54 protein-coding genes (1 of these 54 running past the window's edge) are annotated in these 57,671 nt (G+C 62.2%); 28 read left to right on the plus strand and 26 right to left on the minus strand.

The features are described 5' to 3' along the window. Nucleotides 1–169: 169 nt before the first annotated feature. Complete coding sequence (pcaF, locus tag DK391_RS26015) at nt 170–1,372, minus strand: 3-oxoadipyl-CoA thiolase (protein WP_109480880.1); 1,203 nt, start codon at nt 1,370–1,372, stop codon at nt 170–172. A gap of 421 nt (nt 1,373–1,793) precedes the next feature. Between pcaF and DK391_RS26020 the strand changes: the two genes are divergently transcribed. After that, nucleotides 1,794–2,627, plus strand: a complete 834-nt coding sequence (locus tag DK391_RS26020; protein WP_109480931.1) for an IclR family transcriptional regulator — start codon at nt 1,794–1,796, stop codon at nt 2,625–2,627. 17 nt (nt 2,628–2,644) lie between these two features. Here the strand turns inward: DK391_RS26020 and DK391_RS26025 are convergent, their stop codons facing one another. From DK391_RS26025 to phnF, 4 genes are all read right to left on the minus strand, one after another. Next, entirely contained in the window at nt 2,645–3,835 is a 1,191-nt protein-coding gene (locus DK391_RS26025) for a M20 aminoacylase family protein (protein ID WP_109480881.1), read from the minus strand. 100 nt (nt 3,836–3,935) lie between these two features. Beyond that, nucleotides 3,936–4,529, minus strand: a complete 594-nt coding sequence (phnN, locus tag DK391_RS26030) for a phosphonate metabolism protein/1,5-bisphosphokinase (PRPP-forming) PhnN (RefSeq protein WP_109480882.1) — start codon at nt 4,527–4,529, stop codon at nt 3,936–3,938. Continuing rightward, the gene (locus DK391_RS26035) at nt 4,526–5,263 is read right to left on the minus strand and encodes a DUF1045 domain-containing protein (RefSeq protein ID WP_109480883.1); all 738 of its coding nucleotides are present in this window, start codon (nt 5,261–5,263) and stop codon (nt 4,526–4,528) included. Before DK391_RS26035 ends, phnN begins: the two co-directional genes overlap by 4 nt. After that, on the minus strand, nt 5,260–6,018 hold the full coding sequence (gene phnF, locus DK391_RS26040; protein ID WP_109480884.1) for a phosphonate metabolism transcriptional regulator PhnF: 759 nt from the start codon (nt 6,016–6,018) through the stop codon (nt 5,260–5,262). Before phnF ends, DK391_RS26035 begins: the two co-directional genes overlap by 4 nt. A 199-nt stretch (nt 6,019–6,217) precedes the next feature. On the opposite strand from phnF, the gene phnG reads away from it, so the two are divergent. The 10 genes from phnG (at nt 6,218) to DK391_RS26090 (ending at nt 16,153) form a co-directional block, all read left to right on the plus strand. Beyond that, a complete protein-coding gene (phnG, locus tag DK391_RS26045; protein ID WP_109480885.1) occupies nt 6,218–6,724 on the plus strand; it encodes a phosphonate C-P lyase system protein PhnG in 507 nt (168 codons plus the stop codon). Further along, the gene (gene phnH / locus DK391_RS26050) at nt 6,724–7,371 is read left to right on the plus strand and encodes a phosphonate C-P lyase system protein PhnH (RefSeq protein WP_109480886.1); all 648 of its coding nucleotides are present in this window, start codon (nt 6,724–6,726) and stop codon (nt 7,369–7,371) included. The genes phnG and phnH overlap by 1 nt, the downstream gene beginning before the upstream one ends. Beyond that, nucleotides 7,371–8,498: a carbon-phosphorus lyase complex subunit PhnI gene (locus DK391_RS26055; protein ID WP_109480887.1), complete on the plus strand. Its 1,128-nt coding sequence runs from the start codon at nt 7,371–7,373 to the stop codon at nt 8,496–8,498. Before phnH ends, DK391_RS26055 begins: the two co-directional genes overlap by 1 nt. Continuing rightward, a complete protein-coding gene (locus DK391_RS26060) occupies nt 8,495–9,403 on the plus strand; it encodes an alpha-D-ribose 1-methylphosphonate 5-phosphate C-P-lyase PhnJ (RefSeq protein ID WP_109480888.1) in 909 nt (302 codons plus the stop codon). Before DK391_RS26055 ends, DK391_RS26060 begins: the two co-directional genes overlap by 4 nt. Next, the gene (gene phnK / locus DK391_RS26065) at nt 9,400–10,170 is read left to right on the plus strand and encodes a phosphonate C-P lyase system protein PhnK (protein WP_109480889.1); all 771 of its coding nucleotides are present in this window, start codon (nt 9,400–9,402) and stop codon (nt 10,168–10,170) included. Before DK391_RS26060 ends, phnK begins: the two co-directional genes overlap by 4 nt. 13 nt (nt 10,171–10,183) lie before the next feature. Then, nucleotides 10,184–10,939, plus strand: a complete 756-nt coding sequence (phnL, locus tag DK391_RS26070; protein ID WP_109480890.1) for a phosphonate C-P lyase system protein PhnL — start codon at nt 10,184–10,186, stop codon at nt 10,937–10,939. 25 nt (nt 10,940–10,964) lie between these two features. Beyond that, nucleotides 10,965–12,098 (plus strand): alpha-D-ribose 1-methylphosphonate 5-triphosphate diphosphatase, encoded by a 1,134-nt coding sequence (locus DK391_RS26075; protein ID WP_109480891.1) that lies wholly within the window; start codon nt 10,965–10,967, stop codon nt 12,096–12,098. Between the two features lie 332 nt (nt 12,099–12,430). After that, entirely contained in the window at nt 12,431–13,213 is a 783-nt protein-coding gene (locus tag DK391_RS26080) for an ABC transporter substrate-binding protein (RefSeq protein ID WP_109480892.1), read from the plus strand. A gap of 315 nt (nt 13,214–13,528) precedes the next feature. Then, nucleotides 13,529–14,644, plus strand: a complete 1,116-nt coding sequence (locus DK391_RS26085; RefSeq protein ID WP_109480893.1) for a succinylglutamate desuccinylase/aspartoacylase family protein — start codon at nt 13,529–13,531, stop codon at nt 14,642–14,644. 336 nt (nt 14,645–14,980) lie between these two features. Further along, entirely contained in the window at nt 14,981–16,153 is a 1,173-nt protein-coding gene (locus DK391_RS26090; RefSeq protein ID WP_109480894.1) for a porin, read from the plus strand. A gap of 121 nt (nt 16,154–16,274) precedes the next feature. On the opposite strand, the gene DK391_RS26095 is transcribed toward DK391_RS26090, so the two are convergent. The 4 genes from DK391_RS26095 to DK391_RS26110 form a co-directional block, all read right to left on the minus strand. Next, nucleotides 16,275–16,502 carry a hypothetical protein gene (locus DK391_RS26095; protein ID WP_109480895.1) on the minus strand — a complete coding sequence of 76 codons (228 nt, stop codon included), beginning with the start codon at nt 16,500–16,502 and terminating at the stop codon, nt 16,275–16,277. A 164-nt stretch (nt 16,503–16,666) separates the two neighbouring features. Further along, nucleotides 16,667–17,638 carry a threo-3-hydroxy-L-aspartate ammonia-lyase gene (locus DK391_RS26100; RefSeq protein ID WP_109480896.1) on the minus strand — a complete coding sequence of 324 codons (972 nt, stop codon included), beginning with the start codon at nt 17,636–17,638 and terminating at the stop codon, nt 16,667–16,669. Between the two features lie 147 nt (nt 17,639–17,785). Beyond that, a complete protein-coding gene (locus tag DK391_RS26105) occupies nt 17,786–18,757 on the minus strand; it encodes an ornithine cyclodeaminase family protein (RefSeq protein ID WP_109480897.1) in 972 nt (323 codons plus the stop codon). Continuing rightward, nucleotides 18,747–19,379, minus strand: a complete 633-nt coding sequence (locus tag DK391_RS26110; protein WP_109480898.1) for a PAS domain-containing protein — start codon at nt 19,377–19,379, stop codon at nt 18,747–18,749. The genes DK391_RS26105 and DK391_RS26110 overlap by 11 nt, the downstream gene beginning before the upstream one ends. 149 nt (nt 19,380–19,528) lie before the next feature. On the opposite strand from DK391_RS26110, the gene DK391_RS26115 reads away from it, so the two are divergent. The 4 genes from DK391_RS26115 to DK391_RS26130 all read left to right on the plus strand — a co-directional run bounded on the left by DK391_RS26115 (nt 19,529) and on the right by DK391_RS26130 (nt 22,457). Further along, a complete protein-coding gene (locus DK391_RS26115) occupies nt 19,529–20,275 on the plus strand; it encodes a carbonic anhydrase (RefSeq protein ID WP_109480899.1) in 747 nt (248 codons plus the stop codon). A gap of 62 nt (nt 20,276–20,337) precedes the next feature. Further along, nucleotides 20,338–20,739 carry a DUF6232 family protein gene (locus tag DK391_RS26120; RefSeq protein ID WP_109480900.1) on the plus strand — a complete coding sequence of 134 codons (402 nt, stop codon included), beginning with the start codon at nt 20,338–20,340 and terminating at the stop codon, nt 20,737–20,739. Between the two features lie 210 nt (nt 20,740–20,949). Then, nucleotides 20,950–21,234: a hypothetical protein gene (locus tag DK391_RS26125; protein ID WP_239482954.1), complete on the plus strand. Its 285-nt coding sequence runs from the start codon at nt 20,950–20,952 to the stop codon at nt 21,232–21,234. Nucleotides 21,235–21,398: 164 nt separating this feature from the next. Further along, a complete protein-coding gene (locus DK391_RS26130; RefSeq protein WP_109480901.1) occupies nt 21,399–22,457 on the plus strand; it encodes a hypothetical protein in 1,059 nt (352 codons plus the stop codon). Nucleotides 22,458–22,557: 100 nt separating this feature from the next. Here DK391_RS26130 and DK391_RS26135 read toward each other — a convergent pair whose 3' ends face one another. Further along, nucleotides 22,558–25,011, minus strand: a complete 2,454-nt coding sequence (locus tag DK391_RS26135; RefSeq protein WP_109480902.1) for a glycogen/starch/alpha-glucan phosphorylase — start codon at nt 25,009–25,011, stop codon at nt 22,558–22,560. A gap of 381 nt (nt 25,012–25,392) precedes the next feature. On the opposite strand from DK391_RS26135, the gene DK391_RS26140 reads away from it, so the two are divergent. From DK391_RS26140 to DK391_RS26155, 4 genes are all read left to right on the plus strand, one after another. Then, on the plus strand, nt 25,393–25,620 hold the full coding sequence (locus tag DK391_RS26140) for a hypothetical protein (RefSeq protein WP_109480903.1): 228 nt from the start codon (nt 25,393–25,395) through the stop codon (nt 25,618–25,620). Between the two features lie 281 nt (nt 25,621–25,901). Then, complete coding sequence (locus DK391_RS26145; protein WP_109480904.1) at nt 25,902–27,284, plus strand: MFS transporter; 1,383 nt, start codon at nt 25,902–25,904, stop codon at nt 27,282–27,284. A gap of 254 nt (nt 27,285–27,538) precedes the next feature. After that, a complete protein-coding gene (locus tag DK391_RS26150) occupies nt 27,539–27,997 on the plus strand; it encodes a hypothetical protein (RefSeq protein WP_109480933.1) in 459 nt (152 codons plus the stop codon). Then, nucleotides 27,972–29,306, plus strand: a complete 1,335-nt coding sequence (locus DK391_RS26155; protein WP_162600911.1) for a hypothetical protein — start codon at nt 27,972–27,974, stop codon at nt 29,304–29,306. Before DK391_RS26150 ends, DK391_RS26155 begins: the two co-directional genes overlap by 26 nt. A gap of 54 nt (nt 29,307–29,360) precedes the next feature. Here the strand turns inward: DK391_RS26155 and ltaE are convergent, their stop codons facing one another. The 5 genes from ltaE to DK391_RS26180 form a co-directional block, all read right to left on the minus strand. Further along, nucleotides 29,361–30,365, minus strand: coding sequence for a low-specificity L-threonine aldolase (ltaE, locus tag DK391_RS26160; protein ID WP_109480906.1), 1,005 nt, complete (start codon nt 30,363–30,365; stop codon nt 29,361–29,363). A gap of 93 nt (nt 30,366–30,458) precedes the next feature. Continuing rightward, on the minus strand, nt 30,459–33,206 hold the full coding sequence (locus DK391_RS26165) for an EAL domain-containing protein (protein WP_109480907.1): 2,748 nt from the start codon (nt 33,204–33,206) through the stop codon (nt 30,459–30,461). Then, the gene (locus tag DK391_RS26170; RefSeq protein ID WP_109480908.1) at nt 33,203–34,009 is read right to left on the minus strand and encodes a transporter substrate-binding domain-containing protein; all 807 of its coding nucleotides are present in this window, start codon (nt 34,007–34,009) and stop codon (nt 33,203–33,205) included. Before DK391_RS26170 ends, DK391_RS26165 begins: the two co-directional genes overlap by 4 nt. Nucleotides 34,010–34,190: 181 nt before the next feature. Next, the gene (locus DK391_RS26175) at nt 34,191–36,059 is read right to left on the minus strand and encodes a type II CAAX endopeptidase family protein (protein ID WP_109480909.1); all 1,869 of its coding nucleotides are present in this window, start codon (nt 36,057–36,059) and stop codon (nt 34,191–34,193) included. Between the two features lie 286 nt (nt 36,060–36,345). After that, nucleotides 36,346–37,704: an MFS transporter gene (locus DK391_RS26180; protein WP_109480910.1), complete on the minus strand. Its 1,359-nt coding sequence runs from the start codon at nt 37,702–37,704 to the stop codon at nt 36,346–36,348. Nucleotides 37,705–38,309: 605 nt separating this feature from the next. Here DK391_RS26180 and oxlT point away from each other — a divergent pair. Then, complete coding sequence (gene oxlT, locus DK391_RS26185; RefSeq protein WP_109480911.1) at nt 38,310–39,665, plus strand: oxalate/formate MFS antiporter; 1,356 nt, start codon at nt 38,310–38,312, stop codon at nt 39,663–39,665. 95 nt (nt 39,666–39,760) lie between these two features. Here oxlT and DK391_RS26190 read toward each other — a convergent pair whose 3' ends face one another. The 11 genes from DK391_RS26190 to DK391_RS26240 all read right to left on the minus strand — a co-directional run bounded on the left by DK391_RS26190 (nt 39,761) and on the right by DK391_RS26240 (nt 51,421). After that, nucleotides 39,761–40,381 (minus strand): DAK2 domain-containing protein, encoded by a 621-nt coding sequence (locus DK391_RS26190; RefSeq protein ID WP_109480912.1) that lies wholly within the window; start codon nt 40,379–40,381, stop codon nt 39,761–39,763. Nucleotides 40,382–40,394: 13 nt separating this feature from the next. Then, on the minus strand, nt 40,395–41,405 hold the full coding sequence (locus tag DK391_RS26195) for a dihydroxyacetone kinase subunit DhaK (RefSeq protein ID WP_109480913.1): 1,011 nt from the start codon (nt 41,403–41,405) through the stop codon (nt 40,395–40,397). 19 nt (nt 41,406–41,424) lie between these two features. Further along, nucleotides 41,425–42,426, minus strand: coding sequence for an ABC transporter permease (locus DK391_RS26200; protein ID WP_109480914.1), 1,002 nt, complete (start codon nt 42,424–42,426; stop codon nt 41,425–41,427). Continuing rightward, entirely contained in the window at nt 42,372–43,976 is a 1,605-nt protein-coding gene (locus DK391_RS26205) for a sugar ABC transporter ATP-binding protein (protein ID WP_109480915.1), read from the minus strand. The genes DK391_RS26200 and DK391_RS26205 overlap by 55 nt, the downstream gene beginning before the upstream one ends. A 63-nt stretch (nt 43,977–44,039) precedes the next feature. Next, complete coding sequence (locus DK391_RS26210) at nt 44,040–45,167, minus strand: sugar ABC transporter substrate-binding protein (RefSeq protein WP_109480916.1); 1,128 nt, start codon at nt 45,165–45,167, stop codon at nt 44,040–44,042. Between the two features lie 95 nt (nt 45,168–45,262). Beyond that, entirely contained in the window at nt 45,263–45,943 is a 681-nt protein-coding gene (locus tag DK391_RS26215; RefSeq protein ID WP_109480917.1) for a class II aldolase/adducin family protein, read from the minus strand. Continuing rightward, nucleotides 45,940–47,028, minus strand: a complete 1,089-nt coding sequence (gene mtnA, locus DK391_RS26220) for an S-methyl-5-thioribose-1-phosphate isomerase (protein ID WP_109480918.1) — start codon at nt 47,026–47,028, stop codon at nt 45,940–45,942. Before mtnA ends, DK391_RS26215 begins: the two co-directional genes overlap by 4 nt. A 43-nt stretch (nt 47,029–47,071) precedes the next feature. Continuing rightward, entirely contained in the window at nt 47,072–48,340 is a 1,269-nt protein-coding gene (mtnK, locus tag DK391_RS26225; protein ID WP_109480919.1) for an S-methyl-5-thioribose kinase, read from the minus strand. A gap of 28 nt (nt 48,341–48,368) precedes the next feature. Further along, a complete protein-coding gene (locus DK391_RS26230) occupies nt 48,369–49,289 on the minus strand; it encodes a GntR family transcriptional regulator (RefSeq protein WP_239482955.1) in 921 nt (306 codons plus the stop codon). Continuing rightward, on the minus strand, nt 49,240–49,986 hold the full coding sequence (locus tag DK391_RS26235) for a response regulator transcription factor (protein ID WP_109480921.1): 747 nt from the start codon (nt 49,984–49,986) through the stop codon (nt 49,240–49,242). Before DK391_RS26235 ends, DK391_RS26230 begins: the two co-directional genes overlap by 50 nt. Before the next feature lie 589 nt (nt 49,987–50,575). Further along, nucleotides 50,576–51,421 (minus strand): CPBP family intramembrane glutamic endopeptidase, encoded by an 846-nt coding sequence (locus DK391_RS26240; RefSeq protein WP_109480922.1) that lies wholly within the window; start codon nt 51,419–51,421, stop codon nt 50,576–50,578. A gap of 283 nt (nt 51,422–51,704) precedes the next feature. Here DK391_RS26240 and DK391_RS26245 point away from each other — a divergent pair, with 283 nt between their 5' ends. The 8 genes from DK391_RS26245 to DK391_RS26280 all read left to right on the plus strand — a co-directional run. Further along, complete coding sequence (locus tag DK391_RS26245; protein WP_109480923.1) at nt 51,705–52,862, plus strand: amine dehydrogenase large subunit; 1,158 nt, start codon at nt 51,705–51,707, stop codon at nt 52,860–52,862. A gap of 7 nt (nt 52,863–52,869) precedes the next feature. Further along, nucleotides 52,870–53,436, plus strand: a complete 567-nt coding sequence (locus tag DK391_RS26250) for a MauE/DoxX family redox-associated membrane protein (RefSeq protein ID WP_109480924.1) — start codon at nt 52,870–52,872, stop codon at nt 53,434–53,436. Continuing rightward, the gene (gene mauD, locus DK391_RS26255; RefSeq protein WP_109480925.1) at nt 53,433–54,059 is read left to right on the plus strand and encodes a methylamine dehydrogenase accessory protein MauD; all 627 of its coding nucleotides are present in this window, start codon (nt 53,433–53,435) and stop codon (nt 54,057–54,059) included. Before DK391_RS26250 ends, mauD begins: the two co-directional genes overlap by 4 nt. A gap of 39 nt (nt 54,060–54,098) precedes the next feature. Then, nucleotides 54,099–54,635, plus strand: a complete 537-nt coding sequence (locus DK391_RS26260) for a methylamine dehydrogenase light chain (RefSeq protein WP_109480926.1) — start codon at nt 54,099–54,101, stop codon at nt 54,633–54,635. After that, a complete protein-coding gene (locus tag DK391_RS26265) occupies nt 54,632–55,129 on the plus strand; it encodes a cytochrome c (RefSeq protein ID WP_109480927.1) in 498 nt (165 codons plus the stop codon). Before DK391_RS26260 ends, DK391_RS26265 begins: the two co-directional genes overlap by 4 nt. Then, nucleotides 55,126–55,689 carry a cytochrome c gene (locus DK391_RS26270; RefSeq protein WP_109480928.1) on the plus strand — a complete coding sequence of 188 codons (564 nt, stop codon included), beginning with the start codon at nt 55,126–55,128 and terminating at the stop codon, nt 55,687–55,689. The genes DK391_RS26265 and DK391_RS26270 overlap by 4 nt, the downstream gene beginning before the upstream one ends. 22 nt (nt 55,690–55,711) lie before the next feature. After that, nucleotides 55,712–57,217, plus strand: a complete 1,506-nt coding sequence (locus tag DK391_RS26275) for an aldehyde dehydrogenase family protein (RefSeq protein ID WP_109480929.1) — start codon at nt 55,712–55,714, stop codon at nt 57,215–57,217. Between the two features lie 102 nt (nt 57,218–57,319). Next, a protein-coding gene (locus DK391_RS26280; RefSeq protein WP_109480930.1) for a porin crosses the window boundary here: on the plus strand, nt 57,320–57,671 show its 5' portion. 878 nt of this gene lie beyond the right edge of the window; the window shows 352 of its 1,230 coding nt (coding positions 1–352); the start codon lies at nt 57,320–57,322; its stop codon lies off the right edge, out of view.

The following is a 57,671-nucleotide window of genomic DNA, read 5'->3' on the forward strand; positions in this document are numbered from 1 at the left end:
GCCTACTTTTCTTTGCCGCGGCAAAGAAAAGTAGGTGCTGCCCCGCACAGGGGCAACACTAGCAGACCACTAACAAACAGCGGACGCCAGCGACAAGACAAAACCAAAACCCCAGCGCCACAACCCGCCGGGTCACCGGCAACTCACCGGCAACGCACTGCCAATTCCCTCAAACCCGCTCAATCGCGATGGCAATCCCTTGCCCCACCCCAATACACATCGTGCAAAGTGCAAAACGTCCTTGAGTGCGTTGCAACTGATACATCGCCGTAGTGACCAGACGCGCACCGCTCATCCCCAGCGGGTGACCCAACGCAATAGCGCCGCCATTCGGATTGACGCGCGCATCGTCATCAGCCACACCCAGCGCGCGCAACACAGCCAGACCTTGCGAAGCAAACGCCTCGTTCAACTCGATCACGTCAAACTGATTGATATTCATGTTCAGACGAGCCAGCAGCTTCTGCGTTGCAGGCGCAGGACCGATACCCATCACACGCGGATCGACACCAGCCGTTGCAATGCCCAGCACGCGCGCACGCGGCGTCAGGCCAAAACGCTTCGCGGTCTCCGCGTTAGCCAGCAACAACGCCGCTGCACCATCATTGACGCCCGACGCATTACCCGCCGTCACCGTGCCATCGGGCCGCACCACACCCTTCAGCTTCGCGAGCGCCTCGAGGCTCGTCTCGCGCGGATGCTCATCCTTCGACACGACAATCGCGTCGCCCTTCTTCTGCGGAATCGTCACCGAGACGATTTCCTGCGCGAGCGTACCGTCCTGCTGCGCACGCGATGCCTTCAGCTGGCTGCGCATTGCAAACGCGTCCTGGTCGGCACGGCTGACGTTGTAATCGGTGGCGACGTTTTCGCCCGTTTCCGGCATCGAGTCGACACCGTACAACTGCTTCATCAGCGGATTGACGAAGCGCCAGCCGATCGTCGTGTCGTAGATGTCGGCCTGACGCGAGAACGCGCTGGTCGCCTTGCTCATCACGAACGGCGCGCGGCTCATGCTTTCCACGCCGCCTGCAATCATCAAGCCCGCCTCACCCGATTTGATCGCGCGCGCCGCGATGCCCACGGCATCCATGCCCGAACCGCACAGGCGGTTCACTGTCGAACCCGGCACGTCCTTCGGCAGACCCGCCAGCAGCAGCGACATGCGCGCGACGTTGCGGTTGTCTTCGCCAGCCTGGTTCGCGCAGCCGTAAATCACGTCATCGATCACGCTCCAGTCGACTTCCTTGTTGCGCTCCATCAGCGCCTTGAGCGGCACCGCGCCCAGATCGTCGGCACGCACCGACGACAACGAACCCGCGTAGCGGCCAATCGGCGTGCGAATCGCGTCGCACAGGAAAGCTTCCGTCATGAGATGTCTCCAGTAATGGCGGGCCGGCGTATCGTGGAAGACGACAGGCGCCAGCGGCGGCGCATTGGGCAGCGCCAGGGAAAAACATATCGGCAAACATGTCGATTTGGCAAGATTTGTTCTATACTCGAACAAACGATCATCTATCGAACATTTCAGGTTCGATAATAGGCGGGTGGCGGAAAGACTGTCAAGCGCGCCGGCGGGTGGGAGGGCTGTCGAAACCGGCAATAAGGTGTCGCGAAAACGTCAGGAATGGCCGTCGCACAGTGCCTGGCAGCGCGCTTACGCGCCGGGCGCTCCCGAAACCGCCGCGAAGTTGGAGAATTCAGGCGCTTGCGCTATCGTCACGGCTTTCCGCAAGCTAACGGACGCCCGCCCCGGCCGGCGTTCACATGTTCGCATCGATTTCACACAGGCCATGAGCAAAGTACCCGCCGCGTCACCCGCCGTTCCCGCCAGCCAGACGGACGTACAGGACGCCCCGGACAAGCCGGGCGATTCGTATGTGCAATCGTTCGCGCGCGGGCTTGCCGTGATTCGCGCGTTCAACGCCGAGCGTCCCGAGCAGACACTGACGGACGTCGCCTCGGCCACCGGTCTCACGCGCGCGGGCGCACGCCGCATCCTGCTGACCTTGCAAACGCTGGGCTACGTCGAAGCCGAAGGCCGGCTGTTTCGCCTGACGCCGAAGATTCTCGACCTCGGTTTCGCCTATCTGACGTCGATGCCGTTCTGGAACCTCGCCGAGCCGTTCATGGAAGAACTGTCGGCGGAGGTACACGAAAGCTGCTCGGCGGCCGTACTCGACCGCACGGAGATCGTCTATGTGCTGCGCATGCCGACGCACAAGATCATGACGATCAACCTGTCGATCGGCAGCCGTCTGCCGGCGTATTGCACGTCGATGGGCCGCGTGCTTTTGTCGGCTCTCGACGAAGCGACGCTCGACGCCACGCTCGACGCGTCGCCCATCACCGCGCACACGCCGCGCACGATCACCGACAAGGCCGAACTGAAGAAAGTGATCGCGCAGGTGCGCAGCCAGGGCTGGGCCGTCGTCGATCAGGAACTGGAAGGTGGATTGATTTCGCTGTCCGCGCCGATCCGCAACCGGCGCGGGCAGATCATCGCCGCGATGAACATTAGCGGCAACGCGCAACGCAATTCAGCGAAGCAGATGGTGAAGGCGTTTCTCGAACCGCTGCAGAAAGCCGCGCAAGGCGTGTCCGATATGGTCGCGCTGCGCGGCTAGCGCCTTCGGATTGCCCGTCAGCGGCCCAGATAGCGTTCCACGAGGCGCGCCCAATACGCCGCGCCGATCGGCAGATTGCGGTCGTTGAAGTCGTAGTGCGGGTTATGCACCATACAGCCGTCCTCGCCGACGCCATTGCCAAGCCGCAGGAACGTACCGGGCCGCTGCTCGAGCATGAAGGCGAAGTCCTCGCTGCCCATCAGGATGTCCGCGTTCGGCTCGACGTGTTCCGCGCCGACCAGTTCGCGCGCCACCTCGATCGCGAATTCGGTTTCGGCGTCCGTGTTGACGACCACGGGATACCCTTCCACGTAATCGACATGCGCCTTGCCGCCATAGCTGGCCGCCTGCGTCTCGGCGAGTTCGGTGATGCGCTGTTTCAGCAGCGCGCGCACTTCCGGGCTGAATGAGCGCACGCTCAGTTCGAGCTTCGCGCTCGACGGAATCACGTTGTTCGCCACGCCCGAATGCATCGTGCCCACCGTCACCACGGCGGGCTGCGACGGGTTCACATTGCGCGCGACGATAGTCTGCAGCGCCATCACGATGCTCGACGCGATCACGATGGGATCGACCGTCAGATGCGGGCGCGCCGCGTGGCCGCCGACACCTTCGATCGTGATCGTCGCCTTGTCGCCCGCCGCCATGAACGCGCCCTTGCGGAACAGAAACTTGCCCGGTTCCGCGCCCGGATGGTTATGCACGCCAAATACCGCATCGCAGGGAAAGCGCTCGAACAGGCCATCTTCGATCATCTTCTTCGCGCCGCTGTCGATGCCGCTTTCCTCGGCCGGCTGGAAGTACAGATGCACCGTGCCGGAAAAGCGTCGCGTTTTCGCCAGATGCTGCGCTGCGCCGAGCAGCATCGTGGTGTGGCCGTCGTGGCCGCATGCGTGCATCTTGCCGTGCGTGCCGCTCGCATACGGCAAGCCCGTCTGCTCGACGATGGGCAGCGCGTCCATATCCGCGCGCAAGCCGATGCTGCGCGTGCCGTCGCCGACCTTCAACGTGCCGACCACGCCCGTCTTGCCCACTTCGCGCGTCACCTGCCAGCCCCACGTTTCGAGCTTGTCGGCGACGAGCGCGGCTGTCGCAAGTTCTTCGTAAGCCAGCTCGGGATGATGGTGGATGTGGTGGCGAATATCGCGCAGGGAAGCGGCAGCCGGCTCGAGGTCGGCGATTTCGGTCAGGCGTGTAGCGTCGGTCATCAGGTGTACTCCGGGTTTTTTCGTCGCGTCTTGCGCGCGGCGTCAGACGGCAGTCTATAGCAACGCCTGAGCTTTCCCGTAAGACGACGATGCGCCCGGATTACTTAACGCTTTCGCTGGATGCTGACTCTAGAGTCTGGCCTTGCGCGCGCGCAAGACCTTTGAGCACATCGACGAAAGCAAGCCCTGCTTCTGCGAGCGAACCGGAGTTGTCGATATGCGTGAGATGTGCGCCATCGGGCAGCGCGAACGGCGCCTGACGCGCGAGACGGGCTTCGACCTGTTCGGCCGTTTCACGTCCGCGTGCCGACAGACGCGCGGCGAGAATATGCGGCGCCGCGTGAATATGCACGACTTCGAGATCCTGATAGCGCTTCAACGCACGCGACAGGTACGCACGCGAGCCATTCACGACGACCGTGCAGCCGCGCGCGAGCCACGCATCGATTTCGATGCCGATGCCGTAGTGCAATTCGTGGCTCGACCATTCGAGTGCGAAGAGGCCTTGCGCCGAGCGCGCGGCGAACTCTTCGGCTGTCAATGCGATATGGTTTTCGTTGTGGCCGGTGTCGCGCGTGATATAGCGATGCGCGAACACCACAGGCGTGCCCGCAACATGTTCGCGCGCGAAATGCAGCAGCGAATCCTTGCCCGCGCCCGACGGCCCCACTACGTAGATCAAGCGCCCATTCATGCGTTCTGTCCTTGTTCTGCCGTGAACGCGAGCCGTTGCCACAACCTGAACGGTTCGCCGGGTGCAGGCTCGACGAAGATCGCCGCGCCGTCGATCGACAACGGTCCGAGACGTTGCGCCTCACGATGCCACCATTCGACGATTGCCGCGCGATCGGCAGCATGCGCAAGCGAACTGGATAGCGTCATGTGAAAACGAAACTCGTCGAGCACATACGGATATCCCCATTCGACGAGCAATTCGCGCTGACGTTCCGTCAACGGCGATTCCATGCGTTTTGCAATATCCGCCGCAGAGGGCGCGATGCGCAGCGGCGTGAAAGTGCGCAATGCATCGGCGGCGAGTGCGCGCATCTGATCATCGCCCATGGGCGTGGCAGGACGCAAGGCAACGAAGTCGCCAAGCGTTGCGGCTTCGACAGGCAATTCAAACGGCAGTTGGGTATGCGCCCAACGTTCTGCCGTGTCGAGCAGATCCGCCACCGTCACATGCTCAGCGAGGTGAAATGGCGCGACCAGCGTGCCATGCCAGCCATATCGGCGCGGTGACGTAGTCAGTTTCGCCAGCGGTTGCGACAACGCCGGGGCCTCATGCGGATTCAACGGTTCATCGCTTTCGGCATCGCGCGCAAGCCACGTCGAACCCGCGCCCCACCAGTCCGACGCTCGCGCCGGTGCGTAGTAGATGGCGAAGCGTGCCTGCGCGGTCCATGGATTCTGGATCGTCATGCTCATACGTCGTGCTCGACCATCAGTTGCACGCGGTCGGCGGCGAAGTGCGTGAAGCCGTATTTGATCGCCGTGCCTTCCGTATCGACATCGACGTTTTCGACCCACAGCACCGGCTGCTGCCGGTTGATGCCCAGACGCCGCGCGACTTCCGGCTCGGGCAGCACGCTGCCGATACGGCTCCACTTGCGCAGATAATCCGTGACGCCGTATTCGGCCATTGCCTTCGTGATGCCGCCCACGCGTTCGAGCACGTCGGGCAGATCCGCAAAGCGCGCAGCCGGATAGAAGTTGCGCGCATACGTGAGCGGCACGCCGTCCGCTTCGTGCAACGATTCGATGCGATAGACGAACGCACCCGCGCGCAGTCCAAGTGCCTTTGCAACGGTGGGATCGGCCTTCACGCGCGCTGCCGACAGCATCGTGCCCGCCGGCGAATGATGTTGCTGACGCAAGTTTTCAGTGAAGCGCGTGCGCCTGCCGATGGTGTAATCGATTGCGCCAGGCTGCACGAACGTGCCGCGACCCTGCTCGACGCTGACCAGACCTTGCGCCGCCAGCCCCAGCATCGCGCGGCGGATCGTATGGCGGTTCACGTCGAAGCGCTTCGCCAGTTCGCCCTCGCTCGGCAGACGTCCGTCTTCGCCGAAGCCGCTTGCCGCGATCTCTTTCGCGAGAATCTGCTCGATCTGCCGCCACACGGCAACGCCCGCTCCCCGCTCGAGCATCGCGCCCGGCGCTGCGTCGTCGTTCGATGTCATGGTGCTGTCATTCCCTTCGGTTCAAATAATCGTTCTGTGCATTGTAGTCCGCATGCCGTGGCGGAAATATGAAACTGCACCTTCTGTCACGGGCAAGCGACATTTTAGCTCTAAACGTCTAGACGTTTAGATGAATAGATGCTCAAATATCTGGACTCGCTACTGAACACCCCTCTCCAGGAACCTTCCAGGAACCCCGATGAGCGCCGCCGCGTCTCCTCCTTCAGTTGATTCCCCCGCTTCCGCGAACCCCGCCCGCCGTGCATGGATGTCCGTCATGGCCCGCTCCACGCGCACCGACCTCGAAGCCGCGCTGAACCGCGCGATGGAAGGCCTGCCGTTTCCCGCCTTCGACTGGCTGCGCCCACCCGAAACCGGGCTGGCGATGGTGCGCGGGCGCGTCGGCGGCACGGGCGATGCGTTCAATCTCGGCGAAGCAACCGTCACGCGCGCCACGCTGCGTCTGCGCGACATGCCGCAGGACAGCACCACGGTGGGCGTGTCCTGCCATCTGGGACGCGACCGTCGCCGCGCCGAACTGGCTGCTATCGCAGATGCGCTGCTGCAAACGCCGCAGCATCACGCACGGTTGCAGGCGCAACTGATTGCGCCGCTCGCTGCGCAACTCGAAGCGAAACGCACGCAACGTCAACAGGACGCCGCATCGACGCGCGTCGAATTCTTCACGATGGTTCGAGGCGACTGATGAACACTTCCGCTCAATCCCCGCAGATCGCGCTGTCGACACTGACGCCCGGTTTTGCCGACCCGGTGCACGACACGCAAGCCGTATTCCGTACGCTGCTCGATGCGCTGTCGCGTCCGGGCCGTATCGGCACGATCGATAACGTGCTGCCCGCTTCGCGCAGCGACGCGCGCAACAGCCTGCCGCATGCACGTGCCGATCTCGCCGCGTTCGCTGCGCTGCTCGCGCTATGCGATTACACGACGCCCGTCTGGCTCGCGCAGCCCGATGCCGTGCTCGGTTCCGCGTTGCGCTTTCATACCGGTGCGCCGCTGGTCGATGAACCGCAAGACGCATCGTTCGCCTATGTGCACGACGCAACCACCCTGCCGCCGCTGTCGTGCTTCGCACTCGGCGAGCCGGAAACGCCGGAGCAATCGGTGACACTGATCATTCGCGTCGACTCGCTCACGCAAGGCTCGCCCGTCGTGCTGCGCGGTCCCGGCATCGAACATTCGCACACCATCGCGCCTGGCGGATTGCCCGTGCGCTTCTGGAGCGAACGCGCCGAACTCGCGCCGCTGTTTCCGTGCGGTATCGACTGTTATTTCGTTTGCGGCGACACGCTGATCGGCTTGCCGCGCACGACTCACGTGGAGCTGAACTAATGTACGTTGCCGTCAAAGGTGGAGAGCGCGCGATCGAAGCGTCGTGGCGCCTGCTCGACAAGGCGCGCCGTGGCGACACGCAATTCGCCGAACTGAGCGTCGCGCAGATCCGCACGCAGTTGCGGCTTGCCGTGGCGCGCGTGATGACGGAAGGCTCCGTCTACGATGAAGAACTCGCAGCGCTGGCCATCAAGCAGGCCGCTGGCGATCTCGTCGAAGCGATCTTCCTGCTGCGCGCGTATCGCACGACGCTGCCGCGCTTCGGCTACACGCAGCCGGTAAACACGGAAGACATGCGGCTGGAGCGGCGCATCTCCGCGACCTTCAAGGACGTGCCCGGCGGCCAGATGCTCGGTGCGACGTACGACTACACGCAGCGTCTGCTCGATTTCACCTTGCTGGCTGAAGGCGATGACGAAAGCACTTCACGCGCAACGCGCAGCGAAGCTGCTGCACAGCAGACAACGCCACGCGTGGTGTCTCTGCTCGACAAGGAAGGCTTGATCGAACAGGAACGTGTGACGGAAGGCGCGTCCGAACCGAACGATCTGACGCGCGAGCCGCTGTCGTTTCCTGCCAACCGCGCAACACGCTTGCAAAATCTCGCGCGCGGCGACGAAGGCTTTCTGCTCGCGATGGGCTACGCGACGCAACGCGGCTACGCACACTCGCATCCTTTCGCGGGCGAAATCCGCTTCGGCACGGTAACCGTCGAAATGGAACTGGATGAACTGGGCGAAGCCGTCGAGATCGGTGAGATCGATGTGACGGAATGTCAGATGATCAACCAGTTCGCGGGCAGCAGCGAAGTGCCGCCTACGTTCACGCAGGGTTATGGTCTTGCGTTCGGTCATTCGGAACGCAAGGCGATGGCGATGGCACTCGTCGATCGCGCGTTGCGTGCCGAAGAACTCGGCGAAACCATCGGTTCGCCAACGCAGGATGTCGAATTCATGCTGTCGCACAGCGATAACGTCGAAGCCTCGGGCTTCGTGCAGCATCTGAAATTGCCGCACTACGTGGACTTCCAGGCCGAACTCGAACTCGTGCGCCGCTTGCGCGCGAAACATGCAGCACGCGATGACCACGCGAGCGAAGGCAACGATAACGAGGAGCAGGCAGCATGAACGCGCCCGACACGACGATGCAAACCGCCGCGCACGACAGCGCTGCCGAAGGCTACAACTTCGCGTATCTCGACGAACAGACCAAACGCATGATTCGCCGCGCGCTGTTGAAAGCGGTCGCCGTGCCTGGTTATCAGGTGCCGTTCGCATCACGCGAGATGCCGCTGCCGTATGGATGGGGCACGGGCGGCATTCAGGTGACGGCGTCGATCATCGGACGCGACGATACGTTGAAAGTGATCGACCAGGGTTCCGACGAAACCACCAATGCAGTGAACATTCGGCGCTTCTTTGCGCGCACGGCAGGCGTCAACACCACGCGCAAGACGACGGAAGCGACCATCGTGCAGACGCGTCACCGCATTCCCGAGACGCCGCTCACGGAGAAGCAGATTCTGGTGTATCAGGTGCCGATGCCCGAGCCGCTTTATCGGCTGGAGCCGCGCAACGCCGAATGCAAGAAGCTGCATGCGCTCGCCGATTATGGATTGATCAGCGTGAAGCTGTACGAAGACATCGTGCATCACGGCAGCATCGCGACGACCTACGATTATCCTGTGATCGTGAATAACCGCTATCTCGCGTCGCCGTCGCCGATTCCGAAGTACGACAACCCGAAGATGCATATGAACCCGGCGTTGCAACTGTTCGGCGCGGGCCGCGAGCAACGCATTCACGCGATTCCGCCTTATACGCCGGTAAAAAGTCTCGATTTCGACGATCACCCGTTCGAGGTGCAGCGCTGGGATCATGCGTGCGCGTTGTGCGGATCGACGGAAAGTTTCCTCGATGAAATGATCGTCGACGATGCGGGCAAGCGCATGTTCGTCTGCTCGGATAGCGACTATTGCCACGACCGGCGCGAACAGCAAGGCATTGAAAATAACGCAGGAGAAAGCGCATGACGCCGCTTCTGAGCGCACGCGCGCTTACCAAACAATATGGCGGTCGCAACGGTTGCCGCAATGTGAGCTTCGATCTGTATCCGGGCGAAGTGCTGTGTATAGTCGGCGAATCGGGTTCGGGTAAATCGACGCTGCTGAACACGCTCGCGCTGCGCACACCCGCTGATTCGGGCGCGCTGCACTATGCAAGCTCGCACGGCGAAACGCTCGATCTGCTCGAACTGTCCGAGCCGCGCAAGCGTCTGTTGATGCGCACCGAATGGGGTTTCGTGCAGCAGAATCCGCGCGATGGATTGCGCAGCGCCGTGTCGGCAGGCGCGAATATTGGCGAGCCGTTGATGGCTGTCGGCGCGCGCCACTACGGCAAGATCCGCGATACGGCCACGCAATGGATGACGCGCGTCGAACTCGATGCATCGCGTATCGATGAATTGCCGTCGGCGTTTTCGGGCGGCATGCAGCAGCGCCTGCAGATCGCGCGCAATCTCGTGACGGGTCCGCGCCTCGTGTTCATGGATGAGCCGACAGCCGGTCTCGATGTGTCCGTGCAGGCACGTCTGCTCGATCTGCTGCGCACGCTGACGTCGACGCTGCATCTGTCCGTACTGATCGTCACGCATGACATCGGCGTGGCGCGTCTGCTCGCGCATCGGCTGATGGTGATGCAAGGCGGCGAAGTGGTCGAAGCGGGCCTCACCGATCAGGTGCTCGACGATCCGCAGCATCCCTATACGCAAACACTCGTTTCTTCGGTCTTGCCCGTTTAAGGTCCAGCACGTGATGACAACGTCCATCGAAACATCGTTCATCGACAACGACGCGCTGATGCTGCGCGCGGTCGGTATCGGCAAGACTTTCACGCTGCATGGCCAGGGCGGCGTGCAGATCGACGCGCTCGCAGGCGTATCGCTCGAAGTCGAGCGCGGCGAATGCGTCGTGCTGGTCGGCCCGTCGGGCGCGGGCAAGAGCACGTTCTTGCGCTGCCTGTACGGCAACTATCTGGCGAGCACGGGCTCGATCGCGATTCGCGACGAGGCTCAGCAAGCGAAGTATCTGTCCATCACAGGCGCCGAACCGCGCGACGTGCTGCATCTGCGGCGCGGCGTGGTCGGCTACGTGAGCCAGTTTCTGCGCGTGATTCCGCGTGTGAGCACGCTCGATCTCGTCGCCGAGCCGTTGATTTCGCGTGGCGTCGACGAAAAGGAAGCGCGTGCGCGCGCCGCCGCGCTGCTCGCACGGCTCAACGTGCCCGAGCGTCTGTGGCCGCTTGCGCCTGCGACATTTTCTGGCGGCGAGCAACAGCGCGTGAACATCGCGCGCGGTCTGATTGCCGGGCATCCCGTCTTGCTGCTCGACGAACCCACGGCTTCGCTCGATGCGGAGAACCGCGACATCGTCGCGAGCCTGATTGTCGAAGCGCGCGAACGCGGCGCGGCCATCGTCGGCATCTTCCACGATGAAGACACGCGCGCGAAAGTTGCCACACGCAGGCTCGAACTGACGCCACCGCTGCGTCACGCAACGGCATTACACTGATATTGATCCGATACGGAGTCTTTACATGCTGATCAAGAACGCCCGCGTCGTCACGCGGGACGAAGTTTTCAACGGTGTCGTGCGCGTCGAAGACGGCATGATTCGTGATGTCGCGCGCGGCACGACCGCGGCTGCAGAAGCGCAGGACTGGGAAGGCGACTATCTGTTGCCGGGCCTCATCGAATTGCACACCGACAACCTGGAAAAGCATCTGTTACCGCGTCCGGGTGTCGAATGGAATACGGACGCCGCGTTCGTGATTCACGACGCACAGGTCGCCGCTGCCGGCATCACCACCGTATTCGATGCGCTCGCGATCGGCTCGCGTTCGAGCGTCGGCTTGCGCCGCGCCGATACGCAGATGAACTGCGCGCAAGCGCTGCAACGTTTCTCCGAGCGCAAGCTGCTTCGCGCAGAACACTTCCTGCATCTGCGCTGTGAAATCGCCACCGCCGACGTGGTCGAACTGTTCGACACGCTGAAAGATCACCCGCTGCTGCGTCTCGCGTCGGTGATGGATCACACGCCGGGCCAGCGCCAGTGGCACGACCGCGAGCAATGGCGCCGCTTCCAGGAGCGCCACGGCAAGATGACGGATGAGCACATGGCCGCGACGCTCGTCGAACTCGAAGACGAACAGCAGCGTTTCGCCGACGAACATCGCCGCCAGATCGTCGAGCGCTGCAAGGTGCTAGGCGTGCCCGTCGCGAGCCACGACGACACGCTGGTCGAACACGTGCAGCAAGCCGCCGAAGAAGGCATCGTGCTGGCCGAATTCCCGACCACGCGCATCGCCGCCGAAGCCGCGCACCGCCACGGCATCGCGACGATCATGGGCGCGCCGAACATCGTGCGCGGCGGCTCGCATTCGGGCAACGTGTCGGCGCTGGAACTGGCGAAAGCCGGTCTGCTCGACATCCTGTCGTCGGACTATGTGCCGTCCAGCCTGCTGACGGCCGCCTTCGAACTGGTCGAAAAAGCCGGCTGGACGCTGCCGCGCGCGATGGCGACCGTCTCGGCGGAACCGGCGCGCACGGCAGGTCTGCACGACCGCGGCGCAATCGAAACCGGCCTGCGCGCGGATTTCGTGCGCGTCACGATGCTCGACGCATTGCCCGTTCCGCGCGCGACCTATCGTGCGGGCGAGCGGATCGTCTGACGCGGTTCACCGATAAGCGATTGAAGCAAAAGCGTTTGCCGCAGCGCCGCAAGCATGGCAAACGCTTCTAATGCCTTCCGTTTCACCTTCGTTTTGCTTTCAATGCATCTTCAATGCCTCATAACATAAAAATCCACGTTAGAGGCAATACTCCTGTGCCATCCGGTGTTTCACTAGCACCGCAAATATTTTGATTTGTTAAGCTTGGCGCGCGTTGCTGGCTGGGCCAGCCGGCAACCACATAGAGACAAGCCCGGCACAACGGCCGGGCAACGTCGCGCAGCGGCACAACCGCATGCGGGACACTTTGAACCACTCCCGGGAGTACATCAGTGAAGAAACTGCTTGCGGCTTTGACGGTTGCCCTGCTCGCCACCGTATCGATCGGCGCACACGCCAAAGATTGGACCACCATCCGCTTCGGCGTCGACGCCAGCTACCCGCCGTTCGAATCGAAGGGTTCCGACGGCAAGCTGGTCGGCTTCGATATCGACCTCGGCAACGAAATCTGCTCGCGCCTGAAGGCAAAGTGCGTCTGGGTTGAAAACGATTTCGACGGCATGATCCCCGCACTGAAGGCGAAGAAGTTCGACGGCGTGCTGTCGTCGATGTCGATGACGCCGCAACGCGCTGAACAGATCGCTTTCTCGTCGAAGCTGTTCAACACGCCGACGCGCCTCGTCGCCAAGAAGGGCTCGAACATCCTGCCGACGCCGGAATCGCTGTCGGGCAAGACGGTTGGCGTCGAGCAAGGCACGATCCAGGAAACGTACGCGAAGACCTACTGGGAACCGAAGGGCGCGAAGGTCGTGCCTTACCAGAACCAGGACCAGGTCTATGCCGACCTGATCTCGGGCCGTCTGGACGCAGCCCTGCAAGATGCAGTGCAGGCTGACATCGGCTTCCTGAAGACGCCGCGCGGCGCTGGCTTCCAGTTCGTCGGCAAGGATCTGGAAGACAAGAAGATCCTCGGCGAAGGCGCTGGCATCGGCATGCGTAAGGACGACGCGGACCTGAAGGCGAAGGTCGACAAGGCAATCGCCGACATCATCAAGGACGGCACGTACAAGAAGATCGAGAAGAAGTACTTCGACTTCGACGTGTACGGCGGCTAAGCCACACGGCAACGTATCGCGCGGCTCGTCCGCGCGATACGCCGCCACGCTGGACAGGCAGAACGGGCTCCTCACGGAGCCCGTTTTGTTTTGGCGTCAGTGTTCGTGATCGCAGTCGAAGTCCTGCAGATCGCGCCGCGCCGCAGCGTCGCCCGCGCTGCGCAAATGGGCTAAGATCGAACGGTTCGACGATTCGACGATTTACGGCGCGGCCGTCGTGCGCGCCACCGTTTTCAGCAGTCAACCCGAAGTCACCGAAGTCACCTCTCTGCAACTACAGGGCGTACGCGCGGCGTTGGCGGCGTCACATCAAACATGCAAACCCTCAATCATCCGCTGATTTCCCCGACCCTCGGCACCGCTCGCAGTCTGACGAGCTTCCACTACGGTCCGAGCGGCGGACAGAAGGTCTATATCCAGTCATCGCTGCACGCAGACGAACTGCCCGGCATGCTGGTGTCGTGGGCGCTGCGCCGCAAGCTCGAAGCGCTCGAGGCAGCGGGCAAACTGCGCGGCGAAGTCGTGATCGTGCCCGTCGCGAACCCGATCGGCCTGAACCAGCATGTGCTCGGCCTGCTCGCCGGCCGCTTCGAAACGAACACGGCGCAGAACTTCAACCGCAATTTCTATAACCTGTACGACCTGATCGCGCCCGTGATCGAAGCGCGTCTGACGTCGGACGCCGACCAGAACCGCACCATCATCCGTCAGGCCATGCGCGAAGCGCTCGATGCGCAAAAGCCGCGCACCGAAATCGAATCGCAGCGTCTCGGCCTGCAACGTCTGTCGTACGACGCGGACGTCGTGCTCGATCTGCATTGCGACTGGGAAGCCGCGCTGCATATCTATACGAACCCGGACCTGTGGCCTGACGTCGAGCCGCTCGCGCGCTATCTGGATTCGAAGGCTTCGCTGCTCGCGGTGGATTCCGTCGGCAATCCGTTCGACGAGATTCACAGCTTCTGCTGGTCGGAACTGCGCACGCGCGTCGGCGACCGCTTTCCGATTCCGAATGGCTCGATCTCGGTGACGGTCGAACTGCGCAGTCAGCGCGATGTGTCGTACGAGTTCGCCGAGCACGACGCGCAAGGCATCGTCGAATACCTGACGCATCGCGGCGTGATCGCCGGTGAAGCCGCGCCGATGCCGCCGCTCGAATTCGCGGCGACGCCGCTGGCGGGCACCGAGCCGATCGTCACGCCCGTGAGCGGCGTGGTCGTGTATCGCGCGGAAGTGGGCAAGTGGATCGATGCCGGCGAGCCGATCGCCGATATCATCGATCCGCTGACCGACCAGGTCATCACGCTGAAGTCGACGGTGGCGGGCGTGTTGTACGCACGGCATCTGTCGCGCTTCGCGCAGGCGGGCATGGAGATCGTGCGCATTGCAGGCGCAAAGGCATTCCGCACGGGTCAGTTGCTGTCGGCCTGATCGCACATTCAGCGCGTGCGCCGCACGCCTGCCCTGCTGGTCGAAATATGAAATCGCCCGCCATATGCGGGCGATTTTTTTGGTTGCGCGAACAAACATTGGCGCCTGTTTCGCGCATCCGGCTAAACAGAACGCGCGCCGAGATATGAAGCATATGCACAGATTCGCGTGCAAGGAATTTGCACGCGAGACAATTTTTGTCGCATTTGTACTACATATCCACTAAAAAGATTTCCTGTCATATTCCTTTCCTTTCTCCCCGTTACATTTGCGCCCGTCGCGCGACCGACCGCAGAGTCTGGCTCGCGATCGCCATTTTTCAATCCGGAGAAAGCTTTGAACAAGAAAGTACTTACCACCGCTCTACTCGCCTCGGCATTTGCAGGTACCGCACACGCACAAAGCAGCGTCACGCTGTACGGCATCATCGACGCTGGTATCAGCTACGCGAATCACTCGAAGAACGCAGCAGGCGGCAGCGACAAGCTGTTCAAGTATGACGACGGCGTGGCGCAAGGCAGCCGTTGGGGCCTGCGCGGCACGGAAGACCTGGGCGGCGGCCTGAAGGCACTGTTCGTGCTCGAAAGCGGCTTCAACAGCGGCAACGGCACGCTCGGCCAGGGCGGCGCACTGTTCGGCCGTCAGGCGTTCGTGGGTCTGTCGAAGGACGGCATGGGCTCGCTGACGTTCGGTCGTCAATACTCGTTCTCGACCGACTACCTGGGCAGCAATTACTCGACGGGTGGCCAGACGGTCGCGGGTAACTACGCTTACCACATCAACGACGTCGACCAGCTCACGTCGAGCCGTATCAACAACTCGGTCAAGTTCAGCAGCGCGAACTACGCTGGCCTGACGTTCGGCGCAATGTACGGCTTCTCGAACCAGGCAGGCGCATTCGGCGGCGCACCGGCAACGGGCACGGCGGCTGCACCGGTTGCAGGCTCGTCGCGCGCTTACAGCTTCGGCGTGAACTACGCGAACGGCCCGATCGGCCTGGGCGCTGCGTACACGGACATCCGTTTCCCGGGTCAGGCATCGCCGGCGTTCTCGACGTCGATCGCCAACGTGACGACGGGCACGGTGCGCGACCTGCGCACGTTCGGTCTGGGCGGCCGCTACATCATGGGACCGGCAACGATGTACGCGCTGTGGACGAACACGCACTTCGAGCCGGTCACGGGCGCATCGACGACGTACAACAACTTCGAAGGCGGCGCCAAGTACGCGTTCACGCCGGCACTGACGACGGGTCTGGGCTACACGTACTCGCGTCTGACGGGCGCGACGACGGGCCACTTCAACCAGGTGGACGCAAGCGTCGACTACGCACTGTCGAAGCGTACGGACGTCTACGGCCTGGTGATCTATCAGGACGCATCGGGCAAGACGGCTTCGGGCGCTCCGATCCAGGCTCAGATCGGTTCGTCGACGTCGTACTTCAACACGTCGGGTTCGGGTTCGCAGAACCAGCTGGCGTTCCGCGTCGGCATGCGCCACAAGTTCTAAGCTGCGTTGCAAGCGAGGCGCTTTCGGGTGCTTCGCTCTTGCGCAGATGGAATTGAAAACGCCCCGCTTTGCGGGGCGTTTTCTTTTTTGGGCCAAAGCTGTGGGTATGCGGCTCAAGCCATCAATCCCTCGACACCCAGATCCGCACCTCCCCACTCGCGCCAGGCATCGTAAAGTCGAACGTGCGGCCAGCGCGCACGTCGAACAGCAGGCGCTCCAGCCGCTCGAGCCGGGCCGCCTTTTCATCCCTGCTCATGGCAGTCATGCCGTCCTTGTCCTGCAGCAGTGCCTGACGCGCCGTCATGATGCGCGCGACGGCACGCGATTGCGATGTGAAAACCTCTTCCATGTCGGGTGCTTCCTTCCGGCAGCGGCCACATGGAAAACTTCATTTCTCATGCCGCACCAGCTACGTTCATCAAAAAAATCGCGCCCGCTTTTCGACGGGCGCGCGATGATTTTATGAGCTGACGCAAAATCCTGCTGCGAGGCCGACAAGGCTCCGTGCCGCAATCAGCTTGCCGACACCAGTTCAGCGAACTTCTGCACATCCACATTGCCGCCGCTGATCAACACGCCAATCCGTTTGCCCTTGAGCTTGTCCTTCATCTGACGCGCGGCAGCGAAGCTCAGGCAACCCGTCGGCTCCACGAAAATCTTCATGCGCGATGCGAAGAAGCGCATGCAGTCGATCAGTTCCGCGTCGCTGGCCGTCAGCACATCGTTGACGTCGCGCTGGATGATCGGGAACGTGTAGTCGCCCAGGTGCTGCGTTTGCGCGCCGTCAGCGATCGTGCGCGGTGTATCGATATGAACGATCTTGCCCGCACGGAAAGACTGCTGACCGTCGTTGCCCGCTTCCGGTTCGACGGCGTACAACATGCAATCGGGAGAGAGCGCGCGTGTCGACAGCGCCGAACCCGACAGCAGACCGCCGCCGCCGAGCGGCACGAAAAACGCGTCGAGCGGGCCGACTTCCTCGAACAGTTCTTTCGCAGCCGTGCCTTGGCCCGCCATCACATCGGGATGGTCGTACGGCGGAATCAGCGTCAGGCCATGCTTTTCCGCAAGATCGCGGCCAATCTGCTCGCGGTCTTCCTTGTACCGGTCATAGATGACGACATTGCCGCCATAGCCTTTGGTGGCCTCGACCTTAATCTGCGGCGCGTCGTGAGGCATCACGATGGTCGCGGGCATGCCGAGCAGACGCGCGGACAGTGCCACGGCCTGCGCATGATTACCCGACGAAAACGCGACCACGCCGCGCCGGCGCTGCTCGGCGTCGAACTTCGACAACGCGTTGAATGCGCCGCGAAATTTGAACGCGCCCATGCGCTGGAGGTTTTCGGCCTTGAAGAACACTTCGGCATCGAACATCTCGTTGACGGTGCGCGAAATCAGCACGGGCGTGCGGTGTGCGACGCCTTCGAGCCGCTGCGATGCGGCGACGACGTCGTCATAGGTGGGCAATGTGAGCTTGGTCATCGGGAAGATCCAGTGTTGAGCAACGCGGGACGAGGTAACGCACATGTCCCGCTGGATTGATTGCATTGTGATTAGACAGATTGTCTATGTCAATACATTTTGTAAAGATCGGTATCGTATAGCGGTATCCGTGTCACGGAACAGCCGTTACCAGGGCCACGCGACGCGTGTGCCGATACCCGCCTCCCGCGCGCGATCGCGTAGCATGCGCGCCACCGTCAGATCCTGCAGCGCCAGACCTGTCATGTCGAAGATCGTGATGTCTTCGTGAGCGCGCTGCACTGCGGTGGCGCCGTCGAGAACCGCACCCAGTTCGATACTTGCCACGGCGGGATTCCATTGCAATTCACCAATCTGCTCCGCCTGCGAGCGATCGTCGACATACACGCGTGCCCGTTCGAGCAGGCCAGCCGGCAATTCGCGTTTGCCTTTCGTATCGGCGCCCACGCAGTTGATGTGCGTGCCGGCGCGCACAGCATCGGCGCTAAAAAGCGGGCCGCCGCCCGGCGTGGCCGTGATGACGATATCGCTCTGCGCGACGGCATCGTCCGCATGCCTTGCATGTTCGACGGTGCATCGTGCCTTGAACAGTGCCTCGAACGCAGCATCGGCCTCGCCATGCGACGTCACATAGCGGACCATCTTCAGTTGCGGCATCAGATGCAGCGCGAACGTCACCTGAATACGCGCCTGCGTGCCCGTGCCGAACACGCAAAGACGCTCGCTGTCCGCGCGCGCGAGATGTTGCAAGCCAAGGCCGCCTGCCGCGCCCGTACGCATCGTCGTGATCGCGTTGCCGTCGATCACGCATTCGGGACGCCCAGTAGCAGGATCGACGAGCATCACCGTCGCCTGATGCGGCTCGCCGCCAAGCGTACGGTTGGACGGCCAGAAACCCGCGGCCTTGAAGCCCAGCAGTGCGTCCGTCTGCACGTCGCCCGACTTGATGCCGAACACGCCGCCCGTTGCGAGCCGCTCGCGCACCAGTGAGAACACGCGTCCCTCGCCTGCCGCATGCAGCACGAAGGCGCGATGAACGGCTTCGAGCACGTCGTCGGCGGTGAGCAGCCGGTCGACGTCATCCTTGTTCAGCAGCAGCAATGTCGCGTCATTTCGCATCGTTGTATACCGTCGCACGAGATACGCCCAGATGGGCAGCAATGATTTCCATCGACTTGCGAACCTCCAAAAAACCCGCCTGCTTCAACTCCTGCATCAACGCGCGGCGCTGCTCGGTCTTGAGCGCATGCGGCGTGGTGGAGAGCGATATCGCGTATTGATCGATGCGTTCGCGGATCACTTCGGCATTGGCGGGATCGAGCGATTCCTTGCCGCCCTCGCCCGACGTCGTGCAGAACTGCTCGAGAATATTCTGGATGCCGCGAAACAGATTCAGATCGACATTCAGGCACAGCGCGGCGACATAGCGCCCCGTGGAATCCTTGATTCCCACCGAAGTACTCTTCGCGCGGCGTCCGTCGCCGAACTGGTTCGGATAATTGGTCAGCAACTGCGGAAAATCTTCGTCCGCGATTCGCGCGAGGCCAAGCTCGGTGGTCGGATCGCCTACGCCGCGTCCCGACAGATTGTTGTGAATCGCGAGAATGGAGTGCTTCGGATCGCGCAGATCATGCACGACGACTTCGCAAAACGGCGCGAACGTCTGCCCCAGACCGTCGGCAATCTGCCGCACCTGATCGATCAGCGATTCCTGCTCCCGCTCCAACGCGCTCTTTTTCATAAGTAGACGTTTTATCTAAAGTTATTCATATTGTATAGCAAAACACCAGGAGCGTCGCAAGCAGAAAAAAGCACGCGGCTTCATTTCTCTTGAACGCGATGGGCCATCGCCTATAGTCGACTCATGCGTAACGCATAGGAACCGAAGCCATGTGCAATACGTATGAATATCCGCAGCAATACGGAGGCGCGGGCCGCCGCCGTTTTCTCCGCCTGACGGGGGCCGCGACCCTTGCGGGGCTTGCGCGAGTCACGCTCTGGCCGGGTACGGCGCAGGCCGATGCGTTGACCAAAGCGCAGCGCGACAGCATGACGCCGCAGCAGATCATCGACGAGATGAAGCACGGCAACGCGCGCTTCCAGAAGGGCGAACGCAAGCCGCGCAACTATCTGCGCGAACAGCGCGCGAGCGCCGCGGGACAATATCCCGCCGCCGTGCTGCTGAGCTGCATCGATTCGCGCGCGCCCGCCGAAGTCATCATGGACCTCGGTATCGGCGACATCTTCAACTGCCGCGTAGCGGGCAATATCGAGAATCCCGACATCCTCGGCAGCATGGAGTTTGCGTGCAAGCTGTCGGGCGCCAAAGTCGTGGTCGTCATGGGCCACACGGCCTGCGGCGCGATCAAGGGCGCCATTGCCAATGCCGAACTGGGCAACCTCACGGGGCTGCTCGACAAGATCAAGCCCGCCGTTCAGGCGACCGAATACACGGGCGAACGCACCGCGACCAACTATGCATTCGTGAATGCCGTCGCCCACAAGAACGTCGAACTGACGATCGGCAACATCCGTCGCGACAGCCCTGTTCTTGCGGAACTGGAACAGCAAGGGACGATCAAGATCGTTGGCGCGATGTACGACCTCAACACGGGCGCGCTGGCGTTTTTCGGGTGATTCGCAGTGCGATGGCGTTTTCTGTTACCCTGCGCCCTTTCTCCCAGCTTGAACCCGTATAGATGGACATCCCTTTCAACGAACGCGGTGTGTCGGTCACGCGCAATGCGCTGTCGGCGGCCGGCCAGGTCTTTCCGTTGCGCGAGATTCAGGACGTGCGCGTCGAGACCGTGCAGAAAAACAAGCTCATTCCCGTCGCGATTTCGCTGATCGGCCTCGCGGGCGCGATTGCCGGTGGCATCTATTCGTCGCCGCTCGGCATCGTCGTGGGCGTGATGCTGATCGTGGTCGGCTGGCTCACGTGGCGCACGCAGGACGTCACGCACCGGCTGATGGTGCGGTCGGCGGGCAGCGAGCGCGAAGCACTGTCCAGTATCGATCTGTCGTTCGTCGAACGCGTTGCGCAGACGGTTCGTGACGCGCTTGCGTCGGCAACGGCTGCGGCTGCGGCGCCCAAAAGCTGAACAGCCTTGGCGCACGCCAGGGCCGTCTTTACGCAAATTTGACGGCCCGCAGCGCCTCTTTTGCATCGGCTTGAGACGCCGACCGCTACAGTGGACGCGTCTCAACAGCCGCGCCGCCAAACTCGCGGCGGCGCATCGACGATGCATCACGCTACCGCTTCCGCTTCACCACGCGCCATCGCGCGCCGCGCGCCCGCCAAAGAACCCGCCATGCAACCTGCCCTTTCGCTCGTGACCCTCGACGTGACCGTGCCCGGCACGTCGTCGGCGACCGGCCGCCGCACACTGCTCGCAGCGCTCGGCGAAGGTTCGCGTCTGTTCGTGATGGCCGTCGACAAACGTAACGACTCGATCACGTTTCGCGTCGATGTGATGGCGCGCAATGTCGGCGATGTGGTCGGTGCACTCGCGTTCGCGCTGCGCCGCGCGACGATTGGCCGCGTCCGTGCGCAAGCGGTGACAGCAGTAACGCAAGCGCCCGCGCGCCAGCACTGAAGCAACCCTCCTCGCTTTCACACATTTTTGCAGGTCATGACACGCGCCCGCGTAGAGTCGGCGCTCCTGTCATCCCGCGTGCCCTTGCGCCCGCCTCACGCGCAGCACAGCCTGAACCGCTGCGCGTTTTCATCAGGGGTACGCACTTCTGCAAGGTGTGTGCGATGTCTTTCCATTTCTTCCGCCGCATGGCCGGCTTCTTCGCGGGCGCGTCGATCGTGCTCTCGCTCACGGCCTGTTCGACGCCGATCTCCACGCCCATTCCGCCCGAAACGAAAGCAAGCCTTATCAACGAAGGCCGCGATGGGCTGTATGTCCAGCTGTTCGCCGAACGCACCGACACGCACGGCCGCGCGTCGATCGGCCTGCCCGTGCAACTCGACGGCAAGGCCGTTTATCTGATGCTCGACACAGGGACACGCGGCACGCGCGTGCTGTCGAAAGTCTTGCCACGCTCGAACTATCCCGTTGCAGGCACGCGCACGTCGCTCACGTGCGCCACCGATGCGCAGGTGTCGGGCGCCACCGTCACGCTGCCCATGAGCCTCGTCGGCACGAAGCCTGTCGATATCGCCGCGCAATCCGTCGATGAAGTCAGCTGCCTGAAGATCAACAAACGGTGCATCGCGCAGGATGGCTACACGGGCGAGTTCGGCTGGGCGTTCTCGGGCATCTTCGGCGTCGGCGCAGACGATCCGCGCGACGCCTGCTGCACGCAACCGCTGCGCGCGCCGCCTTCGAATATCGGCGCGCGCTACATGGTGCGCGCGAACCTCGATCGTCCGTTTCTCGTGCTTAGCCCATCGAATGGGATAACGAAAAACTTCACGATGGTGCCGCTCACGATCGGCAAGGACGGCTCCGAGCAATGGCCGGCTGGCTGCGTGCAGGTCGGCAGCAAGATGCGCTTTTGCGCGCCCGTCGTGTTCTCGACGGGCGGCACCGACATGATCCGCATCGAAACCGACAAGGCGCCCGACTGGGCCGGCGACGTCGACGAACACACGGCGTTCGCGCAAAGCAATTACGACGTGGTGCTGGGCGTGGGCGAATGGGCGCATCGCTTCAACGACGCGCAAACCACCATCGTGAAGGCTGCGCCGGGCGCGAACCGGATCGTGATCGGGCTCATGGCGCTGCAGAATATCGACCTGCTATTCGACTTCGCGCAGGGACAACTCGGTTTGCGCGCCGTGCGTAACAACGAACGCATGGGCAGCTAAAGCCATATAAAAACACGAACCGCCTCGATAAAAAGCCGCCGCGCGATGCAGATCGCGCGGCGGCTTTTTTCATGCACGCATGACGACGCTTGCGTGTGCATTACTCCAGTTCGAGCGGCTTCACATTCCAGATATGGCGCGCATACTCGGCAATCGTGCGATCCGACGAGAACTGCCCCATGCCCGCCACGTTCTCGATCGCGCTCTTCGTCCAGCCGCGCCGGTCGAGATAACGCTTGTCGACTTCGTCCTGTGCCTTCGCGAACGCCGCGAAATCGGCGAGCACCATGTAGTGATCACCCCAATCGACCAGCGTGTGGAAGATGTCCGAGAAGCGATGCGGTTCATCCGGCGAGAAGAAGCCCGTGCGAATCTGATCGAGCGCGACCTTCAGTTCGGCGTTGTGCTCGTAGATTTCGCGCGGACGGTAACCCGTCGCCCGCAACTCGTCGACCTGATCCGCCGTGTGTCCGAAGATGAAAATGTTGTCGCGCCCCACGGCATCGCAGATCTCGATGTTCGCGCCATCCATCGTGCCGATGGTCAGCGCGCCATTGAGCGCGAGCTTCATGTTGCCCGTGCCCGACGCTTCCGTACCTGCCATCGAAATCTGTTCGGACAGATCAGCCGCGGGAATGATCAGCTCGGCCACGCTCACGCCGTAGTTCGGCACGAACACCACCTTCAGCTTGTCGCCGATGATGGGATCTTCGTTCACGGCCTTGCTGACATCACCGATCAGTTTGATGATCGTCTTCGCCATCCGGTACGCAGAGGCCGCCTTGCCCGCGAACATCACGACGCGCGGCACCCAGTCACGCTCCGGATTCTCGCGAATGCGGTTGTAGCGCACGATCACATGCAGCACATTCAGCAGTTGCCGCTTGTATTCGTGAATACGCTTGACCTGCAGATCGAACAGCGCTTCGGGATCGAAGCTCATCTTCGTATGTTGCTGCAGGCGCTGGATCAGATGCAGCTTGTTCTGCCGCTTCGCCTCATGAAACGCGTGGATGAACGACGGATCGTCGCGCAGATCGCGCAGCTTGCCGAGTTCGAACAGATCGCGCCGCCAGTGTGTGCCGATCTGCTCGTCGATCAGCTTCGACATCGACGGACTCGACTGCGCGAGCCAGCGTCGCGGCGTCACGCCGTTCGTCACGTTGGTAAAGCGCTCGGGCCAGATCTTCGCGAAGTCCGCGAAAATGTCGCGCGTCATCAGTTGCGAGTGCAACTTCGATACGCCATTCACTTTCTGGCTCGCGACAATCGCCAGATGCGCCATGCGCACGCGCCGCTGCCCGTATTCATCCACAAGCGAAATGCGCCGGATCATATCGACGTCATGGCCCGAATGCTCGCTCACGAGCTTGAGAAACTCGGCGTTGATATCGAAGATGATCTCGAGGTGTCGCGGCAACAGGCGCGCAAGCGTTTCGACGTCCCACGTTTCGAGTGCTTCGGGCATCAGCGTGTGGTTCGTGTACGAGAACATCTGCTGGATGTCTTTCCATGCCTTGTCCCACGGCACGTGATGCACGTCGACCAGCAGCCGCATCAGTTCGGGAATGGCGAGCACCGGGTGCGTGTCGTTCAGATGCACCGCGACCTTCTCGGCAAAACGGCCAAACGTGCTGTGCGTGCGCTGATAGCGGCGAATCAGATCCTGCATCGTCGCCGAGACGAAGAAGTACTCCTGCCGCAGACGTAACTCGCGGCCCGCAGGCGTCGAATCGTCGGGATACAGCAAGCGTGAGACGTTCTCCGACATGTTCTTTGCATCGACAGCGCGGCGGTAGTCGCCCTGATTGAACGCCGACAGATCGAGTTCTTCCGTCGCGCGCGCGGACCACAGGCGCAGCGTGTTGGTCGCGCTGGTCGCGAAGCCGGGGATCACGGTGTCGTACGCCATCGCGTTGACATGCTGCGTCTCGATCCATTCCACGTGCCCATCGCGCTGCACCGTGCGCCCGCCGAAATGCACGATGTATTGCACCTCGGGCCGCGGAAACTCCCACGGATTGCCCGCGCGCAGCCAGTAGTCAGGCGTTTCGATCTGCTCGCCATCGACGATCTGCTGCCTGAACATCCCGTATTCATAGCGGATACCGTAGCCGAAGCCCGGAATGCCGAGCGTCGCCATCGAATCCAGAAAGCATGCCGCGAGACGTCCGAGGCCACCGTTGCCGAGCGCGGCATCGGGTTCGAGATCGACGAGTGCTTCCATATCGACGCCGAGGCTCGCGAGCGCTTCCTTCACCTGATCGTAGATGCCGAGCGCGAGCAGCGCGTTCGTGAAGGTGCGCCCGATGAGGAATTCCATCGACAGGTAATACACGCGCTTCACATCCTGCTCGTATTGCAGGCGCGTGGTCTTCATCCAGCGCGCAACGAGCCGGTCGCGCACGGCGAGCGCGGCGGCATGCAGCCAGTCCTGCGGGCGCGCCGTCACGGCATCCTTGCCGACGCCGTACATCATGCGGTTGGAAATCGAGCGCCGCAGCGCATCGACGGTACTGTTGAGTTGATCGAATTCCAGATCCACCGCTGTCATCGAAGCCTCCGGTAAACCGACGCGGCGCGCGCTTGACTGCTTGCGTTTTGGATGCGGGCGGCGCGAGCCGGTCTGGTGGATAAATAAGCAGAGTAGGACATTTTGCGTCTTCCCGCGTCTGCGGCCATTTCATTGTTGATAAGCCCGCTCAACCAAGCAGACACGGCTGACCGCCGCGCAGTTCCATTTCTATCCGCCTGGATTTGTCTTAGCGTAGCTGAGAAGTCATTGCAGCTGGCACGATGCCGGTGCAGACGGTTCGGTTCCTTGCACTAGTATGGATGAGTAAAAAGGCGGATCGGAAACAGGCGCGCCCTGCTGCGTCCCGCCACATCCCGCTGTAGCGGCGCTCGCGTCATCGTGCTCCGATGGAGGTCGAAAATGAACGCACAATCCGTGCTCGGCATCATCCACGCGCAGGAATTGCTGATCGTCTCGCTGATCCGCGCGTTGCCGCCCGCCGACCGGCGCAAGGTGTCGGACGAGTTTCAAGGTCAGGTCGAACTCGCCGAAGCGCCGCATCTGGGCGACGGCCACGACCGCGAAACGATGGAAGCATTCAGGTCGCATATCCGCAAGCTGTCGATCCTGCTGGCTTCCTGCAGCTGAGGGTGTGTCTGCTTTGACACACGTTGACCTGAAGGCGCGCGCCGCATCAGACGGTTAGTTGCACACATCGGCTATCGCGCGATGCAGCTTCCAATGGCCTTTCAAACACTCCGTTTTTGCGCGGCACCGAGCAGGATCCGCGCTGCTCTGTAACAATCGCTTCATTCGCGCCGGACGCGCCGCCAATTCGCAGGCGTGCCGATATGCGCCCCGCTCAGCCCTCTGTAGAGCCGTCCTTGTCCGAGAACACATCCAACCCGACACGCGTCCCCGACGGCCCCATGTCCGCCGGTCACCGTTTTGCGATGGCAGCGATCATGCTGTCGGTTGCCCTCGCCTCGCTTGATACCGCCATCGCCAACACGGCCTTGCCCGCCATGGCCGCCGATCTGCATGCCCGGCCTGCCGCGTCGGTGTGGATCATCAACGCCTATCAACTGGCGATGGTCGCGACACTGCTGCCGCTCGCCGCGCTCGGCGATATCGTCGGGCATCGGCGCATTTACATCTGCGGGATCTGCGTGTTCACGGCGGCCTCGCTAGGTTGTGCGCTATCGCCGACGCTGCCGTTCCTGGCCGGCGCGCGCGTCGTGCAGGGAGTTGGGGCGGCGGCGATCATGAGCGTGAATACAGCGCTCATCAAGCATCTTTATCCGCCGCATCAACTCGGGCGCGGTGTCGGACTGAATGCGCTGGTGGTGGGCGTGGCGTTCGCGGTGGGACCGACGGTGGCATCGCTGATATTGTCGGTGGCGAACTGGCCGTGGCTGTTCGCCGTCAACGTGCCGCTCGGCTTGCTGGCGTTGTCGTTCGCATGGCCGGGTTTGCCGCGTACGCCGCGCGGCACGCATCAGTTCGATCGCGTCGCGGCGCTGCTCAACGTGATCACGTTTGCCGCGCTGATCTTCGCGCTCGGCGAAGCGGCACAGCGTGCACCGACGCCGGTCGTGCTGGGCGCTGCAGCCGTGACGGTGATCTTCGGCGCGCTGCTGATGCGCCGCGAGGCCGGTCACCCCGCGCCGATGCTGCCCGTCGATCTGTTCAAGCTGCCCGTGTTTGCCCTGACGGCGGTGACGGCTGCGTGTTCGTTTGCTGCGCAAGGGCTGGCGTTCGTGTCGTTGCCGTTTTACTTCGAAGATGTGTTGCATCGTAGCCAGGTTGAAACCGGCTTTCTGATGACGCCCTGGCCTGTGATCGTCGCGCTGGCGGCGCCGGTTGCGGGGCGCTTGTCGGATCGTTATCCGCCTGGCTTGCTGGGTGCGATTGGTCTTGCGATTCTGCGCTGCGGCATGGCTGCGCTGGCGATGTTGCCGCCGCATCCGTCCGTGATCGACATCTCGATCCGCATGGCAGTGTGCGGCGCGGGCTTCGGATTCTTCCAGTCACCGAATCTCAAAGCGCTGATGGCAAGCGCGCCGCCCAATCGCAGCGGCGGCGCGAGCGGCATCATCGCGACATCGCGGCTGATCGGACAAGCGACGGGCGCGGCGCTGGTTGCGTTGAGCTTCAGTATTGCAGGACGTCATGGGCCGACGTTGTCGCTGGCGACGGGTGCGGTGTTTGCGGGAGCGGCGAGTATCGCGAGCGGGTTGCGGTTGTTTGCGCCGTCGCATCGTGGGCAAGCGGGTGTGGCTGCCACAACCGTCAGGGCTAAAGAGCAATAGTCGATATAACGACAAAACGCACGCCCGCAGAACGTCTTTAGTTGCCGTCAGCGGGGCGACTATCCGAGCTATCTCTTTCCGGCGACATTTCATCTGTCGCCGCGTTCATTTCTTGCGTGCGTCGGGCATGATTTGTAGAACTTCGCGCGCGCAACAGTTCCTTACGCGCGTGCCGTTCAAGCAACATTGCGGCCCGATATGCCCTGCAACGCATGGATGCGTTTTCGGCACGGGCTGCTGCAAAGAAAACCCACATGAAGCAAAGAAATGGACGATTCAATCCAAAACGCCGACTCGCGCCAGCGCCGTCTTCTCCAATAGAACGGGAGAGCCTGGAAGTGCTTGCGGAGCATGTTCGCTATGCCGGCAATCCGGAGCACAAGAAAAATCCAGGAGACTTCGGGCTTCATCCCCCGTCGAATCCGAGGCCCGGAAAGTCCTTATGCGATAGCGCAAAAATATTCAGCCGTAGAGAGGCACGCAACCTGATTAAAGACGGCCTCCGCCGTGGCATGATTAGCGACCGCTTTCAGGATCAATGGCCAAAGAACGTGTGGGCAATGACGTCAGACGGCATACCGCTCGAAGCACAACTGGAGAATCCGCAACTGGGCACTTACCATGGCTATCCGATGCCGGAAAGTGATCCGTTAGCGAAAGAAATCAAGCATGTATGGAAAGAGCGCCATGTCGAAAATAAATCTGTCGTGTGACTGGCTACCCACGGGAAACGACTCGCCTGAAATACGCGACACTTCGGGGCGCTTGACGATTGCTGTCGATGGTCATTGCCTCACTCGCTCAGAGGACATCTGGACAAGAACGGTGCGCGACGACGTGCTGGTGTCCGCGTATCCGCTGGCGCTCTGGTTTGCTTCCTCGTGGTGGCGCCTGCTCCACGAACCTCTCGCAGACACAAAGGGCACACCGGCGATCGACTGGAGAATGAGCCACGAACTGGGTGCAGCGAATCACGGCTTCGTATGGCCAAATGTCTCATTCACCTCGGATGGCGAGGAAATCCAGATTGGTGCTCGCGCATCCAATCCGGAATCGCAGCAATCCGTTCGATATCTGGAATCCTTGAACGCACCCGCTCGTATCCGTACCGCCGAATTCGAACGAGAAATTGAGAGGTTCATCGGAAGCGTCGTGTCGCGACTCGAGACAATGGGACATTCGGAAACCGAACTTGCATCGTTGTGGTCTTTGGTACAGAAAGATCGCTCCAACGCTGACAGCGCCCGTCTTCGACGGCTTGAAGCGTTATTAGGCTACGATCAGGAAGAATGCCCAGATGAACTGCTGGAAACCGCGCGGCGTCTTGAGAAACGCGTCGGGCAAGAGACCTTCGCCGAACTGGCGCCCGCTTACGGCGCAACACAAGGCACGGTCACACTCGATGATCTTATTGAACTGGAACAGTTGCCGGGATTGATAGGCAAGCCCCACTTCGATACCCGCATCGTTGTGGCAGGTGCCCATTCGAACGTGCCTTGGGAGTGCGCCGCTGCAACCGCCCATGAACTGCGTAAATCCCTGCGCTACAACGACGATCTGATCCCGACCAGTTCGCTATATGCGGCGCTCGGCCTGAACCCCGACAGTGTCGCGGGCTGGAAACCACCGCTGTCCATTCAGAAAGTCGGGGTCGCCGCACCAGTTGAAAACGGTATGTTCGTATTCAAGCCGCGCAAAAATCAGCCGATCGCTCAACGCTTCGAGTTTGCGCGATTCATTGGCGATCTGTTAGCCACAAGCATGGCTGAACCGCAATGGTTGGCGTCGACGGACAGCGTCACGTGGCGGCAAAAATTCCAGCGGGCCTTCGCTGCCGAGTTTCTTTGCCCAATCGCATCGTTACTCGAATTCCTGAACGGCGATGATTCCATGCCGTCACTCATGCATGCGGCACGGCATTTTCAGGTCGGCTTCAAGACTGTTTATTATCTGCTCTTGAATAAACGGGACGCGAGCCTGTCGTCGCATACAGCCGACCTTCAATACCATCGATTTGCCTGATGACGGCCCTGCCGCTCCGTTGAAACGGCCGGCAGGTCCAGATATCAAGCCCCCTCACCGCGCAAAATAATCCTTCACCGCCATCACAAACGTGTCGATATCCGCACGCGACACGTCCATATGCGTCACGAACCTTGACGCATACAGCATCTGCGTAAGGATGCCGCGCTCCTTGAGCCACGCTTCGAGCGGCGCGCAATGTTCCTGCGGGAACTGCACGAACACCATATTGGTAGCCTGCGGCTGCACCTTCACCTGATCGATCTGCGCAAGCCCCGCCGCAAGATGCGCGGCATTGTCGTGATCTTCCGCGAGCCGCTCGACGTTGTGATCGAGCGCATACAGACACGCCGCCGCCAGCACGCCCGCCTGGCGCATGCCGCCGCCGAGCACCTTGCGCCAGCGGTGCGCCACGTCGATCAGCGCCTTGCTGCCGACCAGCACCGAACCCACGGGCGCGCCAAGTCCCTTCGAAAAACAGATCGACACTGAATCGAACGGTGCACACAACACCTCGACGGGCTGCTTCGACGCGACAGCCGCATTGCAGACACGCGCGCCGTCGAGATGCGTTGCAAGCCCGCGATCACGGGCCAGTTGCGTCGCCTCGGCCACATAACCCGCCGGCAGCACCTTGCCGCCGATAGTGTTTTCCAGCGCCAGCAGGCGCGTGCGCGCGAAGTGGTTGTCGATAGGTTTGATCGCCGCAACGATCTTGTCGAGCGGAATCGAGCCGTCGGCTGCGTTCTCCAACGGCTGCGGCTGGATGCTGCCCAGCACGGCCGCGCCGCCGCCTTCGTATTTGTAGGTATGCGCCGCCTGGCCAACGATGTATTCGTCACCACGCGCGCAATGCGCCATCAGCGCGGCGAGATTGCTCTGCGTGCCGCTCGGGAAGAACAGGCCGGCTTCCTTGCCCGCGCGCTCGGCCACCGTGGATTGAAGGCGCAGCACCGTCGGGTCGTCACCCCAGACGTCGTCACCGACCTCGGCGGCTGTCATGGCGGCGAGCATGTTCTTGCTCGGACGGGTCACGGTATCGCTGCGCAAATCGATCATGTGCATTTCCTCGAGGATGACGGGGCGCCCCACGACCAACGGCACAACGAGTGAAGCGCGCGATTGAATCCGGAGAGTGTATCAACTCCCGCCTCAAGGCGTCGCCAGCGCCCTCTCCTGCGAATCGAAGGTATCCGCGCACGCTTCGAAATCGTGGATCGGCCGCGGCCGGCAGAACAGGTAGCCCTGATACGCGTGGCACCCGGCAACCGCGAGAACCTGGCGCTGCGCTTCCGTCTCCACCCCTTCCGCGATCACACCCAGACCCAGACTCTGTGCGAGCGCAACGATCGTGCGCGCGATCACGGCATCGTTCGGATCGTCGAGCACGTCGCGCACGAACGACCTGTCGATCTTCAACTGTCCCAGCGGCAGGCGCTTCAGATACGACAGCGACGAATACCCGACGCCGAAATCGTCGAGCGAAAACACCACGCCCTTGGTGCGCAGCAAGGTCATCTTGCCGATGATGTCCTCGACGTTATCGACCAGCACGCTCTCCGTCAGTTCGAGCTTCAGGCGGCTTGGATCGGCGCCCGTGCGCGCCAGCGCATCGAGCACGCTGGCGACGAAGCTGTCCTCGCGAAGCTGCTGGGCGCTCACGTTGACGGCAATCGACAGATGCGCGCGGTCCTCGCGCTCCGCCCACTGCGCAAGCTGCCGGCACGCCATATCGAGCACCTTGTCGCCGAGCGCGACGATCAGGCCCGTCTCTTCGGCAAGCGGAATGAATTCGGCTGGCGGCACGAGGCCATGCTCGGGATGCTGCCAGCGCACCAGCGCCTCGGCGCCCGACACGCGGCGGCCGTTGTGCACCTGCGCCTGATAGTGGACCAGCAACTGGTCTTCGTCGATCGCGCGGCGCAGCGCGGCCTCCAGCGCCGCGCGTTCCATCACGACCGTCTGCATGGCGGGATCGAAGAAGCAGATCGCGTTGCGCCCGCTTTCCTTCGATTTGTACATCGCCAGATCCGACTGCTTCAACAGTTCGTCGATGGAGGTTTCGTGGCCCGTAAACAGCGTCGCGCCGATGCTCGCCGTGGTGCGGAATTCCGCGCCTTCGAGGTAGTACGGAGTCGACAGCGCGATCAGCACTTTTTCGGCAGCGCTTTCGGTCGCGCTCGCCGCCTCTTCGCGGCTGCGGCTCAGGTCGCTCAGCACGATCACGAACTCGTCGCCGCCCATGCGCGCGACCGTGTCGCCTTCGCGCACGCTCGCCAGCAGCCGCCCCGCGACCTGGCCAAGCAGCAGATCGCCCTTGTCGTGGCCGAGCGTGTCGTTGAGCGTCTTGAAGTTGTCGAGATCGACGAACAGCAGCGCGCCGTGCGTATGGTTCTGCGCGCTCAGCGCGATCACCTGCCTGAGCCGGTCGCGCAGCAATGTGCGATTGGGCAGATGCGTGAGAGCGTCGAAGAACGCCAGTTCCTTGATCTGCTCTTCGGCCAGCTTGCGCTCGGTAATGTCGTAGTGCGTGCCGACATAGTGCGTGACCCGCCCATCGTCGGCTTTCACGGCCGTAATGGTCAGCCACTTCGGATAGATCTCGCCGTTCTTGCGGCGGTCCCAGATTTCGCCCTGCCAGCCGCCTGCTCGACGGATCGTGTCCCACATGTCGCGGAAGAACGCGGCGTCGTGGCGGCCCGAGCTGAGCATGCGCGGATTCCTGCCGATCACGTCTTCGGCCGTATAGCCCGTGCACTCCGTAAAGGCCGAGTTGACGCGCAGGATCGTACCGTCGGCATCCGTGACCATCATGCCTTCGAGCGAATCGAAGGCGACGGCGGCGATGCGCAGTTCGGCCTCGCTCTCGCGCACTTCGGCCGTCATCTTCGACGCGAGCCGCATCGCGCGGCTTCGGCCGCTGGCCATGCTCCACGCCAGCAGCGCGAGCAGGATGCTCAGGCCCGTGCCCGTCAGCGCGATCAGCAGCTTCGCGTTGCGGCCAAAGCGCGCCTTGAAGTCGGGTTGCGCCCGCATCGAAAGCGTCCAGTCATGTCCGCCGACCACCAGATATTCGTTCGCGGAGATGACGTCGGGATGCTTCGGCTCTGCCGAGCGGTACAGCAACGCTTCCGTCGACGGCTGCGTGCCGTCGTAGATCGACAGATAGAGGCCGGGCGGCTGCTCGCCGTACAGGCTCGCCAGCACGTCGCGCATGCGGAACGCCGCATACACCCAGCCGATCAGATGCGCGCGGCGGTCTTCGACGGTATCTTGCGGCTCGCCGCGCGCGTAGATGGGCAGATACATCACGAAGCCGGCAACGGGCGCCGCACCCACGTCCGACGCCAGTTGCACCTTGCCCGACACGACGGCGAGACCGGAATCGCGCGACTTTTCCATTGCCAGACGCCGCACGGGGTTGTTCCAGGAATCGAAACCGAGCAGCGCGCTGCCCGAGCCCGAGACTGGCTCGCGCGCTACCACGGGTGCGTAACCGGCGCGCTCGCCGGGCGGCTTGATCGCGTAGCGCCGGTCGGTGCGCACGCGCATATCGGCCAGGTGGGCATCGCGCCGGTTCGCCGGCACCCACTGCACCACGCCGATCGCCTGCACGCCCGCGAAGTTCGCGTCGGCGTTAATCGCGCCGAGATAGCCATGGAATGCGTCGAGATCGAGCGAGCCGCGCGCCGCGAACATGCCCTGCGCGCCGCGCAGCATCTGCTCGTAGGTGGCCATGCGCTGCTCGATGCGGCTGACGGCGTCGCCCAGCGCGAAATTGAATTCGGACAGCAATTCGCGGCGCGCGGCCTGGCGCTCGTGATCCCACACTGACCAGGTGATGCTCAACCCGGTCAGCAGAATCAGCAGCGGCAACAGGACGATGCGCGCGCGGTTCATCGCGGTAGTGTGAAGTCGACCATCGAGTCCGCGAGTTCAGGTTTGAAGTATTTCCTGAAAATGCGGCGCACGGTGCCGTCCGTGCGCATCTCCTCGACAAGGGCGCGCCATTTCTCCCGCTCCTGCGGCGACAGCGCCTTCTTCGACATGATGAGACCGTGCGGGGTGGCGGCGTCGTTGAATTCGATGATGGTTGTGATGTCGCGAATGCGCTTCTCATCCAGCGCCGGATAGTCGAACGGCTCGATGATCATCCCCTGAATGGTGCCGCGCATCAGCGCCTGATAGAGCGGGTCCAGTCCGCCCGCCTGACTGACGCGATTAGCTGCGGCGAGCGTATCGACCAGTTCGTTAGCCGACTGACCATACCGGAAGCTTCTGATCACGCCAAGCTGAAACTTATCGTTGTGTTCAAAATCGGACAGCTGCCTGATGCCCGCATCCTTGCGCACCAGCAGATAGAACTTGTCGCTGAAGTACCACGCAAATGCAGCGTACTGGTCACGTTCTTCGTTGGTGATGCCGGACAGGCTGAAGTCGAGCGCGCCCGATTCGATCACTTTCCAGATGCGCGCCCGTGACATCAGGCTGACACGAATATCGCAGCCGCTGCGGCGGGCCATTTCATCGGCGAAGTCCTTGTCGATGCCAGCATTGGTGTCCTGCGAGTACAGCAGGCCGTGATCGTGCAGCCCAAGCGTGAACGGGCGCGTGCAGTCGGGGCCGCCCGCATAGGCGCGGGTGCTGGCGGCGCCCAGCGTCGCCAGCACGATCAGCAGGCCGATAAATCCGCGGTGAATCACGGTGATGCTCCCCGTTGTCGTTCAGTGATGAGGATGCTTGCGGCGGCTACGCGCAGATGGTTGCGCGAGCGACGATTGGCGAGCCTACGCGAAAACAGACCTACCGGGTTAACGGCCAAAAAGACCGCGGACTTGACCCGGGCTTTGCCTGGGTTCGCTAACTCCGCCATGACGGCGGCATTCATACCACCGACGCCACGAAAATCGCATTGTTGACGGCGTGCAGCAGCACGGGCATCGCGAGTCCGCGGGTTTTCTTCGCGAGCCAGCCGGCCACGAGCGCCAGCAGGAACAGATAGGCGTACGCACGCGCGTCCTGGTGCATCGACGCGAACACAGCCGCCTGGATCACGTTCGACCAGCGAAAGCCGAGATGCCGCGTCAGGCCGCCCAGCAAAGCGCCGCGAAACGCAAGCTCTTCGATGATGGGCACAGCCACGCACAGGATTGCGACGGCGAGCGGCAGCGCGCCCATCGCCTTCGCACCCATCACGATGGATTGCCCGAACGACACGACACTCGATCCGGCGACGTGCGGAACGTGCGACACCGTCGCCCAGCGGATCACGTTGATGCTGAGCACGGCCACGGCGGGCAGGATCCAGACGGGCTTCCACGTCCCTTGCCCCCACCAGCCGCGCCACGACACCCGCTTCGCCAGCCACGCGAGACCGAGTGCGGCAAACAGCAAGGTCCACAGATAGGCGACGACGAGATCGCTCTGCCAGCCCACGCGCCCTACCTTGTCCTTGATGGGCACGATCAGCGCCGTGCCGGAATGGAACGACATCACCAGCCAGAGGGTGATCGAGAACAGGCTCAGCGCATACCACGCGTGCCGCAATCCGATGCCGTCGAACAGCGGCTCCGACACCTTGCCCTTGCGCGCCCGCACGACGCCGCGATAGTGGACGGGGAACATCAGCAGGCCGGGCATGCAGACGAACATGACGATCATCATCAGATCACCGGCCGCGACGGGTAGCAGGTCGATCCTGAGCGCCGCGGCGGGACTGAGCGAGAACAGATGCGCATACGCCGCCGACAGCTTCACCGCGTTGCGCGAGCGCGAATACTCGTCGGCGATGACGGCGGCGGCAGCCTGGGCGTCGCGCGTATCGAAGGCGACGTCGAGCCGCAACTGCCGCATCGCGGGCGATTCGTTGCCGATGGGCGTGGTGTCGGCGGATAGCACCTTGCGTGCTGCAGCCGAATCGCCCGCGTGCTGCAGCGTCCGCGCACGCGTGTAACTGTTGATCTGGAGACCGGCCTTGTCGGCGCGATGCAGTTCGTCGAGCGCGGCCTCGGGCGTCAGCACATCGACGGCCGTGTTGATCCGCTGCGACTCCGTCCAGGCCATCTTCGCAACCGACGACCGTGCAAGCATCGCCACGCCCTCCGACACCTTGCCATGCCCGCCGAGGTAGCGAATCGCCTGGAGCAACTGCGGACTGTCCGGGTCCAGATGCACGGCCGTCACGGCTTCCTCGCCGGCGCGCTTATCGTCTTTCTGCCACGCGTACGCACGCGAGAGCGCAGCGTGCAGACGCGCGCGCTGCGCCGGCGTCCACACGGACGAACGCGGCACGAGCGACTCGCCGAACGTGGCGGCATCCTTGCCGACGCGCTGTTCGAGACTGAACAGCAAGGCTTCTGGCGTCGACGGAAACTGCTTTTCGAGGCGCGCGCGGCACGTTGCGAGATCTTTCGATGCGGCGTCCGACCACGCAATCTCTTCTGACCATGCATAGCGCTGGATAAACGTGCAACGCGCGATGGCCAGTGCGACGTCGCCGGGTTGACGGCTTTGCGCCTGATCGTAGGCGTCCAGCACCTTGTCGTAGGCAGCCTTCTGCTGATTCGAAAACAGTTCGGCGGCGCGGTCGGCGGAACGCAGCATGTCGGGCGTCGGTGTCACGGTGCCTGCATGGCAGACCTGACTCACGGCAAGCGCGCAACCTGCAAGCAGGTATCGCTTCGTCGATCCCGTGTTCAGGCGATACAGCCGATTTCGCCATGCCGTGCACGCGAACTTCACGCATGAAAGCATGCACCCGTATGCGATCGCAAACGCTATAAGCCAGAACCCTGGCGCCTCGGCTTCTCTCAGATAGTTGTACATGACTTTTTGTCTCGCAGAATCCGCCTGCGCGACGTGTCGCTCACGTCGCGCGCATTGAGACGGCATAGCGCTCGAACATGCTTACGGCAATGAGTCACGAAACTTTAGATGCGCTGATCGATTGCCAGGCAGTTTGACAATCCAGCTTTCAACGCTAAAAAAACAACGCGCCCACGATCCAGAAGATCGTGGGCGCGTGCCAGAAACCAGCGCGTCAGTGGCCGAGCGACTCGATCTTTGCGCCCGTCATCCCGCTCGTCTGCGGCCGTGCCATCTGCTTGATCAGCAACGCGACGCACGCGATCAGCCCCGCAATCGCGATGGTCGCGAACACGCCGGAGAACGTGAAATGACGACGCGTCAGTTCAGCAACGAGAAACGAACCGGCGATGCCGCCAAAGCGCCCGACGCCGAGCATCCACGCGACACCTGTGCCGCGCCCTTCCGTCGGATAGAACGCCGCCGCGAGCGCGGGCATCGACGATTGCGCGGTGTTCATCAGCACGCCGGCGATAAACACGATCGCCACCAGCGCGCCGACATTGCCCGCGGCCTGCCCGATGCAATACACGCTCACAGCCGTCAATACGTAGCACACGGCGATCACGCGGTTCGCGTTGAAGCGGTCCATCAGCACGCCCGCCAGCACGGCACCGACGCCGCCGAGCGGGAACAGCGCGGAAATCAGCGTGGCGCTTTTGGGCGTGAGGCCCGCGTCCTTCAGCAGGATCGGCATCCAGTTGATCGACGCATAGAAGATCACGAGGCCCATGAAATACGTGACCCACAGCATCACCGAGCCGACGATGTACGAGCGCGACAGCACCACGCCCAGCCCTTTGCTGCCCGTTTGCGGCGCGGTCTCGGTCATCACGAAGGAACCGGCGTTCATCGCCTGCGACGCGATGCGAGCGAGCGTTGCGCGAATCCGTTCGACGGGCTGGTTGTTCGCGACCATAAAGCGCACCGATTCCGGCATCTTCAGCAGCAGCGCGACACCGAGCAGCAGCGGCGTCACGCCGCCCAGCATCAGCACGCTGCGCCAGCCGAAATGCGGAATCATCCATGCGGCCAGAAATCCGCCGAAGGCCGCGCCCAGCGGAAAGCCGCAGAACATCAGGTTGATCACGGTCGCGCGGCGGCGGTCCGGGCAGAACTCGCCCATCATCGTGACCGCATTCGGCATGGCCGCGCCAAGGCCAACGCCCGTGATGAAGCGCAGCACCGTCAACTGGCCGATGCTCGACGAAAACGCCGAGACGAGGCACGCAATGCCGAACACGAACACGGATGTGAGCAATAGCGAGCGGCGTCCGAGCCTGTCGGACAATGGGCCCGAACCGAGCGCGCCGCACGCGAGGCCGAACAGCGCGGCGCTCAGCACGGGCGCGAGATCGGGCTTCGAGAGTCCCCATTCCGTCAGCAGCGACGGCGCGATAAAGCCGATGGCCGCCGTGTCGAAACCGTCCAGCAGGACGATCACGAAACACATGAAAAACACCAGCCACTGAAAGCCGCCGAATGGCTGCTCATTGATGAACGTCTGGACGTTCACGACGGAAGTGCGGTTCATCGACTGTCTCCAGCTAGCGCGACGCAGTGCGCATGCTGCGTCTGTCGCCTTATATTGCCCCAGAAGCGGGGCGAGATAGTCATGCGCACGCGAATCATGCCGGCCGTTGAGATGACATCGCGCCGAATGTTCGTATATCGCACAACCTTTCAGATGGCGAACACTTTAGCGTTTTGCGTCCGTCAACGTCAACGAAGGGTTATTACTGATTTAACGCCTGAAACCCTACAAACAAAAAACTTTCATTACGATTTACTTTCATATATAACGACAGGGCATGTCGCGAACACGCCTGTCTCGCACATGTCCTCAGCCCACCCGTGCTAGCCGGTGGGCTTTTTTTTGATGCGCACGCTTAATCGCGAGTCACCTACAACTTCCTTTCATCATTCGATTCGCATCGGTGAAAACCCCTCCAAGCTTTCGCTTGACTTACTTGATATATCACATATCGTATGGAATCTATCAGCACCGCATTTTTAGCGATGCTGATCGGAAGAGCCGTCAGGCCACCGCACATATTCAACAGGCGAAGTTCGCAACTATCGTGCACGCGACGGATGCAGGCGCTCACCCGCCCGCTCCCGTCGACAAAGGAGACAGCGATGAAGACAGAGCATCAGGAAGGGCCGTCGTCATGGTACGCATCACCGTGGGTGCAACTCGTGTTCGGCGTGGTCTGCATGGCGATGATCGCCAACATGCAGTACGGCTGGACGCTGTTCGTCAACCCGATCGACGAGAAGTATCACTGGGGCCGCGCGGCCATTCAGGTTGCGTTCACCATCTTCGTCGTGACGGAAACCTGGCTCGTGCCGATTGAAGGCTATCTCGTCGACAAGTACGGGCCGAAGCCCGTGGTGGTCGGCGGCGGGTTGCTGTGCGCCGTCGCCTGGGTGCTCAATTCGATGGCGTCGTCGCTGCCGCTGCTGTACATCGCGGCGGCTATCGGCGGGATCGGCGCGGGTGCCGTGTATGGCACCTGTGTCGGCAATGCGCTGAAGTGGTTTCCGACCCGCCGCGGACTTGCGGCCGGCATCACGGCGGCCGGCTTCGGCGCGGGGTCGGCGGCGACCGTCGTGCCGATTGCCAACATGATCAAGAGCAGCGGTTATGAGGCGACCTTCCTGTGGTTCGGGCTCGGTCAGGGCATCGTGGTGTTTCTGCTGGGCATGTTCCTGCTGGCGCCGTCCGCGAGCCTGCTGGCGTCGGCAAAGAACGCGGTGACGGGTGCCGCCAAACGCTTCGTTCACAACGCGACGCCGCGCCAGGTCGTCTCCGCGCCCGTGTTCTGGGTCATGTACCTGATGTTCGTGATGATGGCGGCAGGCGGCCTGATGGCGACGGCCCAACTCGGGCCGATCGCGAAAGACTTCGGCCTGCATGACTCGCCCGTGTCGCTGCTCGGTCTGACGTTGCCCGCGCTGACTTTCGCGCTGACGATCGACCGCGTGCTCAACGGTCTGACGCGACCGTTCTTCGGCTGGATCTCGGATCGCATCGGCCGTGAGAACACGATGTTCATCGCGTTCGCCATCGAGGCGGTCGGCATTCTCGCGCTGTCGAAGTTCGGGCAAAGCCCGGTGGCGTTCGTGGTGCTGACGGGCATCGTGTTCTTCGCATGGGGTGAGATCTACAGTCTCTTCCCCGCCACTTGCGGCGACACGTTCGGGCCGAAGTTCGCGGCGACCAACGCCGGCCTGCTCTACACGGCGAAAGGCACGGCGGCGCTGCTGGTGCCGTTCACCAGCATCGTCACGGCGATGACGGGCAGCTGGCACGCGGTGTTCATGCTTGCCTCGGGGATGGCCGCCATCGCTGCGTTGCTGGCGCTCTTCGTACTCAAGCCGATGCGCCGCGCCTACGCACTGCAGCATTCGGAGGCCTCGATGGAAACGGCACCGTATGCGGGAGCGACACGCATCAGCGACTCGGCGCGTATTTCGGCTGAAGGCGGCTGATCGGCGGCAGAGGTTTTAAGAGGTTGAAACAGATGCCCGTTTCACGACGGGCATCTGTTTTCAGGTCATGCACGCAGCACCGCAACACGCTGCCATCAAAGCCCCGCCTGGAGCGCCTCCAGAAACCGCCAATAAGCAGTCGCGCCAGGATCGGCATGACCGACACTGCGTTCCTGAATCCACGCCGCTCGCCCCTTCTGCGACTGCAGCGCGGCGGTGGCGTCAATCTGCTGCCGCGCGGTCGCAATCATCGCAGCGAGAAGCTCGCGCGCATCACCATTCGACGCTTCCAGCACATCGAGGCTCGGCACCAGTGCATCGAGCACGGTCTTGTCGCCGACCTTGCTCTTGCCACGCTCGACGATGCGCGCCGCCACCGCGCGCCCGATCGTCAGCGCATCGGCTTTGCCGAGTTCATGTTTGTCCGTCATCGTCTTCGCGGCCGCCAGCAAACCACCGCCGATCAACGCAGCGAACGTCGACGGATTGGCCGTCGAAAACGCCTGCCCTGCAGAACGCAACATGTCGCTGATTGCTGCATCGTCAGGTAACGCGGCTAGCGCTTTCACCACGGCCGCCGATCCCTTCTGCACCGTAATGCCGAGATCGCCGTCGCCGAGCGCGGCATCGAGCTCACGCAGTTCGTCGGTGTGCGCGGGCAGTGCATCGAGCGTGCGGATCAGCAGCGCACGTATGTCGTTACTCGACATGCTCATGGTCGGCCCTCCATCAAACCAGCAGCCAGTCGCGATACAGCGGCGAACGCGCCGGCGCGGCGAGCAGCGTTTCGAGCTCATCGTCGAGCAGCATCACGGTGATTGACGCGCCCGCCATTTCCAGACTCGTCACATATTCGCCGACATACGTGCGCGCAATCGACAAACCATGATCGCCGATGATCTTCGCCGAGCGCCTGAACAGCAGATACAGTTCTTCCAGCGGCGTGGCGCCGAGTCCGTTGATCAGCACCGCAAGACGCGAACCCTTCGGCGCATTGAGATCGCCGAGTATCTCGCCCATCAGCCGGTCTGCGATTGCATCGGCGGATTCCAGCTTGCCGCGATGCGTGCCCGGTTCACCATGAATGCCAATGCCGATTTCCATTTCGCCGTCGGGCAGCGTGAAGGTAGGCTTGCCCGCAGCCGGCAGGATGGTCGGCGACAGGCCGACGCCCATCGTGCGGCACTGACTGTTGGCCTTCGCGCAGATACGCGCGACTTCGTCGAGCGAATCGCCGCGCTCCGCCGCCGCGCCCGTGCACTTGAACACGAACGCCATGCCCGCCACGCCGCGCCGGTCGCTGGCGCGCTCTGCGGGCGCCGATGCGACATCGTCGGTCAGCAGCACGGTCTTGATGTCGATGCCTTCGGGTTCGGCGAGATCCGCGGCGAGATCGAAGTTGAACACGTCGCCGCCATAGTTGCCGTACACATAGAGCACGCCTGCGCCGCCATTCACGGCCTTGGTGGCCTCGAAAATCTGCTCGGCCGATGGCGACGAAAACACATTGCCCACTGCCACGCCGCTGCACAACCCTTCGCCCACGTAACCCAGGAAGCCCGGCATGTGTCCCGAGCCGCCACCCGTGACGATGCCGACATGTCCTGCTTTCGGCGCATCGGCGCGCACGAGTGCGCGGCGGTCGGCGGTCGCGGCCTTGATCCAGCCAGGATGGGCAATCAACAGCGCATCAATCACTTCATCGACGAAATCATCCGGCTGGTTGATGATCTTTTTCACGCGATTCTCCTGGTGATGTTCAGTTCTTGCGCCGCTGGCTGAGCGCATCGAGCATGACGGCGGCGAAAATGACGCCGCCCTGAATAAACTGGGTCCAGAAAGGATTGACGCCGAGCAGCGACAAACCAACATTGATCACGCCGATCAGCACTACGCCGATAAACGTGCCGATGATCGAGCCGCGTCCACCCGCGAGCGATGTTCCGCCAATCACCACGCCTGCGATCACCTGCAATTCGAGTCCATAGGCCGCTGAAGGCAACGCGGAATTGAGCCGTCCGGCGAGCACGATGCCCGCAATCGCCGAGGTCACGCCTGCAAGCGTGTAGGTCAGAAAGATCACGCGCCGCACGGGAATACCCGCCAGCCGCGCCGCCTCCTGATTGCCGCCGACAGCGAACACCTGATGACCGAACGTGGTCTTGCGCAGCAGGATATGGCCGATCACGAACACGATCAGCATCACGATCATCGGCGCGGGCAAGCCCGCGAACGTCTTGGCGCCGAACAGCGTGAACGCGGTCGGAAAATCGAACTTGGTGCGGCCATCGGAAATGGCGAGCGTGAGGCCGCGGCCCATCGCCATCATCGCGAGTGTGACATTGAACGGCACGAGTCTGAGCCATGTCACGGCAAAGCCGTTGAGCGCGCCGACACCCGCGCCCACTGCCAGCGCAATCGCGAGGCCCGCCAGGCCGACGCCCAAGGCATCGGGCGTCGAACCCGCCATCAGGGTTGCCGCCACCATGCCGCTCAATGCGACCAGCGAACCCACCGACAGATCGATGCCCGACGTGATGATCACGAACGTGCCGCCCACCGCGGCAATGCCGACCACCGAGGTCTGCACGAGAATGTTGGTCAAGGTGCTGGTGGTGAGGAACTCCGGCGCCGCGAACGACAGAAAAACGCAGATGACGATCAGCGCGGCAAGCAACGGACCGACGCCGCTGCGCAATTGCCGGATCACGCGGCTCGAGAGCGCTTCCGGATCGGACTGTTTCGCTGCCGTCGAGGGCATGCTCGTGCTCCCGTTGTCGCCCATTGAATCACCGTCTCCGAATCCGCCGCATCGCGCGGCAACTCGGTCACGATCCTGCCGCGATACATCACCAGCACGCGATCGGACATGCCGAGCAGTTCGGGTAGTTCCGAACTGACCATCACGACGGCCGCACCCGCGCGTGCCATCGCGACCATATGTGCGTAGATTTCCGTCTTCGCGCCGACGTCGATGCCGCGCGTCGGTTCGTCGAGCATGATCACGGCGGGCTGCGTGGCCGTGGCGCGCCCGAGAATCACCTTCTGCTGGTTGCCGCCCGACAGATTGCCCGTGATATGCGCGACGCTCGGCGCGCGCACGCCGAAGCGCGCACTCGCCTTTTGCGCGAGGGCGCGCGTTCTGCCGTTGCGCACGAAGCCGCCCGTTGCGATTGCCTTGAGACTCGACAGCACGATGTTTTCTTCGATGCTCGCATCGAGCACGAGCCCTTCGAGCTTGCGATCTTCGGCGGTGTAGACGAGACCCTGGCGCACGCCATCGGCGGGTGAACGGATCACGGTCTTGTTGCCGCGAATGAAGATCTCGCCCGCCGTGACCTTTTGCGCACCGAAGATCGCCTTCAGCAATTCCGTGCGGCCCGCGCCCGCGATGCCCGCAATGCCGACGATCTCGCCCGCATGCACCTTGAAGCTCGCATGCCGCACGATGGGCGGACTCGCGAGATCGCGGACTTCGAGCATCACCGGACCGTAATCGCGCGGCTCCCACGGATAGAACGAATCGAGATTGCGCGCGACCATCGCCTGCACGAGATCCTGTTCGGTCCACGCCGACATCGGGCGTTCGCTGACCGTCGCGCCGTCGCGCATCACCACGGCGGAATCGGCCAGTTCGAACACCTCTTCCAGATGGTGCGAAATGAAAATGATGCCCATGCCAGCGGCGCGCAAGCGCTTCACGACGGCATACAGATGCGAGATGTCATCGTGCTGCAAGGCGGCTGTCGGCTCGTCCATCACCAGGATGCGGGCGTCGCGTGCGATGGCTTTCGCGACCTCGATCAGTTGTCGCTTGTTGAGCGGCAGATCGCCGAGCCGCATCGAAGGCGACACGCTATCGAGCCCGACCTGCGCGAGCGCCTGACGTGCGTTCTGATCCGCTTCGCGGCGCTGCACGAAACCATTGCGTGCGGGCATGCGGCCGAGAAACAGGTTCTCTGCCACGGTCATGTCGTTGACGAGCGACAGTTCCTGATAGATGACGGCCACGCCTGCATCGATAGCGGCGTTCGTGCCGCGTCCGAGCGGCACGCCGTTGATCTCGATCGTGCCTTCATCCGGTTCGTACGCGCCCGACAGCGTCTTGATCAACGAAGACTTGCCCGCGCCGTTCTCGCCGACAATGGCCAGCACGCGGCCCGCTTCGAGTGTGAGGCTGACGCCGCGCAATGCCTTCACACCCGGAAAGCTCTTGACGATGCCTTCCATACGCAGCAGCGGCGGCGCGGCGCGTGACTGAACGTTGTCCTGCGCGTGGTCCTGCGACTGCGAGCCCGTTCCGGCGTTCATGTGCTCATCCTGCGTTGGATGACGGGCGCGCATCTCGCCGCCCGTCGAACCCGCTTCGATACATTACTGGCTGACCTGCAACGACCACAGCCCGTATTTCTTCGTGTCGTCCGAATCGATATTCGACTTGTCGATCAGGAACGTCGGCCATGCATACGTCGCAGGCACCGGCTTGCCCGCCGCGTTGTCGGCGATGAAACTCAACGACTTCGCGGCCATTTCGATCGGGTTCTGCGAGATCGTCGCATCCTGCTTGCCCGCACGAATCGCCGACAAGGCCTGCGCCGTGCCATCGGCACCGATCACGAGGATGTGATCCTTGTCGCCGGCCGGTTTGTAGCGGCCCGCGTTGTCGATGGCTTTTTCCGCGCCCACGGTGTTGTCGTCGTTGGCACCGAACACGGCATCGATCTGCGGGAACTTCTGCAGGATGCTGGTCATTGCGTTCAACGACTTCTCCTGATCGAACGCGCCTTCCTGACGCGCGACGACCTTGATGTCGGGGTACTTGGCGATCTCGTCGCTAAAGCCTTTCTCACGATCCGTAGCAGCCGTCGTGCCCACGAGACCAATCAGATCGACGACATTGCCTTTCGCCGATCCATAGCGTTTGGTCAATTGATCTGCGATCCATTTCGCGCCCGTTGCGCCGAGCGCGACGTTGTCCGACGCCACGAACGCGGTCACCTTGCCGCCATCCGAGCCGCGATCGAGCGTGAAAACAGGGATATTCATCTGATTGGCTTTCTGAACCACGGGGATGATCGCTTTCGAATCGATCGGGTTCAGCACCAGCGCTGTGATGCCCTGGCTCAGCAGATTGTTGGCGTCGTTGACCTGTTGCTGTGCGTCGCCGTTCGCATTGGTCTGCACGAGTTCGAATGATTGATCCTTCGCACCCTTTTCGACACCGAGCTTCAGGCCGACAAAGAACGCATTGTTCAGCGTCGCGATGGAGAAGCCGATCTTCTGCTTGCCGCCTGCCGCCGAAGCAGGCGCAGGCGCCGCCGCGGGCGCGGCGCTGGCCATCGCTGCAGCGCTGCTTGCGGCCGCATCGCTCGCCGCCGTGCCCGACGACGGCGACTCGCTCTTCGAGCAGCCGCTCAGCGCAGCGGCGGCGCACAACAGTCCGACACTCGCCGGTGCGGCGAACCATCTCCATCCATTCAAGCGTGCTGAATTCCAGGCCATGAGCGTCTCCATTGTTCAAATAGTCATGCATCAGATACCGTGAGCCGATGTGCGCGCATGCGCCATCCGACCGGTCAGACTCGACACACTGCACACTACGGGCGTTTGCGTCGCACGCCGTATTGACTGAACCTGTTCACCACTTCTTCCATCTGCTCGTCCGACAGCACAGGCGGCACGCCAAGCGTCGATGCGAGCAGATACTGCTGCGCCAGCACTTCTACTTCGTTCGCGAGCCACAAGGCGCGCGCCAGATCGGAGCCGAGCGCGATCACGCCGTGATGCGCGAGCAGACAGGCTGTCCGGTCCTGCAGCGCGGCGACCGCGTGATCCGACAGCGCCTGACTGCCGAACGTCGCGTACGCTGCGCAGCGAATCGAATTGCCGCCCGCCGCTGCAACCATGTAGTGATGCGCGGGAATCTCGCGGCTGTGAATCGACATCGCCGTCGCTGCGTTCGAATGCGTATGAACCACCGCGTCGATCTCGGGCCGCGCGCACAGAATGTCGCGATGAAAGCGCCATTCGGTCGAGGGACGCTTTTCGTCGAACACGGGTGCCGCCGCATCGACATCGAGCGGCAGCCACACGATCGTGTCCATCTCGAGTTGCGCCGCCGGCACGCCGCTCGGTGTGATCAGGAATCCATCGCCCCAGCGCGCGCTCACGTTACCCGAGGTGCCCTGATTGATGCCTAGGCGCACCATTTCCCGCATCGTGTGCACGATGTCGGCACGCATCGCGTCTTCAGTCAGCGACGGACTGTTCGTGCTCACGATGCCGTGCTCGCGGCAGCTGCCTGCGTCTGGAACATCGCGGCGAGATTTGCTTCGAACGGTCTCGCGATAATGCCCCGCTCCGTGATGAAGCCCGTCACGAGATCATGCGGCGTAACGTCGAATGCAGGGTTCAACACCTTGACGCCGGTGGGCGCGATCTGTCTGCCCGCGAGATGCGTGACTTCATCGCCATGACGCTCTTCGATGACAATGGTGCTGCCATTGGGTGTCTGCAGATCCAGCGTCGACGATGGGCATGCGACATAAAACGGCACGCCGAAATGACGCGACGCAATCGCGAGGCTCAAGGTGCCGATCTTGTTCGCGAAGTCGCCGTTCGCCGCCACCCGGTCCGCGCCGACGATCACCACATCCACCTTGCGCCGCGCCATCAACGATGCCGCCATGCCATCGGTGATCAGCGTCACGTCGATTCCCGCCTGATGCAATTCGTACGCCGTCAGACGCGCGCCCTGCAGCAGAGGCCGCGTTTCATCGGCATACACGCGAAACGCGATGCCTTCCCGATGTGCGATGTACATCGGCGCGGTCGCGGTGCCGAGACCGGTCGTCGCCAGTGCGCCTGCGTTGCAATGTGTGAGGACGCCGCAGCCCGCCGTGATGAGAGGCAGGCCATGCTTGCCAATCTGCTCGCATAGCCACTGATCTTCGCGATGGATCTGCGTGGCCTCCTCGACCAGCACGCGATAGAGCGACGCTGCATCTGCTGCGCGTGACTGCCCGGCGGCGCGCAGCATACGCTTGAGGCTCCAGTTGAGGTTGACCGCGGTAGGCCGTGCGCTGTCGAGATACGCGGCCTGTTCGATCAGTTCGGCACGAAAGGCCTCGAGTGGCAAGCCGCGCGACGGCTGCATCGACACGCACAGGCCGTACGCTGCTGCGACACCGATTGCCGGTGCGCCGCGCACACGAAGCTCGTGAATGGCCCGCCACACTTCGAACGCCGTCGTTAGCGTCTCGATCACGGTATCTCGCGGCAAACGGGTCTGATCGATGATGCTCAGACTGTCGTTGTCCCACGCGAGCGTAGCGGGCAAACTGTCGAACTCAGGCAAAACCATACATGCTCCACTTCGATTTGATGTGTGCGCCAGATGTATCCGCTCACTGCAAACGATGCTCGCGCGCCTGGATGTCGCGCGCCAATGCGACCACCGCGCCAATCGATCCCAACACATGTCGCTCGACCAGCAAACGCTCGGCGAACTCGATGCATTTCACCTCGACGGCTGCGCGAATCGCATCGTCGGCAATGCTGGTGATGTCGGCGACCTTCGCCATGCCGACAATCCGCCGGATCATCTTGCAACCCGCAAAACCCAGCGAACTGGCCAGCAGCCGCTGCATGAAGCGCGTGCGGAACGCGTCCGCGCAGTTGCCCGTCGGATCGTCGCCGATGAAGCGGCTCTTGCGGCGGCTTTCGTGTTCGCGCCATAGCAGACGGAATTTCTTCTCGAACGCCGACCAGATGCCCGTAATCTGATCGAGCAGCCACTCACGATAATCATCGCAAGCAGGTTTGATGCGCTGGTCATGCCAGTCGCGCGAGAAATAGGCGAGCAGCAGGTTGGCCAGTACGGCACCGACATCGAAGCCCATCGGCCCGTAGAAAGCGAACTCAGGATCGATGACGTAGGTCTCGTCTTCGTTCACCATGATCGAACCCGTATGCAGATCGCCATGCAGCAAGGTCTCTGCATCGTTCATGAACGACCATTTCATCTCGGCTACCGCCACGCGCAGCGCGGGCGTACGCCACATGCGCTCGATCACCTGCTTTGGAAACGCGTTGCTGTATACGTTGGACGGGTGATCTTCGAATGGAAACGTGAAAACGAGCTCTTCGGTGATCTTGCACAACTCGGTATTGACGGCGGCACTCACTGCCTGCTTTTTGACTTCGGGCGCCAGAAAGAGATCGGAGCCATAAAACAAGGTATGGGCGAGATAGGTCGACAGATGCTCCGTGAGCTTCGGATAGACGAAGCCATCCATCAGCTTCTGCCGCAAGATCGCATGCGACGACAGCCGCTGCATCACCATCAGATACAACTCGGTATCGGCGTGATACACGCGCGGCACATGTTGCGGGCACAACTCGCCGAAGCGGCGCAGCGCAGCGACTTCCCGCTCCATCCGATGCCGCGTCAGCGGCCACGACTTCCCGACCAGCCGCAGAAACGGCGGTGCCTGCTTGACGACGACGCTCTTCTCCGGCGTCGTTGCATTGCTGACGAAATACACATAGTTGAGGTTGCCGTCGCCCACTTCCGCAATATCGAGTTCGCACGGTTCGTTGAGCAACGCGCATACGGATGGCACGCCGCGCAGATAGGCGGCCAACTCTGAAGAACTCAGTGCTTCGAATTCCATCAACGTCTCCTCCGCGATCGAACTGGCTTTAACGCGACTTGCGAACCAGATCGAACTTGAAGATGCTCGTGTTGTAGTAGTCGTTGCTGTAACAGATCGGCACGCCGCTTTGATCGAAATCGACTTCGTCGAGCAGCAGGAACAGACCGAACCCATCGCCCAGCTCGGGCAAATCGCGCGGCGTGAGTATGGTCGGCTGGATCGACGTGTGCGCGTACGACAACCGGTGCCCGGTGCGGCCAAACATGGCGAACAGCGATTCGCCGAGATCGCCCTTGGCCCCGTCGAATACATGCTTCGGCACGGTATCGATGCAATACGCGGCAATCGCATCATTCGCGCATCGCACCCGTTCGATGCGCACGCAATCATCGCCGGTACGCAGCCGCAATTTCGCGGCGAGACTCTCCGATGCCTTGATGTGCTCGAACTGCAACCGGCGCGTTGACGGGATCGCGCCGACACTTCGGATCATATCGGTGACAGACATCAGATCATCTAGCCCGCCTTCGAGCTTTAACGCAATTTGTCTGATGAAGGTACCGCGACCCTGTACACGGGTCAGCAAGCCATGAGAAATCATTTGCGCAACCGCTTCACGCAGACTCGAACGTCCGACGCCAAGCAGCTCGCAAAGCTCTATTTCAGTGGGGATCTGATCACCTGGCTTGAGTGCGCGCTCCCGGATCATCGACGTCAACGACTCCTGGATCTTGTCGCTCATTGAACGTTCGACGCTCAGGCGCATGCCAGTATCCAGTAGTGAAGTAGATCCAATATAGATCAGACGTCTGATGTTTTTATCGGTGTTTACCCGTTCGATATTTGAATGAATGGACTCGACGAATCCATCACGCAATGCAGCATGACATTTGACAGTCGAGGGGAATGGCTGGCGCTTATGCCTCCAGCGCGCATTCCGCTCTCGGTGCGCGCGACTGCCGCGCACGCACCGGCTGAACCTCTTCTCTCTTGTCTGCGGCAGCCTGCGAGCGCGCCAACGTCCAGCCGATTCCCCGCACGTTATCGATCAGCGAGCGCCCGAAGCGCTTGCGCATCGCGTGGATCAGTACATCGAGCGCATTGCTCTCCACTTCCTTGTCGCCACCATAGATGCGCTCTTCAAGCTGTGCGCGCGACAGAATCATGCCCGGCCTTTCAAGCAGTGCGTGCATCAAGGCAAACTCGCGCGCAGAAAGATCCGACACGACGCCGTGGCGCCAAAGCGTACGGCTATCGAGATCGAGGCTGATATGTTCATCGCCGATACGTGCAGCGCCGTAGCCCGCCTGCCGGCGCAACACGGCGCGGATACGCGCCAGCACCTCGCGAACCTCGAACGGCTTGACGATGCAATGATCCGCGCCAACATCGAGAATGCGCGCACAGGTTTCAGGATCGCGGCACGAAATGAGCGAAACAATTGGCACGCTGTTCCCTGATTGCCTGGAGGCGTCGAGCAGATCGAGACCGATACCGTGCGGCAAGGCGAGATCCAGCACGATGGCCTCGTACCAGGAGGCGTCGATCGCAGTGCTGGCGTCCGACATGTCGCGCACCCAGTCGACGGCATAACCGGCGTCGGTGAGACCGTGATAAAGGACTTCGTCGCACTGGGGATCATCTGCAATCAGTAGTACACGCATGATATTTCTTCGCCTGTGAAAAACGTACGTCGAAAATGGAGCTACGTCCTGAATCAACAGCTTGATCTGGATGCCGAATGAATTACCAATCGATAGAACAGACAGATTGGCGTTACGGGATTTCAAGGATCAAATAACCCGAATCTATTTCTGAACGAACAGGATTCGGGCGTGCCAGACGGTATGTCGAGCGGTGCCGGAATGGAAAAGTACTGATATACAGAGTAGCGGACCTCTATAGATCCACTTGCATACCAGTCATCAGTTGGTCGGCATTTTAGGAGGGGGAATGGGACGCGTCTTGCTCGATTTGCGCGTGATTTTCGACGATTTGAGCATAATTTCCAGAACTGCAACGACGCAGACTGAAGTGCACAATCGTGTAGCGAATGAACGTCGGGAATTATAACGAACGTTCAGAAGCGGCTGTCGTGTGAAGACAGATTTGCGTCGGCAAATCGATGGGGAATCATTTGCCTGATCTTTTGAACGCACAAACTATTCGAAGTCCGGCGCAACTGGTTTCATTATTTTTTCGACTCAAAGGCAACGTAAATTTCAGCTAATTCTGCGTTCGTATTCTGTCCAATCACGGTGTCGCAAGCATCGGATAAGTGAAGAGAAAGAAGTGCGTGACGTTAAGGCCGAAATGTGCAAACACAGCTGCGCGCAAACCGCCGAAACGATAAGCCAGTCCATAACCAAATCCCGCAACGGTTCCGACGACGATCCATCGCCAGCCTCCTGCGGCGTGAGCGAGTCCGAACAGTATCGACGCCACGCAAAGCGACAAGACGTCGGCATACGCGCGCCGTTGTAGAAGGCGCCGCAGGCCGCCCTGCAGATAGCCTCGAAACAGCGCCTCTTCGGTGAATGTGACGAGCAGCAGATTGTTCAACAGCCACAGCAGGCTGACATCTGGCAGCTTGGGTTCCCATCTGACCAGTCCGATCATCAGCGCGACGAGCAGACAGGCCGCCGATGTCAGCAACACACCCAGCACACCCGCTTTCAGTGCCGTGCGCAGCTCGTGCGACGGCTGGATCCACGGCAGCACCAGCAGAAGCCAGAAGCCGATCAGCGGTTTGTCGAGATTGAGGTACATCGTGAACGGCGCCGCGTCCGCCGAAAACCGCACCGGCCCGATCACGCGTGGATTATGAAAGCCCGGCATCCAGTGCATGCTCAACGCAACGGCAAGCGAAATGAATAACACGTGACCGATGCATTGCATGAGGGACTTCTGACGCGGCGACACCGCGTAGGCAGCCAGCACCAGCAGCGCGAGCGGGATCGCTGCGAGCACACCGAGTTGCCCATTTGCCAGTGCACCGCCATACGCGATGGCCAGCAAGCCCACGGCGAGCCATCGAAGCGTCGCCGACCAGGCAACGGGCGCGGCGACGAATAGTGCGATCCATGGAACAGAGAGCATTGGGCTTCCAGTTGTTAGTGTCGGTTTAGTAGTAGAAGAACAGAAGACCGGGGCTGTCGGGCTGCAAGGATAGCGGCTCGGGACAAACGCTGCAGCCCGACTAGAGACATTCCCTAATTCCCAACAGCCGCACCGCGCGCAAGCCAACACAAGCCCTACATCCCTTTCAGCAAGACTACCAATGTCCCAAATCGGCAAGCACGCCTTGCCGGTTTCGGCGTTGGCCCGAATTTTCGTCGATCTAAAGTCGCCCCACACAACGTGAATCCCTACTGGAGGCGACATGAGAATAAGGCGACGTACCGCGTCTATCGCGGCGACGCTGGCATTTGCGGCTGCATGCATCGGCAGCGCGCACGCAATCGAAAAGCCCGAAGAACTGACCGTGCAGAAGCTGCCCGCGTGGCATCCGCATGAGGTGTTCGTCGTCGACATTTCAATGCCTTCGATGACGGACGCGCGCATTTATATGTACGACGCCGACGCGAAGAAACTGCTCGGCCAGATCGACGCGGGCTTCGCGCCGGGCTTTGCGATCTCGCCCGATCACAAGACGAGCTACGTGTCGACCACGTATTTCGCGCGCGGCTCGCACGGCACGCGCACCGATGTCGTCGAACTGACCGACAACACGACGCTCGATCACACGGGCGAAATCGTCATTCCGCCCAAGCACGGCCAGCACGTGCCGACGCCGTACAACACCACCTTCAGCGCGGACGGCAAGCGGCTCTATGTATCGAACATCACGCCCGCAGCATCGGTGACGGTGATCGACGTCGCGACGAAGAAGGTGCTGTCCGAGATCGACATGGCCGCCTGCGTGCTCGCCTATCCGTCGGGCAACGACCGCTTCACGGGCCTGTGCGAAAGCGGCAAGGCGCTCACCATCACGCTCGATGCGCACGGCAAGGAAGCGAAGCGCGTGATGTCCGACGCGTTCATCGACGTCGATAAAGATCCTGCGTACATCAACGCGTCGCCGTATCAGGGCGGCTATCTGTTCACGACGTTCCACGGCATGGTCCGCACCGCCGACTTCCACGGCGACAAGCCCGTGTTCGGCAAACCGTGGTCGCTGCTGACGGACGCCGAGCGCGCCGAAGGCTGGCGTCCGGGCGGCATGCAGCAGACGGCTGTGCAGGCCAAACTGCATCGCTATTACGTGGCGATGCACAAGGGCGGCGAAGGCACGCACAAGGATCCCGGCACGGAAATCTGGGTGTACGACCTGCAGACGAAAAAGCGCATCGCACGCTGGGATCTGTCGCAACAGAAAATCGACCCCGTTGCCTCGATTCAGGTCAGCGAAGACGACAAGCCGCTGTTCTACGGCATCACGGGCACGTCGGATCTCGTCGTGATGGATGCGCGCACGGGCAAGCTGCAGAACGTCGAAAAGCAGATCGGCAATACGTCGTCGCTGCTCGTCAATCCGTGAGGCCGACATGATGCTCGATCCTGTACTCGCGGCGGGCGCGCAAGCCAGCACGGCGATCGTCGTGCTGCTCGGCGCCGTCGCCAAATGGCGGCGCCCTGCCGCGTTCCGTCAGGCGCTCGGCGATTACCGCCTGTTGCCCGATGCGTTGACGGCGCCCGCCGCCTTCGCCATCGCGGCAGCGGAAACGGTCGGTGCCGCCGCGTTGCTGTTCCCCGATACGCGCGTGATCGGCGCGATCGTGCTGGTCGCGCTGCTGCTCGCATTCGCGGCTGGCCTCGCGTTCAACATCCTGCGCGGCCACACCGATATCGATTGCGGCTGCTCGGGCTTTGCGGCCACGCAGGCCGCGACTCGCGAGAACGCGCCGCGCGGCATCGGCTGGTTCCATGTCGCACGCGCGCTGCTGCTCGCCGCACTCGCCGCGACCGCCTTCATCGAACCGGCGACGCGTTCGATCGTGTGGTTCGACTACCTGACGCTCTTCTTCGCCGTGCTGCTGATCGTCTGCGCACTGCTCACTTTCGATGTGCTGCTGGCCAATGTGCCGCGCCTGTCCCACTTGAGGAATTCATGATGCAAACCGCTCTCACCGTTTCCACCGCGCTCCTGTGGATCGCCGTTCTCGCGCTCGGCGCGATCTGTCTCGCTCTCGTTCGCCAGGTCGGCATTCTGTATGAACGCATCATGCCCGCAGGCGCATTGATGATCGACAAGGGCCCCGCTGTCGGCGCGATTGCACCGACGTTCGAACTCGCGGACATTCGTGGCCAGAACGTGAAGGTCGGCGGTATCGATGCGCAAGGCAAGGCGACGCTGCTGTTCTTCCTGTCGCCGACCTGCCCGGTCTGCAAGAAGCTGCTGCCGCTGCTGCCGTCGCTGCAATCGAGCGAGACCACGCCCGTCAACATCGTGCTCGCCAGCGATGGTGATCTCGCCGAGCACAAGCGCTTCGCGCAGAAGCAGAACCTCGACCGCTTCCCGTACGTGCTGTCGCAGGAACTGGGCATGGCGTACCAGATCGGCAAGCTGCCGTATGCCGTGCTGCTCGACGACAGCGGCAAGGTGCGCGCGAAGGGTCTCGTCAACACGCGCGAGCATCTGGAAAGCCTGTTCGAAGCGAAGGAACGCGGCGTCGCGTCGCTGCAGGAGTTCGTGCACGGCGATCATCGCCACGACCAGCACGAACAGCACGCCTGAGCGCAGAACCCGATTACAACCTGAGCGGAGAACAATCACATGGGCGTTTTTGATTCATGGTTCGAGAAGTCGGCGCGCGGCGTCGCGCAGCGCAGTTCGCGGCGCAGCGCAATGGCGAAGCTCGGCAAGGTGCTGGTCGGCTCGGCAATGCTGCCGCTGCTGCCCGTCGATCGCACGGCATATGCAGCCGATGCGGCTTCGGGTGCATCGGGCGCGGCTGCCTCCGGCGCAAGCGACGATCCGATGAGCTGCGACTACTGGAAGTACTGCGCGATCGACGGCTGGCTTTGCAGCTGCTGCGGCGGCACGTCGAGCAGCTGCCCGCCGGGCACGACGCCTTCGCCAATCACGTGGATCGGCACCTGCCGCAATCCGCACGACGGCTCCGACTACATCGTTTCGTACAACGACTGCTGCGGCAAAACTTCGTGCGGCAAGTGCTTCTGCAATCGCAACGAACGCGAGAAGCCGCTCTACAAGCTGTCGCTCGACAACGACATCAACTGGTGTATGGCGAACGGCAACTCGAACTATCACTGTTCCGTCTCGGTCCTGCTTGGAGCAGCAAAGCAATGAAGATGAATCATGTTGGAAAACTCGCGGCCGCCTGCCTCGCGGCGGCTGCGTCGTTCGCAACGGCAGGCGTCGCGCACGCGCAGACGATCCACTACCCCGCCGGCAAGAGCACCTTCGACGCGCAATGCGCGGTGTGCCATCAGGCAGGCGGCAAAGGTCAGGACGGTCTCGCGCCGCCGCTGACCGAGTATCCCGGCAAGTACTCGACGACGGCACAAGGCCGTGCGCAACTGACATCCACAGTCGTGCACGGCATGTTCGGCGAGATCAAGGTCAACGACAAGAGCTACAACTTCAAGATGCCGAGCTTCGCAAGCGCAAGCGACGAAGACCTGGCTCAGGTGTTGAACTACGTCGTGTTCGACCTGAACGCGAAGCACGGCGATGTAAAACCGTTCACGGCTGCCGACATCAAGGCAGCACGCGCGCAGACGATGGACAGCGCAGCCGTCCATACGCAACGCGCGGCCGTCGTGAAGGGACTCGGCCTATGAACGCCGCCCGCGTGTCTCGTGCCGGCGACCGCGTGCAGACGCAAGCGCCCGCGCGCGGCGCGCGCGCGGTGTCAGCGGCAGCGCTGTGGAGGGGCACGGCGCGGCGTATGACGAGGCTGCTGATCGCATGCGCCGCCACTGTCGCGCCGCCCTCGCCTGCCCATGCGGAAGGCGCTGCCGACGCCACGCTCGCGCAGCAGCACTGGGTGCTCAACTGCATGGGCTGCCACACGGCGACGGGCGGCGGCATCCCCGGCAAGGTGCCGCCGCTCGCCAACTCGCTCGGCTACTTCGAGCATCTGCCCGCAGGCCGCGAGTATGTGATGCGCGTGCCGGGCGCATCGAACTCAGCGCTGACAGACCAGGAACTCGCCGACACGCTGAACTGGCTGCTCACGACCATGAACCGCGACGCGCTGCCGAAAGACTTCAAGCCCTACACAGCCGCCGAAATCAGCGCGCACCGCCGCCCCGCTTTCTCCGATGTCGCCACCGTGCGCGCCGGACTGATCCGCAATCTGCACGAACGTGGGATCAAGGGCGTCGCAGACCGCTACTGAACCTCAATCAAAGGAATCGAACATGGAGACGAACACCACCTTCCCGCTGCTCGCCGCAACGCAGGCGTTCCTCGCCAAGCCGAAGAAGATGCTGATCGGCGCGGAGTGGACGGACGCCACGTCGGGCCGCACCATCGACGTCGTGAATCCCGCCGACGGCAGCGTGCTCGCGCGCGTGCCCGAAGCAAACGAACACGATGTGCAGCAGGCCGTCGCCGCTGCGCGCCGCGCCTTCGATGCAGGCCCGTGGCGCACGATGAAAACCACCGACCGCGAACGCCTGCTGCTCAAGCTCGCCGATCTCGTCGAAGCGAACGCGCGCGAACTCGCGGAAATCGAATCGCTCGATAACGGCAAGTCGGTGATGGTCGCGCAAGGCCTCGATGTGTCGATGGCGGCGCAGTGCTTCCGCTACATGGCGGGCTGGGCGACGAAGATCGAAGGCAGCGGGATCGATGCTGGCATGCCGTACATGCCGGGCAGCGAAGTGTTCGCGTACACGCGCAAAGAGCCTGTCGGCGTGGTCGGCGCGATCATTCCATGGAATTTTCCGCTGCTGATGGCCGCGTGGAAGATCGCCCCTGCCCTCGCGACGGGCTGCACTGTCGTGCTGAAGCCCGCTGAAGACACGCCGCTGTCGGCGTTGCGTCTGGGTGAACTGATCCGCGAGGCGGGCTATCCCGAAGGCGTGGTCAACATCATCACGGGTTATGGACATACGGCGGGCGCGGCACTGTCGCGCGATCCGCGTATCGACAAGATCGCGTTCACGGGCTCGACGCAAACGGGCAAGCTGATCGGCCACGCGGCGCTCGACAACATGACGCGCATGTCGCTGGAACTGGGCGGCAAGTCGCCCGTGATCGTGCTGCCTGACGTCGATATCGCGAAGGCCGCACAAGGTGTCGCCGATGCGATCTTCTTCAACCAGGGCCAGGTGTGCACGGCGGGTTCGCGGGTGTATATCCACAACAAGGTGTTCGATCAGGTGATCGACGGCGTGGCGCAGATTGCGAAGAGCCTGAAGATCGGCGCGGGCATGGACCCGACCACGCAGATCGGCCCGCTCGTCTCCGCGAAACAGCGCGAGCGCGTGTGCGGCTATATCGATTCGGGCTTTGCAGAAGGTGCGCGTGCAGCGGCGGGCGGCAAGCTGATCGACAAACCGGGCTTCTTCGTCGAGCCTACCGTGATGGTCGATACGAATCACACGATGCGCGTGGTGCGTGAAGAGATCTTCGGGCCGGTACTGGTGGCGATGCCATTCGACGATATCGACAGCGCCGTGCAGCTTGCCAACGATACGCAATACGGTCTGGGCGCGAGCATCTGGTCGAACGACATGTCGGCGGTGCACAAGCTGATACCGCGCATTGCCGCGGGCACGGTGTGGGTCAATTGCCATTCACTACTCGATAACGCATTGCCGTTCGGCGGCATGAAGCAATCGGGCTTTGGCCGTGAACTGGGACGCGCGGTCGTCGATCAGTACACGGAAAGCAAGTCCGTGATGATCAATTACGCGTAAGCCTGCTTTTGCAGGGCTGTTGCATTGAACGATCGATGCATCGGCCCTGCATTTTCAACGCGGATCGTCACCAGGTAAAGCTAAAGACAAAGGGGAAGAGACATGAAGTATCGGACGACGCCGCGCAGCATCGCGGTGGCGGTGGCAACGCTCGCGGCCGCGATCAGTGCACCGGGCATCGCGCATGCGGAAAGCAGCATCACACTGTACGGCGACATCGACGCGGGCATCACGTACACGAACAACCAGCAGGTCACGCATGCGGACGGCAGTGTCGGCGGCGGGCACAACTTCCAGTTCACGGGCGGCAATTCCGCGCCGTCGCGCTTTGGATTGACGGGCAGCGAAGACATTGGCGGCGGCACTGCCGTGACGTTCAAACTGGAAAACAGCTTCTACACGGGCAGCGGCAGTTTCGTGCAGGGCGGCACCCTGTTCAACCAGAACGCGTGGG

Source organism: Paraburkholderia sp. C35, assembly GCF_003121405.1.
GTDB lineage: Bacteria > Pseudomonadota > Gammaproteobacteria > Burkholderiales > Burkholderiaceae > Paraburkholderia.

Bases quoted from the DNA above. Each gene is read 5' to 3' on its own strand.
- DK391_RS26180 (WP_109480910.1), bottom strand. From the start codon at position 37,704: ATGAACCGCACTTCCGTCGTGAACGTCCAGACGTTCATCAATGAGCAG.
- DK391_RS26085 (WP_109480893.1), top strand. From the start codon at position 13,529: ATGCAAACCCTCAATCATCCGCTGATTTCCCCGACCCTCGGCACCGCT.
- phnH (WP_109480886.1), top strand. From the start codon at position 6,724: ATGAACACTTCCGCTCAATCCCCGCAGATCGCGCTGTCGACACTGACG.
- phnG (WP_109480885.1), top strand. From the start codon at position 6,218: ATGAGCGCCGCCGCGTCTCCTCCTTCAGTTGATTCCCCCGCTTCCGCG.
- DK391_RS26190 (WP_109480912.1), bottom strand. From the start codon at position 40,381: ATGAGCATGTCGAGTAACGACATACGTGCGCTGCTGATCCGCACGCTC.
- DK391_RS26100 (WP_109480896.1), bottom strand. From the start codon at position 17,638: ATGACCAAGCTCACATTGCCCACCTATGACGACGTCGTCGCCGCATCG.
- DK391_RS26245 (WP_109480923.1), top strand. From the start codon at position 51,705: ATGAGAATAAGGCGACGTACCGCGTCTATCGCGGCGACGCTGGCATTT.
- phnN (WP_109480882.1), bottom strand. From the start codon at position 4,529: ATGAATGGGCGCTTGATCTACGTAGTGGGGCCGTCGGGCGCGGGCAAG.
- DK391_RS26265 (WP_109480927.1), top strand. From the start codon at position 54,632: ATGAAGATGAATCATGTTGGAAAACTCGCGGCCGCCTGCCTCGCGGCG.
- DK391_RS26205 (WP_109480915.1), bottom strand. From the start codon at position 43,976: ATGAACGCCGGAACGGGCTCGCAGTCGCAGGACCACGCGCAGGACAAC.
- oxlT (WP_109480911.1), top strand. From the start codon at position 38,310: ATGAAGACAGAGCATCAGGAAGGGCCGTCGTCATGGTACGCATCACCG.
- DK391_RS26200 (WP_109480914.1), bottom strand. From the start codon at position 42,426: ATGCCCTCGACGGCAGCGAAACAGTCCGATCCGGAAGCGCTCTCGAGC.
- phnL (WP_109480890.1), top strand. From the start codon at position 10,184: ATGACAACGTCCATCGAAACATCGTTCATCGACAACGACGCGCTGATG.
- phnK (WP_109480889.1), top strand. From the start codon at position 9,400: ATGACGCCGCTTCTGAGCGCACGCGCGCTTACCAAACAATATGGCGGT.
- DK391_RS26025 (WP_109480881.1), bottom strand. From the start codon at position 3,835: ATGACCGACGCTACACGCCTGACCGAAATCGCCGACCTCGAGCCGGCT.
- DK391_RS26145 (WP_109480904.1), top strand. From the start codon at position 25,902: ATGTCCGCCGGTCACCGTTTTGCGATGGCAGCGATCATGCTGTCGGTT.
- DK391_RS26235 (WP_109480921.1), bottom strand. From the start codon at position 49,986: ATGCGTGTACTACTGATTGCAGATGATCCCCAGTGCGACGAAGTCCTT.
- DK391_RS26110 (WP_109480898.1), bottom strand. From the start codon at position 19,379: ATGAAAAAGAGCGCGTTGGAGCGGGAGCAGGAATCGCTGATCGATCAG.
- DK391_RS26135 (WP_109480902.1), bottom strand. From the start codon at position 25,011: ATGACAGCGGTGGATCTGGAATTCGATCAACTCAACAGTACCGTCGAT.
- DK391_RS26055 (WP_109480887.1), top strand. From the start codon at position 7,371: ATGTACGTTGCCGTCAAAGGTGGAGAGCGCGCGATCGAAGCGTCGTGG.
- DK391_RS26240 (WP_109480922.1), bottom strand. From the start codon at position 51,421: ATGCTCTCTGTTCCATGGATCGCACTATTCGTCGCCGCGCCCGTTGCC.
- DK391_RS26120 (WP_109480900.1), top strand. From the start codon at position 20,338: ATGGACATCCCTTTCAACGAACGCGGTGTGTCGGTCACGCGCAATGCG.
- DK391_RS26020 (WP_109480931.1), top strand. From the start codon at position 1,794: ATGAGCAAAGTACCCGCCGCGTCACCCGCCGTTCCCGCCAGCCAGACG.
- DK391_RS26115 (WP_109480899.1), top strand. From the start codon at position 19,529: ATGTGCAATACGTATGAATATCCGCAGCAATACGGAGGCGCGGGCCGC.
- mtnK (WP_109480919.1), bottom strand. From the start codon at position 48,340: ATGGAATTCGAAGCACTGAGTTCTTCAGAGTTGGCCGCCTATCTGCGC.
- pcaF (WP_109480880.1), bottom strand. From the start codon at position 1,372: ATGACGGAAGCTTTCCTGTGCGACGCGATTCGCACGCCGATTGGCCGC.
- DK391_RS26140 (WP_109480903.1), top strand. From the start codon at position 25,393: ATGAACGCACAATCCGTGCTCGGCATCATCCACGCGCAGGAATTGCTG.
- DK391_RS26270 (WP_109480928.1), top strand. From the start codon at position 55,126: ATGAACGCCGCCCGCGTGTCTCGTGCCGGCGACCGCGTGCAGACGCAA.
- DK391_RS26130 (WP_109480901.1), top strand. From the start codon at position 21,399: ATGTCTTTCCATTTCTTCCGCCGCATGGCCGGCTTCTTCGCGGGCGCG.
- phnF (WP_109480884.1), bottom strand. From the start codon at position 6,018: ATGACATCGAACGACGACGCAGCGCCGGGCGCGATGCTCGAGCGGGGA.
- mauD (WP_109480925.1), top strand. From the start codon at position 53,433: ATGATGCAAACCGCTCTCACCGTTTCCACCGCGCTCCTGTGGATCGCC.
- DK391_RS26155 (WP_162600911.1), top strand. From the start codon at position 27,972: ATGTCGAAAATAAATCTGTCGTGTGACTGGCTACCCACGGGAAACGAC.
- ltaE (WP_109480906.1), bottom strand. From the start codon at position 30,365: ATGATCGATTTGCGCAGCGATACCGTGACCCGTCCGAGCAAGAACATG.
- DK391_RS26150 (WP_109480933.1), top strand. From the start codon at position 27,539: ATGAAGCAAAGAAATGGACGATTCAATCCAAAACGCCGACTCGCGCCA.
- DK391_RS26105 (WP_109480897.1), bottom strand. From the start codon at position 18,757: ATGCGAAATGACGCGACATTGCTGCTGCTGAACAAGGATGACGTCGAC.
- mtnA (WP_109480918.1), bottom strand. From the start codon at position 47,028: ATGGTTTTGCCTGAGTTCGACAGTTTGCCCGCTACGCTCGCGTGGGAC.
- DK391_RS26210 (WP_109480916.1), bottom strand. From the start codon at position 45,167: ATGGCCTGGAATTCAGCACGCTTGAATGGATGGAGATGGTTCGCCGCA.
- DK391_RS26125 (WP_239482954.1), top strand. From the start codon at position 20,950: ATGCAACCTGCCCTTTCGCTCGTGACCCTCGACGTGACCGTGCCCGGC.
- DK391_RS26095 (WP_109480895.1), bottom strand. From the start codon at position 16,502: ATGGAAGAGGTTTTCACATCGCAATCGCGTGCCGTCGCGCGCATCATG.
- DK391_RS26275 (WP_109480929.1), top strand. From the start codon at position 55,712: ATGGAGACGAACACCACCTTCCCGCTGCTCGCCGCAACGCAGGCGTTC.
- DK391_RS26075 (WP_109480891.1), top strand. From the start codon at position 10,965: ATGCTGATCAAGAACGCCCGCGTCGTCACGCGGGACGAAGTTTTCAAC.
- DK391_RS26060 (WP_109480888.1), top strand. From the start codon at position 8,495: ATGAACGCGCCCGACACGACGATGCAAACCGCCGCGCACGACAGCGCT.
- DK391_RS26175 (WP_109480909.1), bottom strand. From the start codon at position 36,059: ATGCTTTCATGCGTGAAGTTCGCGTGCACGGCATGGCGAAATCGGCTG.
- DK391_RS26260 (WP_109480926.1), top strand. From the start codon at position 54,099: ATGGGCGTTTTTGATTCATGGTTCGAGAAGTCGGCGCGCGGCGTCGCG.
- DK391_RS26250 (WP_109480924.1), top strand. From the start codon at position 52,870: ATGATGCTCGATCCTGTACTCGCGGCGGGCGCGCAAGCCAGCACGGCG.
- DK391_RS26165 (WP_109480907.1), bottom strand. From the start codon at position 33,206: ATGAACCGCGCGCGCATCGTCCTGTTGCCGCTGCTGATTCTGCTGACC.
- DK391_RS26035 (WP_109480883.1), bottom strand. From the start codon at position 5,263: ATGAGCATGACGATCCAGAATCCATGGACCGCGCAGGCACGCTTCGCC.